This window comes from Sediminibacillus albus, assembly GCF_900101125.1.
GTDB classification, from domain to species: Bacteria; Bacillota; Bacilli; order Bacillales; family Amphibacillaceae; genus Sediminibacillus; species Sediminibacillus albus.
Genome location: NZ_FNFL01000006.1, coordinates 57672 through 115342 on the forward strand (window position 1 = coordinate 57672; position 57671 = coordinate 115342).

The window sequence follows — 57671 nt, forward strand, 5'->3', positions numbered from 1 at the left end:
GTATCAACAAAAAACTAATATGAATAAAAAGGGTTCAACTTTACAGTTGAACCCTTTTTAAAAGAGTGTCCCAGACAGGATTCGAACCTGTGACCCACAGCTTAGAAGGCTGTTGCTCTATCCTGCTGAGCTACTGGGACCTAATTTTTAAAATTGATATTAAGTATTCTTCATTATAACATATTTTATGTATGGAGCGGGTGAAGGGAATCGAACCCTCATCATCAGCTTGGAAGACTGAGGTTTTACCACTAAACTACACCCGCACATTATTGGATTTTCATAGCTTACGCTCTTTATTTAATTACTGTGCCTGTATCTGCCCAATTTCAGTCTCTCTTTGTAACGGACAAGATTCATTATATAAATTATGAATATAGTTGTCAACAGTTTTCTAAAAGATATTTTGAATTTTAGGACCGCCTCAGTAACAGCGGCCCTATACAGATCAAGAAAAAAACGGAAATTTATTTTAGGGCTGTTTTATAAGTCATCCCTTCGACAGTTTCTCCATTAATGTCCTTGAATTCGACCATTACGTCGCTTTTTTCTTCCCAGCTTAAAATTGCATAAGTTTTTTCCGCCCGGCCTCTCGGCAGCATGATACTGCCAGGGTTGATGAACAACTTATTTTCCACCCGTTCAGCCCCTGCTATATGTGTATGTCCAAAGCATACCACTTGGGCGCCCTGTTCATCTGCGCGGTACGAGAGAGGCATTAACGTACTTTTCACCCTATGTAAGTGTCCGTGGGCTACGTAAAAGTGGGTACCACTTACAGAAAAATCTACTTCTTCAGGAAGGCGAGGATCGATGTCACAATTACCTGCAACCTTCATAAACTCTTCTAGTTCACCAGCATCAGCATCCAGCTCGGAATCACCGCAGTGGATATACTGGTCAATTTCTCCGTGGTGCCTTTTTTTTATTTCTGCAACTTCTTCAGTCAAGCCGTGACTGTCGCTCATAATCAGGATTTTTGGCATGTTTGCTCCTCTCCTTTTAGTTATCTTTCAACCATTTTTCTAACTGGATTATTGCATTTTTTCGGTGGCTGATTGTATTTTTTTCCTGGGAACTTAGCTGAGCCATTGTCTTGTCCGAGCCTTTCGGGTAAAACACAGGGTCGTAACCAAAGCCGTTATTGCCATGAGGTTCGTTGGCTATATTCCCTTCACAAGTCCCCCGTTTAAAGATGGTTGACTGTCCAGGCCTTGCGACAGCTAACACACACACAAACCGTGCCGTTCTTTTATCTAAGGGAACGGTGGAAAGCTCGTTTAGAAGTTTTGCGATATTAGCCTGATCGTTTTTTTCTTCGCCCGCGTATCTGGCTGAATATATACCAGGTCTGCCATCCAAAGCATCTACTTCTATTCCTGAATCATCAGCAAGTACGGGAAGCGAGAACATTTTAGAGATCGTCTCTGCTTTAATTGCGGCATTTTCTGCAAACGAATCTCCGGTTTCTTCAATATCAGGGATGGATTCTTCCAGGTCTAATAAAGATTTGATTTCAATGCCGTATTTTGAAAATAACTCCTTGAAGTCTTGCACCTTCCCTTTATTCTTAGTAGCTATAATCATTTTTTCCATTAAGATCCTCCAGTTACTTCCTCATTTTCTTTATTTTTATCAATTGCCTCAGCCAAGTTGCCAAGAGCATTCCTTTGAATCTTAAAAATCTCTTCGAGCCCCTCATTTGCAAGGCCAAGCATGGTTTGCAGCTGCGGCATGGAGAAGGTAGCCTCTTCACCCGTTCCTTGTATTTCTACAAACTCACCGGTCCCGGTCATGACAATATTCATATCCACATGAGCCTGTGAGTCTTCTTCATACTGTAAATCAAGGATTTCTGTACCATCAGGCAGCACCCCCACGGATGTAGCGCCTAAAAAATCGTTGACCGGCAGCTGCTTCAATATATTTTTTTTGAGTAAATTTCCAAATGCTAGTACAACCGCAACAAAAGCGCCTGTTATAGACGCAGTTCTCGTACCGCCGTCAGCTTGAATGACATCACAATCAACCCAAACTGTCCGCTCCCCAATTTTCTCTAGATCGACTACAGCACGAAGAGACCTGCCGATTAACCGTTGGATTTCCATCGTTCTGCCGGAAACTTTACCCTTCGAAGACTCCCGTATATTTCTTTGTTCGGTAGCTCTAGGCAGCATGGCGTATTCAGCAGTTATCCATCCCTTTCCGGAACCGCGCATAAAAGGAGGAACACGATCTTCAATGCTCGCATTGCATATTACCTTTGTTTCACCAACAGTGATCAATACGGACCCTTCTGGATGTTTTACATAATTCACTTCAATATTTATCGGTCGCAATTCGTTTATTTTTCTATCATTACTTCTCATCTTTATGTCCTCCTTTTAATTACTCACTAATCGTAACATATTTTTACCAAATGATATAAGTTCATGCAAAACCCAAATGAACGACTGCTTATGAATGGAAAAAAGGAGCCGAATGACCCGGCTCCTCTCCTTTCTATTCTATCCTATAAACTTCCGGTAGGTACAAATGTATTCCTAGTAACCGGTTCTGTATATGCTGTTCCTTTTTCATTAAATACTTGCTCCAGGTTTCCTACATTAATATCTACCGCTTCCACACCAGGTTGATCCGTTAGTGTTAAGACGAGTGTTTCCATTACTTCATCTGCGATAGAAGCATTCTCCGCATTTTCCAGTATATTCTCATTAAAATCCAGCGTAAGCACCCCATCATCGATGGTTGGATCTGCTGTCAATGAAGTACCTGAATTAAATACGTTCAATAAATTCAAGTCATTTGCAGGGCCTTCCACTAAGGCTTGTACAATGGAAGCAAAGTCCTCTGCACTTTGCTTTTCTACATGCTGGGTAACAGGGACATGATAGAGCTGTTCTCCTTGCTGGGCCGGATAATAGAGCGTTACCGCTTCACTTTCCATCAAGTCAATATTGTCGCCATTATATATATTTATACCGTTCGCACGTGAAACCCCTTCACCAATTGGTGTTCCGCTTACTGGCATTTCCTTTTTTTCTTCTCCATTGATCCACAGTTTAACTCTTTCTACATTATCAAACTGAGTCAGTGTATAAGTCATCGACTGCAGGATTTTTTGCTCATCCTCTGGGCGATAGTCTGCAAACTCTTTAGAAACATCGACTGTTAAAACGCCATCCTTAAGGTTCAAACTATTGATAGCAGTACCAGCTGGAAGCACCGCTTCAAAACCATCCGGCAGTAACTCAGTTACAGGCCCGTCTTTCACTAGATATTCCAATGCTTGTTTTGCAACTTCTTTGGATTCCATGTTCGGCAGCTCTAATGTTTGTGGAACGACCATACCATTCGCATCCAACAAATAAAGCTGCCGCTCTACCGTGGTTGTTTCTGCCTCAGATTCGGAGTCTTCCGCACCGTTTTCGCTTTTTTCATCTTCCTGAGGCTCATCCCCAGCTACTTCATCCAAATTATCTGTAAAGGTCGCTTCTTCTGGGGGGGCATCCATTTCCTTCAATGTCTGTTCGCCCTGGAAAACCCCACAACCTGTCATTACTAAAGCAATGCCCAAAACACCTGCTGATATTATCAATGACTGCTTCCTCATGCTTTCCCCTCCTACGATGGTTTGTACTATTATATATACGAGCTTCCATCGAATTTAGACCAAGCATTGTAAAATTTTGTTGCTGTCCTTCGGTAAGATTTACAATAAAACAATCATATCCTCTGTTTCAAATTATTGTTCAACTGTAAAATAACCGATCCTCTTATGAGAATCGGTTACCTGTCATTCGGCTAATTTCACGTTTTTTATTTCTGAAACTGGCTGTTCAAGCCATGCTTGGCTTATAGTTTCAAAGACAGTTGGCTCTCCCGTAGTATAAAATTTATGCTGCGGCTCCCTATTTCCTTTAAATAATTTTTCCTGATAGCCCATTATGGCACTTACCTCACGAGCTGTTTCTTCCCCAGAAGAAATAATCGTTACGTGTTCACCGATTACCTTTTGAACAGTATCACGGAGTAAGGGATAGTGAGTACACCCTAAAATGAGCGTATCTATATGGTTCTTTTTCTTTAAGGGTACAAGAGTTTCCGAAACTACTTTGTAAGCTTCTTCTCCTGATAACACGCCTTGCTCGACCATTGGCACGAACCTTGGGCATGCCAAAGCATTGATGTGGATATTAGCGTTTATATTTTTCAAAGCAAGAGGGTATGCTTCGCTCTTAATAGTCCCTTCCGTTCCTATAACACCTATATGAAGGTTTTGTGTTGATTTAATTGCAGCCCTGGCTCCGGGCTGAATAACACCGATTACGGGAATTGGAAGTTCTCTTTGTAATTGTTCCAAAGCAAAAGCTGTAGCAGTATTACAAGCTACAACCAGCATTTTTATTTTTTTGTTCATTAAAAAATCCACCATTTCCCAAGTGAATTGGATAACTTCCTCTTCTGTACGCGGTCCATATGGACACCGCAGCGTATCTCCTAGATATACGAGTTCTTCCCGGGGAAGCTGACGCATTAGTTCTCTTGCTACAGTCAATCCGCCGACACCCGAATCAATGACTCCTATTGGTTGATCCACCGTGCTCGCTCCTTTTCTTTATTTTCCGCTGACTTTTTTCATTTGTTGATGGAGCAGGTCAAGTATCCGTTCCAGTGTACCAACCTCTTCATTAGAGACACTTTCCAAAACTTCTCCTAAGTATTCCTGCCGCTTGATGATAACTTCCTGGATGATGCTCTTGCCTTTCTCCAGTAAATGGATTCTGACTACGCGTCTGTCACTTGTATCCTTTATTCTCTCAACTAACTCGTTTTTCTCCATTCTGTCTACTAAGTCAGTCGTTGTACTAAAAGCTAAATTTATTTTATTAGATAACTCACCAATCGTCAGGTCACCTTCTTCGTTCAGCCATTGTAAAGCCACAAATTGAGGTGCCGTAATGGGATAGTGGGTTAATATTTCTCTACCCTTTTGCTTAATGATACCGGAAATGTACCTTAAATTTTTTTCTACTTCAGCTATCGTTGCTTGTTGGGAAGTTTTTTGCAATATATAGCCCCCTTTTGACCTTATACTTATTATATAATGATTAACTACTGTAAACGCAAGCACAATTTGCTTAGTATTGTAATGTTTCAATCTCTTTTTGTCATTGGTGATTTTCTCCACTTTTTTAAATGGGGCCGGCTGGCGATGGCCAAACGGTGCAGCTTGGATGCTGCTAGCAGACTCGCAGAACCCTGAATCAGCGCAGAATATGCACACCTCGCATTCCACTTTGACTGCATACTCCCTCATAGAAAATGACAATCAAACAACCAATGAAAAGCCACCGATGGCCGCAGAGCACAATCATTATGAATAAGGTAAAAGTCTTACATCCTTATAGATAATTACATACCCGACTTTACTATTTTAAATCAGTAAAGCAGACAACTCACAAAATATGCCTAAGAGAACTCTGAAACGATTGCACAGATAAAAATTACTTCATACAAATTAAAAAACCGACCTTCATAAAGAAAGCCGGTTTCTTACTAGAGCTTTAGTTCCCCCATACGAAGGAGCTCTACGACTGCTTGTGAACGCCCCTTGACACCTAACTTTTGCATAGCATTTGATATGTGATTCCGAACAGTCTTTTGAGATATAAACAGTTCCTGGGCAATTTCTTTTGTTGTTTTGTCCTGTACTAGAAGTTCAAATACTTCTTTCTCGCGCTTGGTTAATAATTGCTTCGGCTTGTAGTCACTATCATTCAAATGTTAACCCCTCCTTGCTGTCTTTAAAGCCACATGGTGAAGGGTGTTTATTTAGTCAATGTATTTTATGAAAAAGAAAGTCAACCCGTGAATCCGTTTCGTGTAAATTAACCGAAATTAAAACGAAAATCATACCGCTTACACCTTTAATTTCATTTTTTCTTTCTCAGTAAAAGGGACTGGGGTTCCTGACTGGACATCTACTTGTACCATCCTCCCTCTCCCAGTAATGCAGACTTCTCCCCTTTGATTCATTCCCAGATAGTGAATATCGATAGATGTTTTACCAGTGTGATTTACTTTAACATAAAGCTTTAAATTGTCATTAAAATAAATTTGTCTATGGTAATCACATTGTAAATCAGCAACAATGGGTATTTGCTGCGACTCGTCTGCCAACGCATTAAATAAACCGAGGTTTTTCAAGAATGCAATCCGCGCCTCTTCAAAGTAGATAAATGGAGAAATGTTGTTCACATGTCCAAACATGTCTGTTTCAGAGAACCTTATATTAATGGGAATATAGAACTCAAACCCTTTTTTCCATTGCGTAAAATCCTCGATATAGTTAACCGCTTTCATTTCATCGTTTCCTCCTTTTGCTAATTTCCTGGTCAGATCCTGCTTCCTTTGGGTTCCAGGCTGTTCTAAGGTGTAAAAGAAGCCTTTACCAGGCATACAGGTAAAGGCTCTCTCATTAGTAGTTTAGTATTTTAAAATCAATAAACATGGTCACTGCCGAAGAAATTCTTAAATGCCTGGATGTTGGTATCTCTATTCATTGCAGCAATCGAAGTCGTTAAAGGAATCCCTTTCGGACATACTTGCACGCAATTTTGTGAATTACCGCATCCATGAATACCGCCATCTTCCATAAGTGCTTCCAGTCGTTCCCCTTTATTCATTTCTCCAGTGGGGTGCGCATTGAATAAGCGAACTTGTGAAAGAGCTGCAGGGCCGATGAAGTCTGAGTTGCTGTTTACATTCGGACAAGCCTCCAAGCATACTCCGCAAGTCATACATTTAGAGAGCTCGTACGCCCACTGGCGCTTTTTTTCCGGCATGCGCGGCCCAGGGCCGAGATCATGTGTACCATCAATTGGAATCCAAGCTTTTACCTTCTTAAGTGAGTCAAACATCCGGCTTCTATCTACGGATAAGTCCCTCATAACAGGGAAGGTAGACATCGGTTCCAAGCGAATTGGTTGTTCCAGCTTATCAACAAGTGTAGCACAAGACTGTCGGGCCTGCCCATTAATAATCATAGAGCATGCACCACAAACTTCTTCTAAACAGTTCATCTCCCAATATACAGGAGTCGTGTTTTCCCCATTGGCATTGACAGGATTTCTGCGAATCTCCATTAATGCAGATATAACATTCATGTTCTCTCGATAAGGTATTTTAAACGTTTCCTCATAGGGAGAAGATTCTGGACTGTCCTGACGAGTAATAATCATAGTTATTGTATTTTCAGCCATAATAACTTACCCCCTTTACTTTTTCTTACTATAATCGCGTTTTCTAGGTTTAATTAATGAAACATCAACGTCATCATAAGTAAATACTGGTCCATTTTCATTTGGATCAAATGAGGCCTTTGTCGTTTTCAACCAATCTTCATCATTACGTTCGGGGAATTCAGGCTTGTAATGTGCTCCCCGGCTTTCATTCCGATTGTAAGCGCCGATTGTAATAACTCGTGCTAAGTGAAGCATATTTTTTAACTGCCGGGTAAACATAACCCCTTGGTTGCTCCAACGGGAGGTATCGTTAATATTAATATTGTCCCAGCGTTCCATTAATTCTTTAATTTTCTCATCGGTTTTCAACAACTTCTCGTTATCACGAACAACTGTCACATTATCTGTCATCCACTCGCCTAATTCTTTATGAATCTGGTAGGCATTATCGTCGCCATCCATGCTCATTAACTGCTCAAATTGGTCCTGCTCTTCCTTCAGTTTTTCATCGAAAAGAGTGGAAGGAAGATCGTCTGCCGTCTTTTCAAGACCATCGATATATTTTATGGCACTTGGTCCGGCAACCATTCCTCCATAAATGGAAGATAATAAAGAATTGGCTCCTAAGCGGTTACCGCCATGCTGGGAATAATCGCATTCGCCTGCAGCAAAGATACCTGGAATGTTCGTCATCTGGTCATAATCTACCCATAATCCACCCATTGAGTAGTGGACAGCTGGGAATATTTTCATCGGAACCTTACGCGGATCTTCGCCGACAAATTTTTCATAAATTTCAATAATACCGCCGAGTTTAACGTCAAGTTCTTTCGGATCTTTATGAGAAAGGTCCAGATAGACCATATTTTCGCCGTTAATACCAAGTTTTTGGTTTACACAAACATCAAAAATTTCTCTGGTAGCTATGTCCCGCGGAACAAGGTTTCCATATGCTGGATATTTCTCTTCCAGGAAGTACCACGGCTCGCCGTCTTTATATGTCCAAACTCTTCCGCCTTCTCCCCGAGCAGACTCACTCATCAAACGTAGTTTGTCATCACCTGGAATGGCGGTCGGGTGAATTTGGATGAACTCCCCATTGGCGTAAATTGCCCCCTGCTGGTAAAGCGCACCTGCAGCAGATCCTGTGTTAATAACCGAGTTTGTTGACTTGCCAAAAATTATTCCAGGACCGCCTGTAGCCAATATTACTGCGTCTGCTTTAAAGGCTTTGATTTCATGAGTTTGAATATGCTGTGCAGTTATACCGCGTCCAGTACCTTCATCGTCAATAATCGCCGATAAAAATTCCCAGCCTTCATACTTGGTTACAAGTCCTTCTACTTCAAACCGTCTTACTTGTTCATCTAATGCGTACAGCAATTGCTGTCCGGTCGTAGCGCCAGCATATGCCGTACGGTGATGCTGGGTACCACCAAAACGCCTGAAATCCAAAAGACCTTCTGGAGTTCTGTTAAACATAACACCCATGCGATCCAGCATGTGGATAATGCTAGGTGCAGCATCGCACATTGCTTTTACTGGTGGTTGATTGGCAAGAAAATCTCCACCATAAACTGTATCGTCAAAGTGTTCCCACGGAGAGTCGCCTTCTCCTTTTGTATTAACTGCACCGTTAATACCACCTTGAGCACAAACAGAGTGAGAACGTTTTACTGGCACGATGGATAACAGATCAACATGAACGCCTGTTTCTGCTGCCTTAATAGTTGCCATCAGTCCGGCAAGACCGCCCCCGATGACAACAACATTGCGATTACTCATATTTTTGCTCACTCCCTATATCACTAAATACTATTTTCTGTTTCAATTTAAGCCCCGTACGCAAATGCTATAATGGCTCTGATTCCTATATAAGTTACTACAAGGAAAACGATTAAAGTTGCATATGTAGCTACTCTTTGAGAGCGTGGTGTAATCGTAAATCCCCAAGTAACAAGGAAACTCCATAGCCCGTTGGCAAAATGGAAAGTTGTAGATACAACACCTACAATATAGAACCAGAACATAAACGGCTGGGTCAAAATGTTTTCCATCAGGCTGTAATTAAGCTCTGCTGAACCCAAACCGATGGCTATCCTGGTTTCCCATACATGCCAAGTAATGAAAATTAACGTAATAATTCCGGAAATCCTTTGGAATGTAAACATTAAATTGCGAAAAAAACTATAACGTTTGTTATTGTATTTAACAGTAAATACAATATAAACTCCAAGTATCGCATGGAACAAAATCGGAATATAAATAACTACGAATTCCAGTACGATTCGGAACGGCAATCCATGAATAAAACCTGCCGCTTGTTCAAAGCTTTCTCTCCCATATACAGCAAAATGATTCACCAGCAAATGCTGGATCAGGAAAATGCCAATCGGGATTACCCCTAAGAGTGAATGTAACCTACGATAAAAAAAGTCGCGATTCTCCGCCATGTGTACCCCCCTCACCAAAAAATCATCATATATGATACCGTGCATCCGCAAACAATAAAGCGCTTTATTTCTTTATAAAAAGTAAAACCAGCACATTAAATTGCTCGAAAAATGCACATTTTTGTGACACACTTATTGTACTTCTATCATGGTTAAGCGTCAAGAAGACGATTCGCAAAATCGATTAGCGGGTAAAGTTTTCTATCTCTCGTTATTTGAAATTTCCGGGTTGCACTAAATGTAAAATCGGGTAATAATAGTTTGGTAGGAAAGGAATGAATTTCATGGGGAAAAACAGACAACCGATAGATTTAACAACTATCGATCGTTTACATACATCCGGAGCAGGTTATGATATTCTGCGCTATGTCTGCCTGCCGGACTTATTAGGCAAAGAGGCCTCTCCCATTCTATATATCATGGGGAAAAACCTGGCACGAAATTTAAAAGCTGGCACGATTGAGGAAGTCATCAACTGCTTTTCTAAATTCGGCTGGGGAGATTTGCATTTAGTGAAAGAAAAAAGAAGGGAAATGATTTGGGAGTTAACCGGCGACCAAATTAAGCACCGCCACGAAACAAATCTTGACAGCATCGAATACCGCCTGGAAGCAGGATTTCTAGCCGAGTCGATCCAGCAAATAAAAGGAACAGCATGTGAAGGCATCGAAGAAATCAAACAAAAAACCAACACCGTACAATTTAGCGTCGTATATACAAAATAAGATCAAAAGCGTAAGAGCCTATGTTCAGCGCCGAAATAGTCTGGACAGCCATGTCCAAAATAAAAGGTCCACCCTCCTGGCCAAGGGTGGACCGAAAATATATAACAAACTGGCTGGCTTAGAGATAGTTCTAACTCTGAGCCAGCCAGTTTTATAAAAATTGTTCTTAATCTTCCTGGTTGGTTTTATTTGAATTTAAATGGGCTAAAATAGCTTCACCGGTTCCCGTTGGGATTCCTAACTTGATTAAATCGTCTAATTCTGCGTTTTTAATTTCAGTAATAGACTTAAAATGTCTTAGCAATAATCTTCTTCTTTTTTCTCCAACGCCAGGAATGTTATCAAGCTCTGATTTAAATGCACTTTTACCACGCAGCTGACGGTGAAATGTGATGGCAAATCGATGGACCTCATCCTGTATTCGCTGAATAAGATAAAATTCTTTCGAGTTCCTATCCAGGTTAACTACTATTGGAGGGGACCCGTACAGCAGTTCACTCGTACGGTGTTTATCATCTTTAGCGAGCCCGCATAAAGGAATATCAAGCCCAAGTTCATCTTCCAGCACATCTGAAGCAGCCTTCATTTGTCCCTTACCGCCATCAATGACTATTAAATCGGGCAAAGGCAGCCCTTCTTTTAGTACACGCGTATATCTTCTTCTGACGACTTCCCTCATAGTGTCATAGTCATCAGGTCCTTCTACTCCTTTTACTTTATATTTCCGGTATTGTTTCTTGTCAGGCTTGCCATCAATAAACACGATCATAGCTGATACCGGGTCCGTGCCCTGAATATTGGAGTTATCAAAAGCCTCTATCCGATGCGGTGTTTCAATATGAAGTTTGTCTCCTAAATCTTCAACTGCTTTTATCGTTCTTTCTTCGTCTTTTTCAATAATGGAGAATTTTTCTTCCAGGGCAATTTCTGCGTTTTTTTCCGCCAGTTCTACTAATTCTCTTTTTCTTCCGCGATAGGGCACCGTTACGTCGACTTCCAGCAATTCCTTCAGCAAATCATTATCTGTTGGAGCAGGTACCAATACTTGTTTCGGTTTTGGATGATTTTGATGGAGATAGAACCTTCCGATAAAGCTGAGAAATGTGTCTGCCGGCTCATCAAAGAACGGAAATATCGAGACATCGCGTTCAATTAACTTGCCTTGCCGGACAAAAAACACTTGCACACACATCCAGCCTTTATCATAGGAGTACCCAAAGATATCCCTGTCTATCTGGTCCTTCAAAGTCATTTTCTGTTGTTCCATTACTGAATCAATATGTTGAATTTGATCACGGAGTTCCTTCGCTCTTTCGAAGTCAAGCTCTTCTGATGCTTTATACATTTTTTCCTTCAATTCATTTTTGATTTCTTTATGACCGCCGCTCAAAAAAGAACTGATGCTTTGGACAATTTGTTTATTCGTTTCCTGGCTAACTGGATATACACATGGACCGAGACACTGGTTCATATGATAATATAAACAAACCCTGTCTGGCATCTTGTTGCACTTTCTTAATGGGTATAGTCTGTCCAATAATTTTTTTGTTTCCCTTGCCGCTATAACGTTTGGGTAGGGACCGAAGTATTTGGCCTTATCCCTGTTCACTTTCCTGGTAACAATTAAGCGAGGATGCTCCTCAGCAGTTATTTTTATATAAGGATAAGTCTTATCATCTTTCAATAGAACATTGTACTTAGGGTCATATTTTTTAATTAAGTTCATTTCAAGAATCAAGGCTTCTATTTCGGAGGATGTAACAATGTACTCAAATTCAGTAATTTCCTGTACTAGTCTTTGGGTTTTCTGATCGTTTGCTCCGGTGAAATAGGACCGCACGCGATTCTTTAAAGCTTTCGATTTTCCCACGTAGATAACCGTGCCATGCTTGTCTTTCATTAAATAACATCCTGGTTGTGCGGGAAGAACTGCCAACTTTTCTTTTATTCGTTCATTCATTAATTACCTTCCCCCAAATGCATGATAACTATAAATAATACAGCCTGCTTTGCCTCAAACGCAACAATCCCTTGTTACAGCCAAGGCAACAAGGGACAGTTTCAACCATTTGAATTTTAACAATAGGTATTTTCTAATTAGGAGTGCTTGTTAATCAATTCAACTAATGCTTCTTTTGGCTGGAAGCCAATTACTTGATCCACCACTTCTCCATCTTTGAAAAGAAGAAGCGTCGGGATACTCATTACACCGAATTTGCCAGCAGTCTCCTGATTTTCGTCGACATCAAGCTTGACGATTTTTACCTTTTCACTCATCTCATCGTCGATTTCTTCCAATACAGGTGCGATCATTTTACAAGGTCCACACCATGGTGCCCAAAAGTCAGCCAAGACTACGCCTTCGCTTGTTTCTTTATTAAAGTTTTGGTCAGATGCAGTGACAATTGCCATTATAATTCCTCCTTATGATTAACCATTTCCATTGGTTGATGAACACATCAATCCTACCTGAATAACAGTTGTCGTTTTTAACTAGTATAACAGACATTTAAAACAGGATAAATATTCATTTCGATTTGAGTATAGCATCATTAATTAATTTCTTGCCAATAGTTTGCTTAAAAATATCATTTCCTGCTAAAAAAGTTCCATACATTATTTGATCACGAAAGAAAAGTGTAACCGAAGAAGTTTAGTTCTTCGGTTACACTTTAGTTTATGCATTCACTTTGAGTTGTTTAATTTCCTCTATTAATTGTGGAATCACTTCAAATAAATCACCTACAATCCCATAATCGGCGACATTAAAAATATTTGCCTCGGGGTCTTTGTTAATAGCGACAATTACTTTTGAGTTGGACATCCCGGCTAAATGTTGAATAGCTCCGGAGATTCCGCAGGCAATATATAAATCAGGTGTCACAACTTTTCCCGTCTGTCCTATTTGCAAAGAGTAATCACAATAGTCGGCATCGCAAGCTCCCCGGGAAGCCCCTACTGCACCGCCCAACACCTCTGCCAGCTCCTCCAGAGGTTCAAATCCTTCTTTGCTTTTCACCCCGCGACCGCCGGCAATTATTACTTTGGCTTCTGATAAATCAACTCCATCAGCTGCTTTCTTGATTACATCGGTGATAACCGTGCGCAGATCGTCAATTTCGATATCAACTGTTGAAATTTCACCGGTGCGTGATGAATCCTTTTCTAGAGGAGGGATATTGTTTGGTCGGATTGTCGCAAACAGTACGCCATCAGTAACGATTTTCTTCTCAAATGCTTTTCCAGAATAAATCGGCCTTGTGAACACTACATTCTCACCGCTTATTTCTATATTTGTTGCATCCGAGATTAATCCGCTTTCCATTCTTCCGGCAAGTTTAGGAGTCAAATCCTTCCCAATTGCTGTATGTCCCATAATAATAGCTTCAGGAGATTCTTGCTCAATAATCTCGGTTACAGCCTGCGAATACCCTTCCGATGTATACGTTTTCAATTTACTGTGCTGAACGACCTTTACTTTATCTGCTCCATAGAATATCATTTCTTCCGCTAAACTGTTGAGATCACCTTCCCCACAAATGACAGCGACCACTTCACCGCCTGAACCCACTTGTTTAGCAGCAGCAATTGCTTCAAAAGTAACATTTCTTAATACCCCATCACGGGCTTCTCCAATTACTAATACTTTTCTGCTCATTTTTTTACTCCTTTCCCTGCCTGTAGTTATATAACTTTCGCTTCATTTTTGAGCAATGTGACAAGTTCTTTCACTTGATCATTAACATCTCCTTCTAAAACCTTGCCGGATTCCTTTTCAGGCGGAAGAAATATTTCGATTGTTTTCGTTTTTGGCTCTACGTCTTCTTCTTCCAGGTCTAAATCGTCAATTTCCAATTCTTCCAGCGGCTTCTTCTTCGCCTTCATGATTCCCGGCAACGAAGGATAACGAGGCTCATTAAGCCCTTGCTGACAGGTTACTAGTAGCGGGAGAGTTGTATCAACCTTTTCGACATCCCCTTCTACATCGCGTTCAATATGGACAGTTTCTCCCTCGATATCCATTTTTGTGATGGTAGTAACATAAGCTATATCCAGCCTTTCTGCCAACCTCGGTCCTACTTGGCCGCTAGCTTCATCTATCGCTACATTTCCAGCTAAGATTAAATCAGCTTCTTTATCTTCGAAGAATGCTTCCAATATTTTTACGGTAGTAAATTGATCTCCTTTTTCCAAGTCATCTTCTGTGTTAATTAAAACTGCCTTATCAGCACCCATAGCCAAAGCCGTCCGCAGCTGTTTTTCCGATTCCTCTTCTCCAACAGTTACCACTGTCACCTCGCCGCCATGCTGATCACGCTGGTTTATCGCTTCCTCAACAGCATATTCGTCATAGGGGTTGATTATAAATTCTGCCCCTTCCTCATCGATGCTCCCTTGGCTAACATTTATCTTTTCTTCTGTATCAAAGGTCCGCTTTAATAAAACATAAATATTCATCTATATCCTTCCTTTCTACTTATCTTGAAAACTTGGTTTTCTTTTTTCTATGAAAGCAGTAATTCCTTCGCTGGCATCATTATTGCCGAATATTTCCCCGAATGCCTTCGCTTCAGCGTCGATACCTTCCTTAAATTGACTGCTTTTCGCATATGGCAGAAGCTGCATGACACGGTGAACGGTTGGCCCGCTTTTTTCGGCTATTTTTCCTGCCAGCCTCTCCGCCTGTTGAAACAGATCAGCTTCAGGATAGCTTTGATTAGCAAGTCCCAGCTTTGCTGCATCTTTCCCGCTAATCGGCTCTCCGGTTAAAATCATTTCATATGCTTTGGCTCTTCCCACATAACCAGGGAGACGTTGCGTACCGGCAAATCCAGGAATGATTCCGATCGTCAATTCAGGCAGTCCGAGTTTAGCTTCATCACTGACTAACCGGATATGGCATGCCATCGCTAGCTCCAACCCACCCCCGAGGGCAGCTCCGTGGATCACTGCGATGATCGGAACAGGGAAAGCCTCCATCCGGTCGAATAACTGCTGGCCATATTTTGCTAACGAGGTGTAATCTGCTTCTTCCTGCAAGGATGTGAATTCTTTAATGTCCGCTCCAGCAGAGAAAAAGCGCCCTTCCCCCTTCAACACAATCACTTTAACAGCGGGATCATTTTCCAAGTTGTCCAGGATTTCTGACAACTCCTCTAAAATAGCTCTCGATAAAGCATTTGCCGGCGGGCTGCTAATCGTCAGCTCTGTGACCGATCCTGCTTTTTCAGATAAGATATGCTTCATTTCTTTTCTCCTCCTTACAGCTCTATATAAATTCCCGTATTCCTATTGTTTAGACAACCCGTTTATAAGCAGCTGGTGTACTTCTGCTGCCTGATCAGCCAGATTGTATTTTTGTTCCTTCATTACCCAGTTTGTCACGGTTTCATCCAAAGTCCCAAATATCATCTGCCTGACAAGCCTTGTATTTAACTCGGAATGAAAAACTCCTTCCTGTATTCCCTCATCAATGATACTGTCTATTACCTTAAGATATCTTTTTAGGACTTCATTTATTTTGTGACGGAGCTCCTGGTTTGATTGACGGAGTTCTAATTGTGTTACTATTGCCAAAGGGACATTTGCTCCTAGCTGGCTGAAATGCAGCCTGATTAACTCTAGGAGCTTATCCTCTGCATTATTCTTTTCAGCAATTTCCGTTTCGATTCTCGCTATAAATTGCCCCATCTTATCCTGGAATAAGGAGACTAAAATATCTTCTTTATTTTTAAAATATAAATAAATCGTTCCGTCGGCTACCCCTGCTTTTTTTGCTATCTTGGATACCTGGGAGGAATGATATCCGTTTTCAGCAATCACCTCTACTGCTGCATCAATTATTTGTTTGAACTTAGGTTTGGTATTTTTCATTTTTCATTCTCCTACCTGACTCATTAATGAATGAATAATCATTCATCCATATTTTACAACCAGGCAGTTTTTCTGTCAACTAGTTGGTGCTTGTCTTTTTTTAGAGTAACTTGGCTTTTCGCCAAGTCATTCCTCGCTTCCCTGTAATTAAACAGATTCGGAAGCGGCTGTTTCCATTTTCTTTTTATCTTCTTCCACGAGTTTACGGCGAAGTATTTTTCCAACTGCAGTCTTTGGCAGCTCATCCATAAATTCATATATTCTTGGCACTTTGTAAGCAGCAAGCCGTTTTCTGCAAAAAACATCCAGTTCTTCTTCGTTCAAATCCCAACCTTGTTTAGCCACAACATAAGCTTTGACGGTTTCTCCTCTGTAAGGGTCTGGTATTCCAGCAATTACTACTTCCTGAATCCCCTCAAATTCATATAATACCTCTTCTACTTCCCGGGGATAAATATTGTACCCACCGGCAATAATCATATCTTTTTTGCGGTCAACTACATAGAAGTAGCCTTTCTCATCCATATATCCGATATCTCCGGTAAAAAGCCAACCATCCTTTAACACATTATTTGTTTCTTCTTCTCTATTCCAATAACCCTTCATAACTTGCGGGCCTTTAACAGCGATTTCCCCAATTTCTCCAGGCTCGACTTCCTCCATTGTTTCCATATCCATGATGCGGGCGTCGGTATCAGGCCACGGTACCCCGACACTTCCATTGACTCGACGCAATTTTAAAAAGTTAGAGTGAGTTACTGGAGAAGATTCGGTCAATCCGTAGCCTTCTACCAAGTTACCATTCGTAATTTTTTCAAATTGTTCCTGAACCTCGGAAGGTAATGGAGCAGATCCACTTACACAAGCATTGACAGAAGATAAGTCAAATTGCTTCACTTTCGGGTGGTTTAATAGTGCGATATAAATGGTCGGAGCACCTGGAAATACAGTGGGGCGTTGTTTTTCGATGGTCTTCAATACATCTTCCGGTTCGAACTTAGGCAGCAGTATCATTTTAGCTCCGGTCATAATCGAGTAATTCATTACTGTCGTCATTCCATATACGTGGAAAAACGGAAGCACTCCTAACACAATATCTTGTTCTTCTCTCTTTCCGAGCCATGCGATAGACATCAACCCGTTTGCCACAAGGTTATAATGAGTCAGCATAACTCCTTTCGGATAACCGGTCGTTCCCCCTGTATATTGAAGAAGAGCCAGATCTTCCTGTGGATCAATATCATATTCTTTTATCTGTACATTATTCTTCTGCAGGATTTTGTTCCACAAGTGAGTATCTGAAGACTCCTCCAGCTTCACTACTAAGTTGTATTGCTTTTTTTGCACATAAGGATAGATAAGATTTTTTGGGAATGGTAAATACTCCTTGATTTGTGTAACAATCACATGCTCAAGACCGGTTGTTTCTTTGACATTAGAAACCTTCGGAAGTAAGATGTCCAGACAGATAATCACTTTTGCCCCTGAATCCTGTACCTGATACTCTAATTCCCTTTCCTGGTATAAGGGATTGGTTTGTACCACTATCCCCCCGGCTAATAATACTCCATAATAGCTAATCACTGCCTGCGGAGTATTAGGAAGCATAATCGCTACCCGATCTCCTTTTTCCACTCCGAGGGATTGCAGATATGCGGCTATTTTTTTCGACTGGGTATAAACCTCTTCAAACGTCAACTCTTTCCCCACAAAATAAAGCGCTTTCATTTTTGGGTGTTTCGATGCTCTTTCTTTCAAATAATCATGCAGAGGTTTCTTGTCATAGTCGATCGTTATTGGAATATCTTCTGGATATTGAGCATGCCAGAGTTTCTCACTTCCTTGATTCATCTAACTACCTCCTTTTTTTATTATTATCTCTATTATAACTTTATCGAGTTGTTTTTTAAATATTTTTATTTTTCCAACGCTTTCCCTTTAAGACTATTTACCCAAAAAAAGTCTTTAATATTGGAAGATTAATCCTAAAAACCGGCAAATAATAATTATGCCGGACCATTAGGTTCCTTTAGGATGCCATCATCAAATATATTATTCCGACTATGACAAATAAAACAGCCACTACAGCCATTATTTTAGCTAAAGTTTCCATGCTTTTCCTCCTGTAATTCAGCCAATGCTGGCTCCGATAACAAACGATAATCCCACTGAAATCACCATCGATATAAATCCAACCGCCCTGTTATCGCTGGCAATTTCATCATCAATCCGGTAAGTGGGTGTCAAGAATTCAAATACAAAATAACCGATCAGTAAAAGAAAAAATCCAAATATTCCCCAGCCAATACTTTGTAATAACGTATCATTATGTTCTATCGAATACCTGAAAATATTGGCAATCCCAAAAATTTTACCGCCGGTTGCCATTGCCACAGAAAGATTTCCATTTCTAATCTCCTCCCAATTTTTATAGGAGGTCACAATTTCGAATATTGCCAGGAATAATATCAAGCAAAGTATCGACACACTATATCTAGCAGCAGTTTCAACGAGTGTATTTTCCCAAAAGCCAGTCATAAAATATCCTCATCCTTTTTATTCTCCATTAATGTAAGTTTTCCAAGGGGATACATGTCCGCAGCCCTTGGAAAAACTCTGTTTCTTCTCGCAGTTACGTCTTTTTAAAACTCCAGTACGGTTACACCGCTGCCGCCTTCATTCATGCCGCCGGACCGGTAATTGGTAATTCGTGAATGCTTTTTAGCAAAATCCTGAACACCATTCCGCAATGCCCCCGTTCCTTTTCCATGAATGATGGAAACGCGCGGGTAGCCTGCAAGCAAAGCATCATCCACATATTTTTCTAACTGTTGTAATGCATTTTCATAACGCTCCCCGCGCAAATCCAGCTCTGTCTTTACATGGTAGCTTGAACCCTTGACGGTTGCCATCGGTTTTTCTACCAGCGGTTGTTCTCTTTTAATAAACTGTAAGTCTTTTTGCTTGGCTTTTATCTTCATTATCCCAGCCTGGACGAGAAATTCCTTATCATTCACTTTCTCCAGAATGGTGCCCTTCTGATTCAAGGTTAATAATTTGACTTCATCCCCCGCTTCCAGCTGTTGTTTTGTATCCTTCGCTTTAGGGGTACCTGCCTGCTGTTTTTTAGAAAGATCCGGCTGAGCTTCATCCAGCATCTTCCTAGCCTCAATCCATTCGTGTTCCTTTAATCCAGATTGGTTTTTCATTGATCGTAATTCCGACACAATTGCTTCTGCTTCTTCTCTTGCCTTTTGAACAGCCTTTTCTGCTTTTTGCTCAGCCTTTTTGTACAATTCTTCTCGCTTATTATCTAATTCCTGCCACTGCCGTTCTAAATCCATTTTCAATTGTTCTGCTTCTGCTAATGTACGGTCTGCTTCCTCATAATCCCTTTCTGCACCTCGCCTGGACTCTTCAAGAGAAGCTATCATATTCTCGACGCTCTTTGAGTCAGTACCTATGTGGCTTTTGGCAGTGTTGATTATATCCTCTTCCAAGCCCAGTCTTCTTGATATTTCAAATGCATTGCTTCGGCCTGGAACGCCGATTAATAATCGGTAAGTTGGTTTCAAAGTCTGGATATCAAACTCAACAGAAGCGTTTATCACGCCTTTGCGGTTATACCCGTATGCCTTGAGTTCAGGATAATGGGTGGTCGCTATAATTCTTGCACCCCTTCCCACAACTTCATCCAGAATAGCCATTGCCAGTGCAGCACCTTCCTGCGGGTCTGTCCCCGCTCCTAATTCATCAAATAAAACCAATGTCTTGTCATCTATATTTTTTAAAATGTCGACTATATTGGTCATATGTGAAGAAAAAGTGCTCAGGCTTTGTTCAATCGACTGCTCGTCACCGATGTCTGCAAAAACGTTTGAGAATACAGCAAGCTCGCAGCCGTCTAAAGCCGGTATCTGAAGTCCTGATTGCGCCATCAACGTGCAGAGACCGACCATTTTAAGGGTAACGGTTTTACCCCCAGTGTTCGGTCCTGTAATGACTATTGAAGTATACTCCTTTCCGATCTCTACGTCATTTGGAACAACTTCGTCTTCGGTGATCAGAGGGTGTCTTGCTTGCTTCATATGGATATAGCCTTGATCATTCATCTTAGGCATGGAAGCTCGCATCAGCTTGCCAAGTTTTGCTCTGGCAAACATAAAATCAACCTCTGCCAAAACTTCTACATTCTTATATAAAAACGCCTCGTCTTCGGCAATCCGTTCTGAAAGGTCCCGTAGGATTCTTTCTATTTCATTTTTCTCTTGAGCCCTGGCTTCGGAAAGCTGGTTATTCAAATCAACTACTGCCTGTGGCTCTATAAATAATGTTGCTCCTGACGAAGACTGATCATGGACAATGCCGCCGATAGCGCCACGGTACTCCTGTTTTACTGGCAGAACATAACGATCATTCCGGATGGTCACAATCGCATCTGATAACATTTTAGTTTTAGTTCTCGTAAAATTTTCCAATCGATCTCTTATCCGGCTTTCATTTGTTCTGATTTTTGAGCGGATGGTCCGCAGCTTATCCGATGCCCCATCCATTACATGGCCATGGTCATCGATACAGCTCTTTATTTGCCGCTCTAAATCGTTTAAGGGCATGATTTGTTCTGTTAACTCCCTTAATATCGGAAGCTCCGGCTCTTCCATATCAGCGATGAAGGATTTCAGCTGTTTTCCGCCATAGATGGTACTGGCTATATCCAAGCACTCCATAGGATTTAATATTCCGCCAATAACTGTTCGTTTTATACTGGGCTTTATGTCAAATATTCCACCAAGAGGAATATGCCCCTTCAACCTTAAAACTTGAGCTGCTTCATCTGTCTCTTCCTGCAGCTTATTCACCTGTTCGAGGCTCGAGGAAGGTTTGAGAGCCAAAGTTTTTTCTTTTCCTAATGCGGAAGCAGCCTGATCCTTTAACATATCAATAATCTTCCTGTATTCTAGCACATGATATATGCGGTCGTTCATGAGTATAAACCCCTTTTTCTAAAAATAGCTCATTTCATTTCTGCTTTCCTCAACTTATTTATTACGGTTGAACCGCTTAACCAAGTCGTCTTTCGTCCACGTATTGATAACCGATTCAGGTGAAAGCCAGCCTTTTCGAGCGGTCCCTACCCCGATATCCATGAATTCCAATGAATGATAATTATGGGCATCTGTATTGATAGCAATAGGTACCCCCTGCTCTTGTGCTTTTTGGATCCACTCCCATGATAAGTCCAATCTGTTTGGATTAGCATTTAATTCGAGTACTGTATCTGTTTCCCTTGCTTTTTCGATCAGCTTTTCCACATCGACAGCATAGCCTTTCCTGCGCCCAATCAGCCTTCCGGTTGGATGCGCAATAACATGGACGTATGGATTTTCCAGAGCGGCAAACAGCCGCTCCATTATTTTTTCACTTGATTGCGTAAAACTAGAATGGATAGCCCCGATAACATAATCCATCTTTTTCAAAAATTCGTCATCAAAATCCAGCGTTCCATCTGGCAGGATATCCATCTCTACCCCGGAGAATATGTGAAAATCAGGGTATTTCTGATTCAATCTGGCAATCTCTTCCGCTTGCTTTGTTAACCTTTCTTCATTTAAGCCATTGGCTACTTTTAAATACTTGGAATGATCGGTAATGGCGATATACTCGTATCCTCTATCCCACGCTTTAATCACCATCTCTTCCATTGACTGTCCACCGTCACTCCAAGTCGTATGCATGTGCAAATCCCCGCGGATATCAGATGATTGAATCAACGGAACTGATGAACGGAAGGACTCGAGCTCTCCATGGTTTTCTCTTACCTCAGGGGGAATATATTGCAAACCGAAGTGATTAAAAAATGCCTCTTCCGTTTTAAAAGTGGTGATTTTTCCTGTTTCATTATTTTCAATACCATATTCATTTATTTTGTCGCCTTGTGATTTAGCCAATTGCCGCAAAGCGACATTGTGGTCCTTTGATCCTGTAAAGTGATGCAAAGTCGTCGCAAACTCCTCGGAGGTAACGATTCTGAAGTCGACATTTACATCATAACCTTCTTCCAAAACAACCGATACCTTTGTTTCACCAGTGGCGACTTTCTCTTTAATATTATCCAATGCCAATAGTTCGTCTCTTACTTTATCTGGATCTTCAGAAGCAATAATAAAGTCCAGATCTCTTACTGTTTCGCTCATTCTCCTCATACTTCCTGCCCGAGAGAAACGTTTTATTTCGGTAATTTCTTTTAAATAGCTTTCAATTTTTTCAGCAATTGGAAGCATAAAAGCTAGGGGAAGACGTTCTGGACGGTTAGAGGCTTCTTCTAAGGCTGTCAGGATTTTCTCTGCAGACTTTTTGCCAAATCCGCTCAGTTCTTCTACTTTTCCCTTTTCACAAGCTTCTTTTAATGTCGCTGCGTCAACTACACCAAGCTCCTGGTAGAGTTTTGCCAATTTTTTCCCGCCCAGTCCAGGCAAATTCAGCAGAGGAACCAGGCCCTCTGGCACTTCTTCCTCTAACTGCTTAAGCGTATCTGACTCTCCATTTTGGATAAATTCTTCGATAACAGTTGAAGTTCCTTTTCCAATCCCATTTATCTTGGTAAAATCATTCATTTCACTTAGAGACCTGTCATCCGTTTCTAAAGCCTGCGCTGCTTTTCGATAGGCGGATATTTTAAAAGGATTCTCCCCTTTCAGCTCCAGATATACAGCTATATTCTCTAATAACTTGATAACATCTTTTTTATTAACTTCCATCGTTATCACCATCCTATAAACTGTTATTATTTGAAATTGCCTGGCTGCTTTGTGTAAAAGTATAAAAAGAGACTATCCCGGAACAGGTTCAGGCCAAACTACAACAATCAAGCTTTTGGGCTTTATCAGCCAACAAATGTAGTGGTAGAACAACCTGCCTTATGGAATAGCCTCTTACGCCGGGAGTATTAGCAGAAGCAAGCCGGCCTGCCATTTATCATTCAGTCACTTATCAAACAACCCTGAAACATGTTCAAACCATAGTTCTTTGATCTGAGCTGATATAAACGGGGTATGGTCAATAATAAATGACGCTATAACTGATCGTTCCAGTATAGTTTGCACAAACTCTAGTGGAAGTAAAGCACCAATATACAATAGAATAAATACAAGTAAGTAAACTTCTATAAATCCAAGAATGGCGCCAAGTAAACCATTGATAGAACTCAAAATAGGCAAATCTGCAACAAAATCGAGCATGGATGCAATGATTTGCAAGGCAATCCGTACAGCAAAAAAGATAATTGCAAATGCTATCGCATTGTAAAATGCTGTCTCCAATGGTAGAGACTCTAGAAATAAAGCCCATGAAGCATCATCAGGCATATCAGGATATGGTATCCATAACTGCAGCTTTGAAGCTAAATCATCATAATAAGCAGCGGCCACAATAAATGCTGCAATAAAACCGAGCAGATGGAATAATTGCAGGATGAACCCGCGTTTCAGGCCTGTAAAAAAGCCTAAAATCAGTACTATAATTAAAATTAAATCAATCATTTTTATCTTGTTCCTTTTTTTGTTTAATTGAACCGAGCAGTTCAGTATATTCTTCTTTTAGTTTTAAATAATCATTCATCGTATTCACCGCTGTCAATACTGCCAGCCTGGTAGTATCCAGACTTTTATTCGATTCATGGATATCTCTCATTTTTTGGTCAACGAGACTGGCGACCATTCTTACATGGTGGGCAGGCTCTTCACCAATAATGGTATATGAACGATTATGTATTTCGACAGTAGTACGTGTTTTGTCTGATTGGGACACGCTTTTCCCCCCTTGTCGTAAAAACTCAACTTTCCTTATTGTAACCCGGATTCAGATAAGTCCTTATCATTAACCGGTATTCTGTCATTCATTAGTTTTGCAGGTCGATAATGCCAATATTATATCTGCTTCACATCATAATAAAACGATGAAAAGCACCGAAGTTCTGCTGCCCTCAAGGGATTTCACTGATCTCCACAGTACCAAAGCTGAGGTCATCTTTGCGATAAAATCCTAAAGTTAATATTAACACGAAGTTTGTCATTTAGGAAACTATTGTGTATGTCATTATTTTATTATGCTGAAAGTCTGCTATACTGGGGATACTCTATTAGAATTGGGGAGATTGTTTTGCCACAAGTTGTACTGAAACTCACCAGCCAGGATATGGATAAAATGAAGACATATTACCAGAAATATTTAAAAACAGCACCTTCCGGATCAGTATTCGCTGCTAAAACACCTAGTTGCTCAATCACTGCCTATAAATCGGGAAAAGTATTGTTTCAAGGAAGAACGCCCAATGATGAAGCAGATAAGTGGGGGACCGCTGAACAGACAGCCGCGTCGAAAATAAAAAAAAGCTCAACAAGTAAGCATCAGTACATTCCGCCAGAAAGTTTATTTATAAGCTCTCACATTGGATCGGATGAAGCTGGGACAGGTGACTATTTTGGTCCTGTTACCGTAGCCGCTGCTTTTATAACAGCTGATCAAATCCCTCTGCTAAAGGACTTGGGTGTCAAGGATTCCAAGCATTTAACCGATGAAAAAATCCGCTCTATCGCCCAGGAATTAGTCAAGCAGAAAATACCATACTCCTTAGTTGTATTACATAATGAAAAATATAATCAACTACAAAGTAAAGGTTGGTCGCAGGGAAAAATGAAAACCATGCTTCATCACCATGCCATTACCAAGCTTTCGCAAAAAATTTCGCCCATACAACCGGATGGCATCCTGATCGACCAATTTTCTGAGCCAAACGTCTATATTAAGCATCTGGCAACTGAAAAAGAACAACTGCAGTCCAATGTATATTTCATGACAAAAGCAGAAAGCCATTCAATCGCAGTCGCAGCTGGCTCGATTATCGCCAGAGCGAGTTTTGTAAAAGAAATGGAGAAGCTTTCAGAAAAACTAGGCACGGAGCTGCCTAAGGGAGCCTCCCAAAAAGTCGACAAGGCTGCTGCAACGATTATCGGAAAACATGGAAAACAAGCGTTAAACGAATGCGCCAAAACCCATTTTGCCAATACAAAGAAAGCAGAGGCTCTTATATAGGAACATATCCCTTGTTTATCCTTTTCACAGGCCTTCTCTTAGGCCGAAATAAAAGAGGACCAAATCGCAACTGATTTGGTCCTCTTATTGTCATGAAATATTTTTTTATATTGTTCCCTGTTTTACCCTCTCAACTCTGCACCGTGAGCCTCTTTTACTGCTGACAAAATCTCTTGGTAAGAAGACTCTACTTCTTCATCCTTTAATGTTTTTTCCGGATCAAGATAGAGCAAGTTAAATGCAATTGATTTTCTTCCGGCCGGCAGGTGTTCCCCTTGGTAGACGTCAAAAACCTGTACATCCTTTACTAGCGGCCCCCCAGCTGCTTCTATCGTTTTCTTAATATCGCCTGCATGCAGACCTTCTTCGACCATTAAAGCAATATCTCTGGATATAGAGGGATATCTAGGTATCTTACTAAAACTAGGTTCCACATGGATCGTCTCCAGCAGCTTCTCCAAATCGATGTCAAATACATAAGTGTCCTTTAAATCAAAGTCATTCTGCACCGTTGGATGAATCTGTCCAATAAATCCGATTGAAGTCCCATTTGACAATAATTGTGCTGTTCTCCCAGGATGCATCCCATCGAGTTTTGCTTGTTTATATTCTACATGTACGCCTAACTTATCGAATAATCCTTCAGCTATACCTTTCACAACGAAAAAATCAACCTGTTTCTTTTCCTGCTGCCACGGATATGCCAGCCAATCACCTGTAACTGCTGCTGCTAATCTCAGGACTTCTTGAGGCTGTTTAGTGACATTTTCCCCTACAGTGGAAACAAAAACAGTTCCCATTTCATAATAAGCCAAGTTCGGTTGTTTTCTGGCTAAGTTATAGGATAAGGATGCCAAAAGTTCTGGGAGGATACTTAAACGAAGATTACTGTGCTCTTCACTCATTGGCATCGACAAGCGGATTGAACCAGCAGCCTTTTCACTTATTTCCGGGCTGGTCAGCATTTCAGCCCGTTCCTTACTGGTCAATGAATAAGTGATAGCTTCCATCAATCCAGCTCCCTCCATATAATGTTTCACTTCTCGTTTTAAAGTCTGCCTGTCTGTAAGGCCGCCAGCTTGTGACGCTCCTTGCGGCAGTGTATATGGAAGGTTATCATAGCCATAGATTCTGGCCACTTCTTCGACCATATCTTCAAAAATAGTTATATCGCCGCGGCGAGTAGGAATCGAAACTACAAATCCACTATTTTTTTCTTCGAAATGGAAATTTAACCTTCTTAATATCCCGGCTATCTCCTGATCGGTTATAGCTGTACCGAGTCTATCATTTATATTGCTAGTGGTGATTTCCACCTTTGCTTCTGAGCGGTCTAGTTGATCAAATGCAACAGGGCCGGTTAACACTTTTCCGCCAGCATATTCGCTTAACAACTGACAAGCGCGGATTCCAGCTCTTTTCACACGATCGGGATCTATGCCTTTTTCATATCTTGTACTTGATTCGCTTCTCAACCCATGATCCCTTGAACTTTTTCTAACTGCAACTGGTGAAAAGTAAGCAGCTTCTAACAATACAGTCGTTGTTGACTCGGAGACTTCTGCATCTGCTCCGCCCATAACACCTGCCAACGCAGTCGGCTGCTGGCCATTGGTAATTACTAGATGTTCAGCAGACAGTTCTCTTTCCTGTCCGTCAAGGGTTACTATTGACTCATTGTCGTAAGCACGTCGGACAACAATTTCTTTAGATCCAAATTGGTCATAGTCAAATGCGTGAAGCGGCTGTCCATACTCAAGTAGTACATAGTTGGTAATATCGACGACATTGTTTATCGGCCGGATTCCAGCAGCAATTAAATAATTTCGAATCCATAGCGGCGAAGGTTTCACTTCAATATCCTTGATGACAAAAGCACCATAATAAGGATTTAAATCAGGAGCCTCGACTCGAACATCAATGTAATCTTCCGTAAGTTCTGCAGTGAATTCAACCGACTCATCAGGAAGCTGTAATGGTTGGTCCAATATAGCTGCGGTCTCATAAGCCACACCTAGCATACTAAGTGCATCCGAACGATTAGGAGTTAACCCAAGTTCCAAAACAGCGTCATCCAAATTAAGTAATTGCGAGGCATCTGCCCCTATTTCAGCATTCTCAGGAAAAACAAAAATCCCGTCAGCAAACTCTTTGGGCACAAACTTCTCTTCAATCCCTAATTCTTGTAAGGAACAAATCATTCCTCGTGATTCGACTCCACGTAATTTTGCTTTCTTAATTTTAAAGTTTCCCGGCAGTACGGCTCCCGGCTTTGCTACAGCAACTTTTTGGCCTTGTTTTATGTTGGGGGCCCCACAAATGATTTGCAAATCTTCTTCACCAACATCCACTTGACATAAGTTCAACTTATCAGCATTTGGATGTTTCTCACATTGTTTCACATAGCCTACAACAACATTGCTGCTATCATCTGCGATATATTCTATACCTTCGACTTCTATACCAGATTTAGTTATTTTTTCAGCTAGTTCGTCTGGCGGTAAATGATTGATGTCTACATAATTTTTCAACCAGTTTAGTGATACAAACATAACTTTCCCTCCTGTTTACGCTTTATGGTATTGCTTTAAGAATCTTATATCGTTTGTATAAAAGTGACGGATATCGTCCACCCCGTACTTTAACATAGCAATTCTTTCTGGTCCCATTCCGAATGCGAAGCCAGTGTATTCTTTCGGATCGTACCCGGCCATTTCCAATACCCGCGGATGGACCATACCGCCTCCGAGAATTTCAATCCAGCCTGTTCCTTTACAGACAGAACAACCTTCTCCATTGCATACTTTACAGGATATATCCATCTCTACAGATGGTTCAGTAAATGGGAAAAAGCTTGGACGCAGACGGATTTCCCTCTCTTCACCGAACATTTGCTTAGCGAAACGGTTCAATACCCCTTTCAAATCACTCATTTGTACGTTCTTATCGACATACAACCCTTCTACTTGCGTAAATTGATGGGAATGGGTGGCGTCATCTGTATCTCTCCGGTACACTTTCCCCGGGCATATCATTTTAACTGGCTTTTTACCATCATACTTTCCCATTGTACGAGCCTGAACAGGAGAAGTATGGGTCCGCATCAATAACTCTTCGGTTATATAAAAGGAATCCTGCATATCTCGCGCTGGATGTCCTTTCGGAAGATTCAACGCTTCGAAGTTAAAATAATCTGTTTCAACCTCCGGGCCTTCCCTTACTTCAAAGCCCATTCCAATAAATAAATCCTCTATCTCTTCTACAATAGAAGTTAACAGGTGCGGGCCTCCTACATTTACTGGCCGTCCTGGCAAAGTCACATCAATTGTTTCCTTTTCGAGTTTTGCTTCAAGCTGCTTTGCTTCTAATGTTTCTTTTTTCGTATCAAGCACATCAGCAATTGATTCTCTAACTCTATTTGCCAATTCGCCGATGACCGGCCGCTCTTCTTTGGATAGCTTACCCATCCCACGCAGCACCTCGGTAATCGGTCCTTTTTTCCCTAGATAAGCAACCCGAATCTCTTGCAGTTCAGAAAGAGTTTCGGCCTGTTCCGCTTTGGCTAATGCTTCTTCTTTTAATTCTTGCAATCGCTCCTTCATTTATAGGAACCTCCTCTTGGTTTCATCAATCTTTTTCAATTTCGTTTTTATATGCATTAAAAAAAGCCCCTCCCTAAAAAAGGGACGAGACTAACATCGCGGTACCACCCTTGTTGATGCTATGATGCACCCACTTGAGCTTGATAACGGAATAATCCGGAACACCTTTATTTGCCGGGCGGCAAGGTCTAAGTGTCGGCTCCAGAGTGAAATTTCAATCATTACCGCGATAGAAATGCTTCCAGTCTGTGGCATTTCCTCCCTGTATATCGGTTTGTAATCATTTACTGGCTCTTTCACGGCCTGTCAATTTATTAATTGTTATTTTCTTATTATAGAAAAAGCAATCCTAACTTGCAACCCTAAAGCAGGCCCTATTTTTCAAATAGATGAGCCAGATGATAAATAAGGATGCCTGCTGCGACACTTACGTTCAATGACTCTGCTTTCCCCCAGATAGGAATTTGGACTTTATCTGTCGCCCTTTCGATAATATCCCCCGCTATTCCCGCTCCTTCATTACCGACAACTAATGCTGCCTTGGCAGGGACTGTTAAAGAGGAATAGGGCTTGGCATCCTCCAGCGTGGAAGCCCATATTGCAAATCCATCCGTTTTCAATTGCTCGATTACAGGAATCAGGTTCTCCTGGAAGATTGGCAAATGGAAAAGGGAGCCTTGCGTTGATCTAAGTACTTTCTCATTAAATATATCGACTGAGCCACTCCCTACATACACGGCGTCGAACCCTGCTGCGTCTGCTGTGCGGACCATCGTACCCAAATTACCTGGATCCTGTACTTTATCTACCAATAGCAGTTTTTGAAACTGCAATTTCTCAGGCTGATTCATTTCAACCACAGCTGCTATCCCTTGCGGCGTTTTAGTATCTGTAATTGACTTTAAAATGTGATTAGAAACAAAGTAAGTATCCAAGTCTTTTATCCATACTGGTATTTCTGCACCTTCGCCCAGAATTACTTCTTTTACCTTCCAATCGCTTTTTAATGCTTCTTCAATCATATGGTAACCTTCAACCAGAAAGCAATTTGTCTCTTCTCTCACTTTTCTTTTTTTTAATTTTTGCCAGCTTTTCACTCGATCGTTTTGAACAGACGTAATCACTTTCATCATCCTTTTGATTTAATTCCTCTTTATCATACATATTCCAATGCATCCTGGTCAAACTAATTGTAAATTAAGCTTTTTAAAGAAAAATCGAGGTGATGGATAAATGGATTTGAATTTACGAAAAGCAATTTTGGAAAATGTCTCTGAAAATAATACAGAGCAATTGGAAGCAACCATTTTAGATGCGATTGAAAGTGGAGAAGAAAAAATGCTTCCAGGCCTAGGAGTTTTATTTGAACTTATCTGGCAGCAATCCGATAAAGCAGACAAAGAAGAGATGCTCTCTGCCCTCGAAAAAGGTGTACAGCAAGCTCAATAGCATTTCCAAAACCGATATTTTAAAGCTGTCCCTTTCATAGAGGACGGCTTTTTTATTAATGATTGTTTTATCATCGCTCAAAATGCAATTGCCTAACCAGGCAATATAAGGTAAAATAAATAAAAATGAAAAGTTTTCCCGGGGGATAATATAAATGGAAATAAGACAATTTCAAAACTTAATGCAATTGCAGGCAATGTCAATTTTAAGCGGAAATAATTCTTCTTTATCTAATAACTCATCTATGATGGAAACAGCTTTCCAGCAACTATTGCAATCACAACTATCAAATAATTCAGCGTCAGCTGTTAATACAGGTAAACCATCTGGTTATTCGGTGCCCTATCAGCCAGTTGATACATATACACCAGAAATCAGCTATGTGAACAACGAGATGCCTTCCAGTTCCTCGAATGGTATTGATGCATATATTCAGCAGGCTTCACAAAAATACGGAGTCGATGAAGAGTTAATCAGATCTGTCATTAAGACAGAATCCAATTTCAATGCCAATGCGACAAGCTATGCTGGCGCACAAGGCTTAATGCAGTTAATGCCTGAAACAGCAAGAGGGCTTGGGGTGCAAAACGCTTTTGATCCATCGCAAAATATTATGGGGGGCACCAAGTACCTAAAGCAAATGCTTGACCGTTACAGCGGAAATACCACATTAGCTTTAGCTGCTTACAATGCAGGTCCAGGAAATGTAGATAAATACGATGGAGTACCACCTTTTACAGAGACACAAAATTACGTCAAAAAAGTGTTGGGCTCCTATAGTGTTTAAATAACTTGATGTTAAAAGGAGCTGTCCAGCAATTGGACAGCTCCTTTTCTATTTCTCCATAACTTATCGTCAATTGATAATTGTATTATCTCCTGCGGGGCAGTCCAGTGCCTACGCAGCTAACCGTTCGTTTCCGCTTTTCTTTGGCTAGCTTTAACTCCCAGCGGCTCCTGCACTTCCTGCTCCTTCGTCCGATAAGTCAACATCGAATCGCAATATGAAGGAAGGCCGACTAGGATCGGGCTTTGCGCCCAACGTCGGCATACCCCTATGAAGGGGCATGTTTCCTTTATCTCCTGCGGGGCAGTCCAGTGCCTACGCAGCTAACCGGTCGTTTCCGCTTTTCTTAGTTAAATGTTATTTCTTTTACTTTTTCTGTATCTAGTCCTTTGATGACTTCTACAATCAATTTGACCGCGTTTTCGAAGTCATCTTGATGAAGAATAGCAGCATGGGTATGGATATACCTTGTAGCGATAGTAATCGACAATGCTGGCACACCATTAGCTGTCAAGTGGATAGATCCTGTATCCGTACCTCCTGCAGCCATTGTTGCATATTGGTAAGGGATTTTTTTCTCATCAGCTGTATCAAGAACATAATCACGCAGGCCTTTGTGCGAGATGGCAGATGCGTCATAAAGAATAATCTGCGGACCTTCGCCAATTTTACTGTCTGCTTCTTTATCGGATACTCCTGGAGTGTCACCAGCAATGCCCACGTCCACACCAAAACCGATATCAGGTTCAATCCGATGAGTAGATGTACGAGCCCCTCTTAATCCAACTTCCTCTTGCACTGTTCCTACTCCATATACGACATTAGGATGTTCTTCGCCTTTCAAGCGTTTTAAAACTTCGATAGCAATCGCACAGCCAATCCGGTTATCCCAGGCTTTAGCTAATAAAAGCTTGTCATTTTTCATTTGAGTGAATTCAAAGTAAGGCACAATTGAATCTCCTGGACGAACGCCAAACTCCTCAGCTTCTTCTTTGCTTGACGCCCCGATATCAATAAACATTTCCTTGATATCAACCGGTTTCTTACGTGCTTCTGCCGGAAGAATATGTGGAGGTTTTGAGCCAATAATCCCTGTGATATCGCCTTTTCTAGTCAGTAATGTCACTCGTTGAGCCAACATTACCTGGCTCCACCAGCCGCCGATTGTTTGAAAATAGACAAACCCTTTATCATCAATCCTGGTTACCATAAAACCAACCTCATCTAAATGGCCGGCAACCATGATTTTAGGTCCGTTTTCCTTACCGGTTTTTTTTGCGATCAGGCTTCCAATATTATCGGTGAAAACCTCATCGGCATAGGGTGTTATGTACTTTTCCATCACTTGTCTAGCTTCTTTTTCATTTCCAGAAATAGCTCTAGCGTCTGTAAGCTCTTTCAACATTGATACCGTTTCATTGTATTCTGCCATATGTAAATCCTCCTTATATAGTGTCACCTTTAAATTATAGCGTTTTTTGATAATTTAAACAAAAGATAGCCTTCCTCACCACGCACGGGTAATCTTGATAATAGTTGAATCCCCTCTAGTACCCTTGATCTTGTCTAGTATGGTTCACTTGGTTCTTATGATGATATGCCTCTTGAATTTCTTTTTCTCCGAATCCCAGACTAGCTCCTAATTGCAGATAAGTGATAAACAGCTGCTCATATTTTTCTTTGCTCGATTCCTGTTTAAATGCTATGATTTGTTCAAATACCAAATGAAATAATTGAGTCACATCTTGTCCGGTTTTTTTCCATACAGAAGAAGCAGAGAACCTTAGTTTCGTATCAAGCCCAAGGGAAAGAATAAAATGCAAGCCATCGACATACTCCTCTAAAATCACCGATTGCCCGCTTTGGGGCTTTTGGCTCCAAAATTTAAAGCAGCGGGTTTCATTTGCCAGCTCGCCTACTTCTACTAATAATGCTAAGACTTTCTTTTCGAATAAATCTTCTTTATTTAGTTGATGGTTTGTTTGGATATGTTCATCCAATTGCTTTTGTGTACCGAATAGCTCTTCCCAAAACATGTTATTTCTCCTTTTTCCACTTTTTTTACGATTATAACATGGATATCTTTCATTTAGTGAAACCTATGCTGCTTGTTATTCGTAAAATATACAGACTCTGACAAACGGGAGACGGTGAATATGATTGTTCTATTATTCCGCTTATTAATTTTCATAGCAATTATTTTACTGCTTTTTACTGCTTACAAGTATGTAATAAATCCGAAGCGAAAATTGGAAGTCGCGAGCGAAAAAAAAGATTTTTTCCTTTTGGATGACAGCGAAAATATAAAAAAGAATTTTTTAATGACTTACAAAGGTTTTCTGTTTGAAGGGGAAAAGTACCTTGGCACTACAGAGCATTCCTTTGATGTCGTTAATATAAGCATCCATGCACACCATCCGGCAGAACTAAAAGGATTGGAGAGAGATGATTTGCATTTTATGGAAAAGGAAGTACTAATCCGGTACCCTTTTGCTGAGGTTGAATGGAAACATCCAATGGATAAGCTGCTATTAAATAAATAAGCGTTATAATAGGTTCACCATCTAAAAAACTGGCGCAACATATCAAGCGCCAGTTTTTTATCTCGATTTCACAGGAGAGGCTCTTTTTAAGAAAAATTCTTCCCATTTAATACTTATTTCTTTTCTCCTCATTAAATAAAACATTGGAAGCAGTACGACTATAAAAGCCGCCATTGCTGCGAAGGAAAAACTCGATATCCATTTTCCTAAAGAGGTATATACAACAGCCAAAGGAATGTTGGAATACAAGGATGAACGCATGTAATCTTTAAAGTTAGCTGAGATTTCTAATAAACATAAAGATAATAAATGAAAGTGAATAAAAGGAACGAGGCGCAGCACAGCTATTTGTGAAGTAGTTAGTTGCGAATTCTTTCCAACCATTTTTTGTTTCATTTTCACCAATCTTTCCAAAGTTCCAGGCATCCACTGTATGACTCGGTAAAAAGCCATACTTGATAATGTAATGCCCACTACAGAATAAACCGTTCCAGCTACAGCTCCAAATAGGATTCCTCCCGAAATGCAAATAATCATTACTGGCAGGAAAAACAACGGACGAAACAAATGAAAACAAATAAAAAGCAGAGGAGCAAATATTCCACCTGTCTCCATTATTGCAAACAAATAAGTGCTTACAAGTTCCATTTCCGCCCCCCCCTTTTTGCACTTTGTCATCTAATTCTATGACAGAAGACGAGCCTTTATGACAAGATCAATCCTTCATGGTTGTCCTTTTTTCGCGAATATTCCTTACTGCCATCACATGTTTGAGTAAACAACAAACAAGTATAGCTGCAGCAATACAAGGGCAGGAAGGCCAAACCTGAAACCGAACCGGCGTGTCTTGTGCTTAAAGGTGTGCATAGCTGCAAAGCTTCCCGCAGCACCACCAATGATTGCAAGCAGCCAAAGCGTTTTTTCAGGAATCCTCCATTGCCGTTTTACTGCCCTTCTTTTATCCAGCCACATAACGATCCATGCTGCAACGTTTATAGCAGCAAGGTATACAAATAGAATTAAATTTATCGTCATCCCGCACCTCTTTCCATATGTATACGGACATTTCACATATATAAAAAGCCATTCTCTAGTAAGAGAATGGCTTTTCCATTATTTCAATGCTTGTTTTGCTTTATCAGCTAGTTGAGCGAACGCTTTTTCATCATTGATAGCAAGCTCAGAAAGCATTTTACGGTTCACTTCAATCCCAGCTTGTTTAAGACCGTGCATTAGACGGCTGTAGGAAAGGTCATTCAAACGTGCTGCAGCATTAATACGTGCAATCCATAATTTACGGAATTCGCGTTTTTTCTGTCTGCGGTCACGGTAAGCATATTGACCTGATTTCATAACTTGTTGTTTTGCTGTTTTAAATAACGCATGCTTGGAACCATAATAACCCTTTGCTAATTTCAATATGCGCTTACGACGTCTGCGTGTAACTGTTCCACCTTTAACACGTGGCATAATAATTCCCTCCTAATATATATAAACGAATCAATTTCGAATTTGGATTTATTTGTTTGGAAGCATTTGCTTGATACGCTTGTAATCTCCAGCAGATACTAAAGCATCTTTGCGCAACTTACGCTTTTGCTTTTGAGACTTGTTTGCAAACAAGTGACTAGTATATGCGTGAGAGCGTTTAAGCTTCCCAGAACCTGTTTTTTGGAAACGTTTTTGAGAACCTTTGTGGGTCTTCATTTTTGGCATCGTATGTTCCTCCTTGTATTGAATGTCCAAGTTTATGGCATAAGCTTCTCTTGAACCTTTTTAGTGATTGTCCCTTTTTAGCGGGCAAAGTCATTAAATTATTTTTCGTTTATCGGGGCAAGCAACAAGAACATACTGCGGCCTTCCATTTTCGGCTTTGTTTCAATGGTAGAGATATCTTTGCACTCATCTGCCATCTTTTCAAGAACCTCTTGGCCTAGTTCCTTATGGGTAATAGCACGGCCACGGAAACGAATGGAAGCTTTTACCTTGTCGCCCTTTTCAAGAAATTTTCTGGCATTGCGAAGTTTTGTATTGAAATCGTGATCTTCAATGCCGGGGCTCAGGCGTACTTCCTTTACATTAATAACTTTTTGCTTCTTACGTGCTTCTTTTTCTTTCTTTTGCTGTTCGAAACGGAATTTACCGTAATCCATGATTCGGCATACCGGTGGTTTAGCATTTGGAGCTACTAGAACTAAGTCCAAATTTCTTGTTTGAGCAATTTCTAATGCTTCTTGACGGGATTTAACGCCAAGTTGGTCACCATTTGAATCAATGAGGCGAACCTCGCGGGCACGTATTTTCTCATTGACATTCATATCTTTGCTAATAATGAGCCACCTCCATAGAGTTTAGAAAAAAATATAAGATCTTTACCGACGCACTTTAGTAAGACTTGGCGACTGATGCCAAGTTTTAATAGATAACCGTGATTTTCCTATATTTTAAATTAAAATATAAAAAAAGTGTCGGTACATACTGCACCCACACGTCTCCCTTTACAATAAGGATTTGCAACCTGCCAACTGCTTTGCGCGTCAATCAGGTGAGAAGCGGGTGCTTCTGCTTGCCTCAGATCATTATTTAATTTCACCTATAAAATAATAGCATAGTTACACAAAGATGTCAATATCCGTTTGTTTCTCAGAAAACGACTATTCAATAATACTAAAAAACCATCTAAAATGCAAGAAGCTTTTCGCCACCAGACAGACACCATAAGAAGAGTAGGGCTCCGACACTGGTTTCAGTGTCGGAGCCCTTGTCAACCAGGCTACTTATTCGTCAATGCTTTCTCTCCGATCTCCGATTTTATGCTGGTGATAAAATCATCCAACGGTTTTGTCTCTGAATTTTTTTCTCCGTAGCGACGGACATTTACTGCTTTGTTGTCGATCTCCTTGTCGCCCACTACTAATGCAAAAGGTATTTTTTGCATTTGTGCTTCCCTTATTTTATAGCCGATTTTCTCGTCTCTTTCATCAACCTCTACCCGCACACCTTGATAACGAAGTTCCTCTTCTACTTTTTTTGCATAATCCAAATGGATTTCAGCAGATACTGGAATTATTCTCGCTTGTACAGGCGCCAGCCATGTAGGAAATGCTCCTTTATATTCCTCAATCAAGAATGCTACAAACCGTTCCATCGTAGAAACGACACCGCGGTGAATAACTACCGGCCGATGCTCTTTACCGTCTTCGCCAATGTAAGTCAAGTCGAAACGCTCGGGCAAATGGAAGTCTAACTGAACCGTTGACAGGGTTTCATCTTTTCCCAAGGCAGTTTTTACTTGTACATCTAGTTTCGGTCCGTAGAATGCTGCTTCACCCTTCGCTTCCACATAATCTAGCTCCATATCTTCCATGGTTTCTTTCAGCATTGTCTGGGCTTTTTCCCACATCTCATCATTGTCCACGTACTTCTCTGTATCTTCCGGATCGCGGTAAGATAAACGGAAATAGTAATCATTTATTCCGAAATCTTTATAGACCGCCTGGACAAGCTGAACAACCCGGATAAATTCATCCTTCAACTGGTCAGGCCTTGCAAAAATATGTGCATCGTTCAAAGTCATTGCCCGTACGCGCTGCAACCCAGCCAAGGCTCCCGACATCTCGTGGCGATGCATCGTACCTAGTTCCGCTATTCTGACAGGAAGATTACGGTAGCTGTGCAGCTCATTTTTAAAGACCATCATGTGATGCGGACAATTCATCGGACGCAACACAAGGTCTTCGTTGTCCATTTCCATAGTCGGAAACATATCATCCTTGTAATGATCCCAGTGTCCACTTGTTTTGTAAAGGTCGACACTTCCCAGTACCGGCGTATAAACATGGTCATATCCTAATCTTTCTTCTAAATCAACGATATAGCGTTCAATAGTACGGCGGATCGTTGCCCCTTTTGGCAGCCACAGCGGCAGCCCTTGTCCCACTTTTTGAGAAACGGTAAAAAGGTCTAGTTCCTTACCTAGCTTACGATGGTCCCGCTCCTTTGCTTCCTCGCGAAGCCGCAAGTATTCCTCCAGGCTGCTCTTCTTTTCGAATGCAGTTCCATATATGCGCTGCAACATCTTATTATTGCTGTCCCCGCGCCAATACGCTCCTGAAATGCTTAATAATTTAAAGACTTTGATTTTGCTAGTGGAAGGAACATGAATACCCCGGCATAAATCAAAAAACTCTCCTTGCTGGTAAATGGAAACTGTTTCTCCTTCTGGAATAGCGTCGATTAACTCTATTTTCAGTTCATCGCCTATCGACCGGAACATTTCCTTTGCTTCTTCTCTGGAAACCTCTTCCCGGATAATCTCAAGATTTTCATCAATAATTTTTTGCATTTCTTTTTCGATTTTTGGCAAATCTTCCGGAGTAATGGATTCTTCCATATCAAAGTCATAATAGAAACCATCCTCAATAACAGGACCGACACCGAATTGAACATTATCATATAACCGTTTGATTGCTTGCGCCATCAAATGGGCTGCAGAATGCCGCATAATTTCAATGCCCTCTTCATTTTTATTAGTAATAATTTCAATGGCGCCATTACCAGGAAGCTCACTTCGCAGATCATAAGGAACTCCATCCAATTTTACTGCCAAAGCTTGTTTTTTTAGTCCAGGGGAAATGGACGCCGCTATGTCCTCTCCCGTCGTACCAGCAGGAAACTCCTTTTTGGCGCCATCCGGGAAGGTGATTACTAGTTGTTCTGACATGTTTGTCACTCCTTTTCATTATTAGCAGAGTTAGGCATCTAAAATAAAAACGCCCATCCCTGCAGCTTTTACAGCTAAGGGACGAGCGTTGGCCTCGTGGTTCCACCCTAATTCCCGTATTTTGTGCGAATACGGCTCATTAAGCATCTGTAACGAAGATGATACGCTGCTGTCTACTGTTAATTTCGAAAACAGGGTTCAGAGGTGGTAATCAAATGCCGGAAGAACAGGAAGCTTTCAGCCAGCAGACTTCCCTCTCTATGGTCATCCTATTCATTCGATCGTATCCTCATCAAAACCGATTGTAAAGTTATATATGAAGGTATTATAGCGATACAAAGCAGAAAAATCAAGTCAATTTAATGATTTCTTAAATAGTTGGGAAATGGAAACCTTGAAAATGGTTCGAATACTGCTTTCTCCTGAAATACATTGATTACTGTTAATGTCTTAGGCTCAGAAGGATAATCACCATAAATAATTATCTGCTCGGGAGCCATTGCCAAGAGCGGTGTAATGTTTAGCTCAGCTTCATCCAGTCCGACTATGTACAAAGGCTCCTGTTGAATCAGCATTTTGATTTCCATTTTTGAAAAAGGCTTGCCTGATGACTTATAAAACTTAAAATGCTGTCCTTGAATAACATGGACAACTTGGAATTTTGACTTCTTTTTTGCCACATATTCGCGCAGCGATTGAACAAATGACTGATAATCCTCTTCTCGCTTGAATTCATCAATAGCCATTCCGATAATCTCGATGAGTTCCTCCCTGTATGTCTGCAGACGAAAATTGACAACCGAGTCAAAGTGGACTATTTCCCCGGAATGAATATTGGATTGAAACGAATCAAGCAACGTTTTTCTAAGATCGATTTCTGTAGGAATGGTTACCTCCACATTGTCCTCTTCCGCTAAAATGCACCGGGCCAATTCTAATATTCGTTGTACCTCCTCCTCATCCTTATAGTAATAAACACCTTTAATTGTCTCCAAAATCCAAGTGTTCTGTCTGTGTTTGACAAAAACATCAGCCATCGCTTTGGCTGTGTTTAACAGCTGCTCATCAGCCGTACGGTTCTCCTGGATTTTAATTTGATTTCCCCATTTGTCACTCGTTTTCCAATTCAGCTCCACATCCAGGCCGTACTGAACGATTCGGTCACAAAATGTCATAGTTTCTTCTTTTGTCTCAAAATAAACCTCAAGCAATAATCATCACCCTCATCACGATCAAACTGTTACATTATATGGATGAGAAGATGAAAAAATGTACTATCTATTCAAAGAAAAACTAATAGATTTAACTATATTATCTTTATAGGTATAAAAAAGCGGCATCTTTTCTATGCCGCTTTCCAAAAAAACTTATATTTTACTTTCTTAACCCCGGCGATTATCCCCAAACAAAGGGACTTCTCTGCTTACTTGCTTAATCCTTTCGATAATCCTGCCCGCTTTCACTTTCTCTACATCTCCTCGAGTCGTAGTAGCAAGGTGATTTTCCAGCTGTTCAAGACTATAATTAGAAGTGAAAAACACAGGGAGTTTTTCCATCATTCTATATTGCAGGATTGATCCTAAAATTTCATCTCTAAACCAGGCAGATTGAGACTCTGCGCCGATATCATCCAGCATTAATACCGGGATTTTTTTGAAGTGCTCTACTTTTGAATTAAGGGAATCATCTTTTAAAGAAGCTTTGATTTCACGGACAAATTCAGGCATATAAATGACCATGGACGGAATCCGCTTCTTGGCAAGTTCATTTGCTATTGCCCCTAGAAAGTGGGTTTTGCCTACTCCGAAAGGTCCATAAAAGTACAAACCTTTGTCTTCCTGTTGTTCCGTTCCCAATGACCGCAAATAGGAAAGAGTAGCTTTGATGGCTTCTCCGCGCTCCAAGTTATGATCCAATCCTGCAACCGATGCATTTAAAATATCTTTAGGCATGTAAAGACTTTGGATTAAAGATTTGTGTTTATCCTGCTCTTCCCTCTGTACTTTTTTGTAGCACTTATCATAAGTTAAGCGGATTTTTTTACCTTCAACATGCAGATAAGGTGAGTATCCTGCAAGAATATTGCCGCACTGCTCCAAAGCTGGACAGTCTTCACAATTTTTTGATTGTGATTTGAACTCATACAGCTTCATTAAATTTTTATCAATATCGCTGGCTTCCAATTGAGGATTACTTAGGAGCAGTTCCTTAACTCGTGAGTCATTCAAAATATCCTCACGTAAGTGACTGAAATTTTTTTGGAAGTTTTGATTTTCTCTCATCCATTTTTTTAGAGAAGCTTGAATAGGTTCCATTAGCTATCATTCCTTAATAAAAACTTCTTATTTGAAACTTTGTACGAACAGCCGGCGCCTGCATGAATGCTAGCTGCCATTTTTTAAATAATCCTTTAACAGCTCCCCTAGCTCCTCAGGGTTATCTTCAGCAGGATTTGTATGGTTTTTCGCAGTTGATGATTGTTTCTGTTCTTTTCTTTCCTTAAACCATTCCGGAATAACTTCCTTCTTGCCCGATTTCTTATAATATTGCTTATCATTTCCCCATTGCTGGTACTTTTGATTTTCCGATTTTGCCAGCATCATTGCCTGCTTGACATTTTTGACATTTTTTCTGGCCCAGTGGCTTGCGATTTTTTCCAAATAGGCTTTGGAAAGTTTCATATCTGTTTTAAGCAGTACGTAATGAACGAGTACGTTCATCACTCCAGGTGCAAGTCCTTGTTGGGTCATTACATCCCTGATGACTTTCAAATCCTGGGCTGACGCTTGATTGCCCCCAGAGAGATCTTCCAACAATTGCTTTGGAGAGATTTCTTCCAGCATCTGAATAAATTGGCCTTCTTTCGTTTCAGGCTTTTGTTCTGCTTTTATCTGGTTGTTTTTATGAGAACGATCGACCAGTTTGACATCTGACTTACGGGTGTTGGCTTGAAATAAGTCATGGCAAGCTGATTTGAACTCTCCTCCATCCAATTGATTGTCTTCATTAATTGCCCACATTACTGCACTCTCTATATCCTGACTAGTTAGTCCGTATAAAACGGCCATTTGGACGATTAACTTCCTGTTTGAGGAAGTTAAGACTTTCCTTGAGGGAATCATTCGCTGCTTCAGCATTTGCTCCAGCCAACTAAAATCAATGTTCTGTTCCGGTAAGGACAAGCCCTGGTCTTTTTGTGCCGGTTTTTCTTCTCCAGGGGAAGTTTGTGCAGCAAAGTGATTGATATAGGTATCAAAAACATCCGCAAATCCCATGGTAACATCTTCACCAAAGCCTTCTCCATTTTCTTCATCAATTCCGAAAAGGCCTCTTAAATCCAGAAACTTTTTATCCCCAAGGTGATGATATAACAGTTGAGACAACATACCATCATTAAAAAAATCAGCCGGTGAAAACGGCGGATTCAGCTGGTAGATGTATACATTATTTTGGCCTGATTCCTCTTTGTATGTATTCATCAGGCCGATGCCTTCCAGTTTTAGTCTGGCCTGGTATAATCTATCAAGCGGGAGAGACAGGTAATTCATCAACGAATGATGTGTTTGGGGATTCTGCTGGTTACTTCTCAATTGGCATTCACTCAGTAGCGTTTGATATAACGAAATCGCCTCAACCCCTACTAACGGCTGGTATAAATGGGTAAGTGATTGAAAACAATTTGCCGTAATATCTTTAGGCAGTCTTATATAAAAACCATCAATCGGAAGTAATTTACCAATATGCTGATGATTCACAGTCTCATCTCCTTTCTTTTAGTAATGAGGTTGTCCCGTAAAAAGATTTCTGTGAAGTATATATAGAAATTAAACAGGTTTATTAATTTTTGTCGGTCCGGATTAAGTCCTTTAGTTCATCAAGGAAAACGCTGATATCCTTAAATTGCCTATAAACAGACGCAAAGCGCACATAAGCTACCTCATCGACGGAGGATAATCGATCCATTACCATTTCACCGATTTCTTTGCTTTGAACTTCGGATGTGCCTCTATTGCGTAATTCTTTTTCAACTTCCACTGCAATCGATTCAATTTGCTCCAATGCTACAGGCCGTTTTTCACATGCCTTAATAAGCCCCCGCATCAATTTTTCCCGGCTGTATTCTTCCCTTGTCCCTTCTTTTTTCACTACAATTAAAGGAACTTCTTCCAGGCGCTCAAAAGTAGTGAAGCGGAAGGAGCATTCTTCACACTCGCGCCGTCTTCTGATTGATCTTCCCTCTTCTATCGGGCGTGAGTCGAGGACTTTTGTACTTTTAAATTGGCAATTTGGACATCTCATTATGTATCAACCCCACACTCTTGTAGCAATTTAATTATTCATATCCGCGTTTTTAGTCATAGAAGTTTCCAGGAAAATAAGATCCTTTTTCAATTGACTGTATAACTTCGGAACCAAATTGTGACTAAACCCAAAATCAAAAGGCAGCACCGATTCTGTCGTTACCGAAAAGTCAATCGCCGTACGATATGGTTTCACCATAATGACTGTCGCAATTATAAATGCCTTCCGTCCCCCAGTATAATTGACGCTTATTTCTCCATGTTCTTTGGATTGGGCGACAATTTGAAAAGAATCAGACCGCTTAAAATAATCTTCGACCGCTTGCAGTCCTTTATCCTTGGTGGTTTTGAAATAGTGGGTTTGTAATTTTGGATCCCAGTGGTTCTCACTTGTTTCAGAATGATTGCTAAAATATTTAGTAAACGTTTGTCGAAAACTCATCACAGCACCTCACGACTATTTAACAGTTTATTTACTTTATATTTTAACACGTTTTCGACTATTAAACGATAAACAAAATTTTCATAGCGTTTCTTTTGCTGAAACCTCATGAAACTTTCCGAATAAAAACCCCCTTGCTTTTCTAAACAGCAAGGGGGTTTGGGCTACTAACTATAATGCTTTAAATTGACTAATGTCTACAGGACCCATGCCACGAGGAACTTCGACTTTTTCGCTCCTTTTTGATTCAAGCGAATCGGCAATGAATTCTGCAGCTACATTCGGGTCAATGATATCGCCACAGGTATAAACATCAATGCTGGCATAACCATGTTCCGGAAAGCTGTGAATTGTTAAATGGGACTCTGAAATAATGACTACCCCGCTCACACCATAAGGAGCAAACTTATGGAAAGCTACTTCCCTAATTTCTGCGCCAGCTTTTAAAGCCGCATTTACGAATACCTGCTCGATTAATCCCATATCATTTAACTTATCTATATTACAGTCCCATAATTCTGCTATGACGTGCCTGCCCATTGTATCCATCAATTAATCCCCCTTTTAAAAGTAAAGAAGTTTCTTCTTGTTAAGCATGAACCGCCATGGGGGAAAGTTAGTCCAAAGAGGTCCTAACCCTTAAAGCAGTCTTCAGCCACACTTCTGTAGAAGAAAACTCAACAGGCAAATGATTAAGCCATCCTGTTGTTTTACATTTTGCTAAGTTTATTTTTATTCCCATATTTGCTTGTATACCTCATATTTTGTGCTGTTAAAACCATATTTTCTATATGGAAACAAACGTAAACAGCACCTTTTGAGGTGCAAAAAAAGTATATATGGTTTACTTCCTTTTTGCAAGCATCTTCGAGAATATTTTACTCTTAAAGGAGGAATACAAGGGTGTAACCTACACCCTTGCACTTATTATTGGATATTTAGCAGGACTTATCCCATCAGGAAAACTGAAATTGTCTGCTGTTGCTTGATTTAGCGCCAATAAACTTCGCTAAATCAACAACCCGGCAGGCATATCCCCATTCATTATCGTACCAGGCAATCACCTTGACCTTGTTCGACCCTATTACCATGGTCGATAACCCATCGATAACAGCTGAATATTCACAGGTGGTATGATCTATAGACACAAGTGGTTCTGCGCTAAATTGGATAATACCTTTTAAATACTCCCTGCTTGCCTGTTGAAAACTGTGATTGACTTGTTCCTCTGTTACATTGCTGTGCAGGTCAACAACTAAATCAACAAGAGAAACATTCGGCGTTGGCACCCTTAATGCCATTCCTTTTATCTTTCCCGTCAGCTGGGGCATCACTTCTTTTACAGCTTCCGCAGCTCCTGTTGAGGTCGGAATAATCGATTGTGTGCACCCTCTGGCCCTTCTTAAGTCCTTATGCGGATTATCCAAACTTTTTTGGTCATTAGTAAATGCGTGGACAGTGGTCATTAAACCATTAGCAATCCCATATTGTTGGTCCAATACTTTCAAAACAGGTGTTAAGCAATTGGTAGTGCAAGATGCACTGGATATAATCCGATGGCTATCCGGCCGATAGTCTTCCTCATTGACTCCCATAACAATCGTTGCATCCACCCCTGTACCAGGTGCCGTAATAATTACCTTCTTCGCCCCCGCTGTTATATGCTTACCAGCCTCTTCCTTGGATTTAAATTTACCAGTAGCTTCGATTACAATATCAACACCAAAATTCGCCCATGGAAGTTCCAAAGGATTTCTATAGGAGATAAGCGGTATTTTATTCCCATTTAGTTCAATTCCGTTTGCAATCGCTTTCACTTCATCGCTGAATTTCCCATGAACACTATCATATTTTATTAGGTGTGCTATAGTTTCTGGCGGGTAACTGGCATTTATGGCAACAATTTCAATATCTTTGTCCTTTGCCGCTTTTCTAAATACCATACGCCCTATTCTTCCAAACCCATTAATCGCTATACGAGTAGTCAACAGAATGACCTCCTAATGTGTTATGTTTTTATTCAATAACTGCGATAATAGTATATCATATTAAATAAAAGTGTGTACTATTGTTAGTTAAGAATAATAAAAAAAAGCCTGGATTAACCGAGGCCGCTGAAAAAGTCCTTTTTAATCTAAAGGGGCTGTCAAAGTTTGTTATTGATGCCACGAATCGCTTGTCGGTGGATGCTTGCCGCGGGCACGGCCTCAGCTAACTTGGTCAAGAAGATCACTTGACCAAGTGGATCTTCGGCTCGTGCTGTTTCCGCAGGCGTCACCACCGATCGCCCAACGCGGAACAAACATAGACACGGATATGAGGTCGCCTTATCTTCGGGTCTGGGAGGCATGTGCATTCAAGGGCGATGGCGATTTGTACAGCAAATGTGAAACGAATCGTTAGTCCAATGAAGGAATAGAGGGCACAAACCTCTTGAAGTTAGACGAAAAGCGGTCTGTATGGAAATTAAATCCCATACAGACCGCTTTTTAAAATTTCTACCTATCATAGAGTTTCCGTTTTTCAGTGCCCTCGATTATCCAGACTTTTTTACATGCCACTCTTCTAAAATTGATTCTAATTGTCGTTTAGACTCTTCGATTGTTCCGTTGTTATTAATAACCTTGTCCGCCATAGCGGCCTTATCTTCCATGGAAATTTGAGAAGAAATACGGTCTTCTGCTTCTTCCCTGGTAAAATTGTTCCGCCCCATTAACCGTTTTAACTGGGTTTGTTCATTGACAAAGACAACGAGTACTTTATCAACTAAATGAGTCAGCTTGCTTTCGAACAGGAGTGGAATATCAAGCACTACTGCTGATTCTCCGGCTTCTACATAGTTATCCCGCTGCCGAAGCATCTTCTTTCGGACAGCAGGGTGAACAATCTTGTTTAATTGCTCACGTTTAGCTGCATCTTTAAATATAACTTGGCCAAGTTTCTTCCGGTCTAACGATTGATCTGACTGCAGGACATTCTCCCCAAAAACCCTTACAATTTCCTGATAAGCTTCTTCTCCTGCTTCAACTACTTCTCTGGAAATTACATCTGCGTCTATAATAGGAATATCCCATTCGGAAATGATACGGGCAATGGTACTTTTGCCGCTCGCGATGCTTCCTGTCAAGCCGATTACGATAGTCAAGTTTATCCCCACCTTTTAGGTTATTTTTAAAATGCCGATGAATATGAGAATAAGCCCAGGAATAAACGTCAGGCGTTGCAGCCAGCGCCAATAAGAAAACAAATATCCACTTTTCATTCCTATCGCTAAAAACAACCCAGTTGTAAAGCCGATACCCAATGCGGCTAATAAAGGAGGGAAGCCAAGCATTGCGGCACCAATACCCGCTCCAAAAGAATCAACTGACAAGGCCAGCCCGAGCAAAAAGGCTTCAATACCAGCAATCCTTCCTGAATTATCCATGTCGGCAGTCATTGGTTTCTTTAATATTTCAATCACAATGCCCAGTGATTTAATTTCGAAAGTAAACACAATTGGTTGCTCATTTTGCGTTTTATCTGTCTTGAAAAATTGATATATGACCCATATTCCAATCACAATCAATACTGCTCCACCCATCACTTCCGCTGCCGAAGGAGCCAAAAACGAAGCAATAATGTTTCCTATCAACATGGATAAGTAAAAAACTGCTGCTGAAATAATAGCTATAAGTCCAATGGAACGTATTTGCAATATTAATTTTCGTAAGCCGTAGGTAAAACCAACCATAAAACTATCAAGGCTGACGGCGAAAGCAAGCAGTAAAAATGTAGTAATCTCGGCCATATCACTAGCTCCTTTATCCATACTTTTTTACGAGTTAGTATATGGATGGAGCATTTCTCTTGTGCTTTTCTTATTTTTGGCAAGATAAACAAATATGGGTACCTCTGCCGCCTACCTTCATTTTAATAATAGGTCCGCCGCATTTCTTGCAAGGTTCTTTTTCCTGGCCATAAACGAATAATTCCTGTTGAAACATCCCAATTTGCCCTTGGCTGTTAACATAAGAGCGAATCGTTGTTCCACCTTGGGCAATTGCTTGTTCTAATGTTTCCACTGCAAAGTAGTGGATGTTCTTTACTTCCTGCTCCGATAACTCCGTCCCCTTTTTTTCCGGGTGAATGCCCGCTTTAAATAACGTTTCATCAACATAAATGTTTCCCAGACCTGCTATAACGGATTGGTCCAGCAAAATCGATTTGATGGTTCGTTCGCTCTTATGCACTTTTTTATAAAAAACGGAAAAGTTAAAGTCAGGGCTAAAGGGATCTGGCCCTAATTGGTTTAATGGCTTCTGAGAAAATTCCTTCCCCTTCTCGACTACATGCATCGTTCCAAATTTCCTTACGTCATTGTAGCGCAATTCACTGCCATCACTAAAAGTAAACAATACATGCGTATGGTTTACTACAGGGTCTTTTTCTTGAAACACTCCATATTTTCCTTCCATCCGCAGATGGGATATTATTGTATAGTCGTCAAGCCCGAACAATAAAAATTTACCTTTACGGCCAATTTCGTTAATTGATTGGCCAATCAGCATATCCTTAAATTGATCTACGTCAGCTGGTTGCTTTATAATATTTTCCCAAAAAACTTCTACTTTGACGATTTTCTTTTTCAATACTAATTCTGACAACGTTTTTCTTACTGTTTCAACTTCTGGTAACTCCGGCATTTGCTAACTCTCTCCCTGCTATTTTGCATCGTACCAAGTTTCACCATAAGAGTAATCTACCTTAAGGGGTACATTCAGTTCTACCGCTCCCTCCATCGCAGAAGGTACGATTTTTTTCAATTTATCGATCTCAGCTCTTGGAGCTTCTAATATTAATTCATCATGCACTTGCAGAAGAACTCTAGCCTCGACTCCTTCGTCCAAGAGTTTTTGATGAAGATTAATCATGGCGAGCTTGATCACATCTGCTGCACTACCTTGAATTGGCGTATTCATAGCAGTCCGCTCTGCAAAGCTGCGTTTATTAAAGTTTCGGCTGCTAATATCAGGCAAATATCTCCTGCGATTCATAAGTGTAGTTACATAACCGCTTTGCTTAGCCTCTTGAACAATTTCTTCCATATAATCCCTAACGCCAAGATAAGTGTCCAAATAGCGGTCGATAAATTTTTTAGCTTCTTTTCGGGTAATACCTAGACTTTGCGATAATCCATAATCACTAATACCATATACGATACCAAAATTAACTGCTTTAGCCTGCCGCCTCATGTTGCCAGTAACTTCGTTTTCAGATACGTGGAAGACTTCCATGGCAGTCTGAGTATGAATGTCCTTATCGTTATTAAAGGCTTCGATTAGTTTTTCATCATTAGACATATGCGCTAGGACGCGCAGTTCTATTTGTGAATAATCCGCTGCGAAAATAAGCCAGTCATCTTGTGAGGCAGTAAATGCTTGTCTAATTTTTCTGCCCTCTTCCAGCCTGATCGGGATATTTTGCAAGTTAGGATCCGTAGAGCTCAGCCTGCCTGTCTGCGTGAGAGCCTGGTTAAATCGGGTATGGATTTTACTACTATCCTTGTGTACCACCTTGAGCAAGCCTTCAATATATGTCGATTGCAGTTTTCCAAGCTGTCTGTACAAGAGAAGCTTCGGAATAATTTCATGTTGGTCTTGTAATTGCTCCAAAATATCGGCAGAGGTGGAGTAACCAGTTTTCGTCTTTTTTATAACAGGAAGACCGAGCTTTTCAAACAATATTGGTCCTAACTGCTTGGGTGAATTCAGATTAAATGGTTCCCCAGCAAGTTCAAAGACTTCCTTCTCAATTTGCTTTAAACGGCTTTGTAGTTCTGCGCCCATATCTTTCAAACGATCTACATCCACTTTTACGCCCGTATGTTCCATCTCTCCCAATATGATAGCTAAAGGCATTTCCAATTCCTTAAACAATTCGTACTGTTGATTTTCCTGTAATTTTTTTTCGATTGTTTCTTTCAGGTGGAATATCAAATGGGTCTTTCTTGCAATATGTTCCGCTAATTGATTTTGTTCAGGGATTTGAATTTTGGCACCTTTGCCGTACACTTCCTCGTCAAACAGCACACCTTTTTCTCCCATACGATGGCATATGGCAGGAATATCATGGTTATTATCAGAAGGATTGATTAAATAAGAAGCAAGCAATAAATCAAAGTTTATCCCATTGATATGGATGCCTTTATTCAATAAAGCTACTGTGGTTTTTTTAGCATCGAACACCCATTTTTTCTTGGTCGTGTCTTCTGCCCACTCCTTAAACTCCTGCGAATTTACAGCTACCTCTGTCGGAATGAAATAATTGGAATTTTCATTTACAATTCCGAATCCTTCAATCGGTGCTGTATGATAGTTATCCTTCAGCATCTCCACAACAAGCGCTTCCTTGCCAGTGAACAGGTCTGCTTTTACTTCCGTTAAAATAGTGACATCTATATCTGGGAGCTCTTCCGCTGCTGCTTCCTGATCATCTTCCTCGCCAATTCTGCTCAACAAAGATTGGAACCCTAAATCTTTGAAAACGGCACTGACTTTGTGCGCCTGGTAGCCTGAATAATCAGTATCCTGCAAACCTATTTCTATAGGTGAGTTGCATGAAATAGTTACCAGTTCTTTGCTCATGTATGCATCCGCTTGATGGCCTTCCAGCTTCTCCTTAAGTTTTTTTCCGCTTATTTCCGGTATATTTTCATATAGATTGTCCAATGTATCGTACTGTTTAAGGAGCTTGACAGCTGTCTTTTGGCCGATACCTGGGATACCTGGTATATTGTCGGAACTGTCCCCCATCAATGCTTTCATATCAATAATCTGGTCTGGCCTAATCTCCATTTTATCCAACATAAAGGATGGGGTATAAGCGTCTATGTCGCTTAATCCTTTCTTAGTTAAGCTAACGGTTATTTTATCGGAAACAAGCTGAAGCAAGTCTTTGTCTCCGGATATCACGTTGACTTGCCAGTCTTTCTGCTCGCCTTGTTTTGCCAATGTACCGATAATATCATCTGCTTCATACTGTTCCAGCTGGTAATATGGAATGCTAAAAGCTTCCAGTAATTCTTTTAGTAGTGGAAATTGCTCCGATAATTCCGGCGGCGTTTTTTGCCTGCCGCCTTTATACTCCTTATATGTTTTATGGCGGAAGGTGGTCTTTCCCGCATCAAATGCGACTAAGATATGGGAAGGCTTTTCGGTATCAAGAATCTTCAAAAGCATATTAGTAAATCCATAGACTGCATTCGTGTACACACCTTTATCATTATTCAATAAAGGCAATGCAAAAAAGGCACGGTAAGCGATACTGTTGCCATCAATTAAAACCAATTTATTTTTCATTATTTCGGCACTCCTTTTCCTATGTGAAGGATGTATTCTTTATTATGTAACATTTAACCGTACGGACCTTTCTTTATTTTACCACGATTAAACCAAAGAAGAAAAAAGCCGCTCTGCCCTGGATAAAAAAGTTTCTGCCACTCGCAGCGCACGGTCAGTCTTGCGCTAATATAATAGTGGTCTGCCCATCCATGCGGCCAGATGGTGAAAATTGTCCTATTTTGGGAAAAACGAACAGTAACTGCATAGTTCCTAGCATACAAAAAAGCGGAGCATATGCTTCCGCTTCCCCTAAGAACCTCATTATCCGGTCCACACTTCCTTATCAAAATAACCCCTTAGAATACTCCGGTTTTCTCGGCAGACTTATAATAAATGTAGTTCCTTTTTCCAGTTGACTCTCCAGCCTGATTTCTCCATGGTGTGCTTCGACGATATGTTTGACAATTGCCAGTCCTAAACCTGTACCGCCTGTATTTCTGCTTCTTGCCCGGTCCACACGGTAAAATCTTTCAAAAATACGGCTCTGAGCTTCATCAGGTATCCCAATACCGGTATCCGAAATGGTTATTTCAATATGGTTCAGTTTTTCGCTGACTTTCAATAGTACCTTTCCATTATCTGAAGTATAGTTAACGGCATTATTCAATAGATTGATGAAAACCTGTTTAAGCCTATCTGCATCTGCAACAATCTCCAATGTATCCGGCAGCTTAATGGATAGGTCAATTTGTTTTTTAACGGCTTGCTGTTTGATAACCGGAAGTAATTCTTCTACCAAGGAGGAGAGGTCAATATTCTGGTATTCCAGACGCATTTCATCCTTTTCGAGTTTGGACAGTTCTAATAAGTCATAAATTAAAGCTTGCAATCGCTCCCCTTCCTTTAGAATAATCTCTAAAAATTGTCTGCGAAGCTGGATATCTTCCATTGCTCCTTCTAATAATGTTTCAGCAAAACCTCTGATGGAAGTTATAGGAGTTTTCAGTTCATGAGAAACATTCGCAACAAAGTCTTTTCTCATTTCCTCCAGCTTTTTCAACTCTGTAATATCGTGGAACACCAGTACGGCACCATTTAATACTTGTTTTTCATTAAATATTGGGGCACCGACGACTTCAATTGATTTTCTTTCTATTTGGCCAGAAATAGTGAATGAATCTTTCACTTTTTCTTCATAAAGAAATGCTTCCTGAACTGCTTTATGTATTCTTTCCTGATCAAGCACGTCATAATAGAGAAAACCCATAAAATCCTTTGGTTCTCCCTCAAATATTTGCAAAAACTTTCGATTGATTAAATGCACATAGCCTTTTTCATCTATAAGCATCAATCCGCTTTCCATGTTGTCAATAACTGTTCTCATTTGGCTTTCTTGCATCTTCTCCTGAAGTGTAATCTCCTGTAGATTTCTGGCCAGGACATTGATAGCATTGCTCAACTTTCCCGCTTCCCCAAAATAACTTACATAGGTTCTGGCTTTATAGTTACCCTTCACTAATTCATCAGCCACTCTTGACGCCGACTGAACTGGTTTTATGTACTTTTCAAAAATATTGATAATCAAAACCATAAAGACGATTAATCCACCAAGTAAACTAAAACCTCCAATAATTCTTTCGGTGAGAGGCAGAAGTGGAAGGATGATAATCCCCATCCCCGCAAAAATTAACACAACAACGAAAAGATAGCTCAGGAAGGGACGAATATTAACCGATCCCATTTAAATGATCCTCCATTTTGTAACCTAAACCACGAATGGTTTTAATATATACAGGATGTTTTGTGTCTGGCTCGATTTTTTCCCTTAAGTGGCTGACATGGACATCCACAATCCTAGTATCGCCAACAAAGTCATAATTCCAAACAGCGCTCAGCAATTGATCCCTTGATAGTACTTTTCCTTTATGCTTTGCCAAGTACAAAAGCAGTTCAAATTCCTTCCTGGTAAACTCGAGTGTCTCTCCCTGAAAAACTGCTTCATATTGTTCAGGATAGATGACTAAGTCAGCAATTTTAAGAAAAGATAGTTCCGTTTCCGTCTTTTTATTCGCTCTTCTTAGAATAGCCTTTATTCTCGCAACCACCTCTTTGGGGCTAAATGGTTTGGTTAGATAATCATCAGCCCCCAGCTCTAATCCGAGTACCTTATCAAACTCATCATCCTTGGCTGTTAACATGAGGATAGGTGTTTCTATCTGCTTTTGCCTCAAAAGCTTGCAAACTTCTGTCCCATCAAGCTCAGGCAACATGATGTCTAAAATGATTAAATCGAAATTTTCCTGAACGGCTTTTTGTATGGCTGCTTGGCCGTCATAGGCAACATCAGTAGTAAATCCAGCCTGTTCTACATTATATTTCAATAAAGTAACGATTGATTCTTCGTCATCTACAATTAGTACTTTGCGGCTCATCTCAACACCCCCATGTATTTATCTATATAATATCCTATTCTCATCATACAATGAAGGGATGCTTCTGTGAACAGTACAGGCTAAGGATTCTGGCAAGTTGCTGTAAATTTTTGTTTACAAACTTTACAATTCCATTCCGGAAAAGCTTAATAAAAATTTTCTAAAGAAGAAGCAATTGTCGACTTTGGCTGATAAGGAGGGCATACAACTAAGGAACCTTTGAGTACATGATCGCCCCGATTATCTGTCGCTGTTACAATGACGATCACTTGATGGTTTTCCATATCGATTTCTTTGATTTCTAAGCGAAACGTTACTGTAGCATAATGAGTAACTGGTTTCAAAAAAGCCATGTCGTGCTGTAGAATATGGCTGCCGGGCCCGGGAAGCTTCATCGATACGATGGAGGATACTACTCCGAATAATAGCACAGAAGGTACAATCGGGCACTTGTATGGGGTTTGTGAAGCATAATCATGCTGCAGGTACAGAGGGTTTGCATCATTGGTAAGTCCTAAATACAATAACAGCTCTTTATCTTCTATTTTATGGCTTGTTTGATAACTGTCCCCTACCTTTAACTGGTCGATCATTTTCCCTAGCGGTCGTTTTTTCCCTAACATGTCATAATCCTCCTCAAAATGTAATCGCTTTCTTTATTGATTTAGTTTCATTATAGAGGAAAGCAGTAAAGAGATAAAGGCGCTTAGTTAAATGTAAAAATTATGATTGCCTATAAAGAAAAGACTGTATGGAATAAATTACTTCCATACAGTCTTATTTTTACTTATTTAGCACTTCTAATACATTTTTTACAGATTCAGCTGACTTATCCAGTGCAGCTTTCTCATCCTCTAGTAAATCCAATTCGATAATTTCTTCTAACCCATTCCCGCCAATGATGGTTGGAACACCTAGATAAATATCAGAATAACCATATTCGCCTTCCAGGTAAGCAATTGACGGAAGTACTCTCCGCTGGTCTTTCAAAATTGCTTCAGCCATTACCGTTAGGGAAGCAGCAGGAGCATAATATGCACTTCCATTCCCTAACAAATTAACAATTTCCCCTCCACCTGTTCGTGTACGAGCCACTATTTCATTCAACCGCTCTTTGGAAATTAATTTTTCTAATGGGATTCCCCCAGCGAATGAATAACGGATAAGCGGAACCATATCATCTCCATGCCCGCCTAATACAAAGCCGGTAATATCCTTCACTGATAAATTAAGTTCTTCTGCTACGAAAGTGCGGAATCTAGCGGTATCAAGTACACCAGATTGGCCGATTACACGGCTTTTCGGGAATCCTGATTCTTTAAATACGGTGTATGTCATGGCATCTACCGGATTAGTTAATACCAAAATAAACGTATCAGGAGAATATTTGACAATCTCTTTTGTAACACTTTTCATTATTTTAGCATTGGTGCTCACTAAATCATCCCTGCTCATACCTGGTTTGCGGGCAATACCAGCTGTGATAATAACTAAATCGGAGCCTTCGGTATCTTTGTAATCTGCAGTTCCGGTAATTTTCGCATCAAACCCTTGCACAGGGCTGGCCTCAAGCATGTCCAGGGCTTTGCCTTTTGTCGGGTCTTCCATGTCCGGGATATCGACTAAGACAACATCAGCCAATTCTTTTTGCGCAATCATTAATGCTGTAGTTGCTCCAGTGAACCCTCCACCGATAACAGATACTTTTCTTCTTTTTATCGTCATGTAATGCACCCCTTCCTATCAGCCTATTGCATATTTTTAATAAGCGCGTCACCAAAACCTGAAGTTTTCACTTCTTTGGCACCTTCCATCATACGGGCGAAGTCATAAGTAACTTCTTTTGATGCAATTGTTTTATCCATCGACTTAGTGATCAAATCTGCAGCTTCTCTCCACTCTAAATGCTCGAGCATAAGCACACCGGAAAGAATCACAGAAGAAGGATTCACCTTATCTTGTCCTGCATATTTTGGTGCAGTACCATGAGTTGCCTCAAAAATGGCATGGCCTGTTTCATAATTTATATTCGCTCCCGGCGCAATGCCGATGCCGCCTACTTGAGCAGCCAAGGCGTCAGAAATGTAATCGCCATTTAGGTTCATTGTGGCAACAACGTCGAATTCTTTTGGTCGTGTAAGAATCTGCTGCAGAAAGATATCTGCAATAGCATCTTTAATGATAATCTTTCCAGCTTTCTCTGCCTCTTCCTGTGCTTTATTGGCAGCTTCTTTACCTTTCTCATCGACAATTCGGTCATATTCCCACCAAGTAAACACTTTATCTGCATATTCTTCCTGGGCAACTTCATATCCCCACGCTTTAAAGGCACCTTCGGTAAATTTCATAATATTCCCTTTGTGGACAAGTGTTACGCTTTTACGCCCTTCGTTGATCGCATAATCGATCGCTGCCCGGACCAAACGCTTTGTTCCCTCTTCTGATACCGGCTTTATGCCAATTCCGGAGGTTTCAGGGAATCGGATTTTATGTACTCCCATTTCGTTTTGAAGAAATTCAATTACTTTCTTCACTTCGTCAGATCCCTTTTGCCATTCAATTCCTGCATAGATATCTTCTGTATTTTCACGGAAGATGACCATATCTGTATCCTCAGGACGTTTAACCGGTGAAGGCACCCCGTCGAAGTAACGGACTGGACGCAGGCATGTAAATAAGTCCAGCTCTTGTCGCAAAGCAACGTTTAAAGAACGGATACCACCACCGACAGGAGTTGTTAATGGCCCTTTAATGGCAATCTTGTAATCGCGAATAGTATTTAAGGTTTCTTCTGGCAGCCATTCGCCAAATTTATCGTATGCTTTCTGTCCAGCATAAACCTCTTTCCACTCAATTGATTTTTTTCCGTTATAAGCTTTGTCAACGGCTGCTTCTATTACTCTTCTTGCTGCCGCCCAGATATCAGGACCAATCCCGTCTCCTTCGATAAAAGGGATCACCGGACGGTCCGGAACGTTCATTACACCATTTTCTACTGTGATTTTTTCGCTTTGTGTCATTATATGACCTCCTCTATTTAATCTTAGAAATAAATCGTATCATAAACTATCTGCCGTTTTACATTCAAGAACTAAAACCTGTAAAGAAGCAAAATCGACAATGATTAGCAGGATGGCTGGCATAAAAATCAATCCAGCCAAGAAATCGCTTTATTATTTGATCTACCGGTTTTCGACTGATTTGTATTCCTGGTTTTTAGGTCCGACATATTCAGCTCTTGGACGAATAAGTCGATTGTTTTCATACTGTTCCAATATATGCGCCAGCCATCCGGAAACTCTGCTTACAGCAAAAATCGGAGTGAATAAATCATGTTTAATTCCCAGGCTGTGATAAACAGAAGCTGAATAAAAGTCAACATTTGCCGGAAGCCCTTTATTTTCTTTAATGTAATCTTCGATTTTCACAGACATTTCATACCACTTTGATTGTCCGGTCAATTCTGTTAACTCTCTGGACATTTTTTTCAGGTGTTTGGCTCTTGGATCTCCGTTTCGGTACACCCGGTGCCCCATACCCATTATTTTTTCTTTGTTTTCCAGCTTTTCTTTTATATACGGAATAGCGTTATCAACTTCGCCAATTTCCGTTAGCATTTTCATAACGCGTTCGTTTGCACCGCCATGTAGTGGGCCTTTCAAGGCGCTTATGGCAGCAGTAATCCCTGAATAAACATCTGAAAGTGTAGCTACACACACGCGTGAAGTAAAAGTCGATGCATTCAGTTCATGGTCCGCATGTAGGACAAGAGCTTTGTTAATCGCTTCGACCTCAAGGTCTTTCGGTTCTTCACCGTTCAACATAAACAGGAAGTTAGCTGCATAGCTTAACCCTTTTTTGGGAGCAACCGGCTCTTTGCCATCACGTATTCGGGCAAACGCTGCCACAACGGACGAGATTTTAGCTTGCAAACGTACTGCCTTCCGTTTGTTTGCTGCCTCTTCCATAACATCAGCTTCCTCGTCAAACAACCCAAGTAGAGACACAGCTGTTCTTAATGCAGCCATTGGGTGGACTTTAGAAAGATCATAAGACTTTAAATGTTGAATAATTTCGTCAGACAATTCCATATTGGAAACTAAATCTTCTGACAAACTATTAAGTTCTTCTTTAGAAGGAAGTTTAGTATTCCATAATAGGAAAATAACTTCCTCAAAACTAGAATTTTCCGCTAAATCATCAATTTTGTATCCAGCATAAGTTAATTGGTCATCGATAATGGAACTAATCGATGATTCTGTTGCAACAATTCCTTCCAGCCCTTTCGTTGTTGACATGACATCTCTCTCCTTTTCTGTATTTTCCTTTTCACTTCACCTGTGAGCTGACTATTTATCAAATACTCCTTATATGAAATAGCCATTAAAAGAAAATTAAAGAAAACCCGGTGTGCCGAGCTTTCAGGCGAAGCTATCCAGCATTGCTGTAAAAGGTCAGAAAGCGACAAAACTTTCAATGTATTATTGATAGAAAAGCTTTCTTATCATCCCCAAGGTTAATTATAAACAATAAAGATAGTAAAGTGAAACGTTTTCTTTCATATTTCTTTTGACTGCCTATGTATTCTCAATAGTGTTCCTTTCACTTATACACTACCTTTTGTTGATTTATTTTTCAAATAATTCAACCTCTGCTGGCTGAAGGAACTGCCTTACATAGT

At 40.5% G+C, this 57671-nt stretch carries 56 protein-coding genes, 2 tRNA genes and 2 other annotated features; of the genes, 5 read left to right on the forward strand and 53 right to left on the reverse strand.

Features of this window, described 5'->3' with window-relative positions; translation table 11 throughout:
- Positions 1-66: 66 nt before the first annotated feature.
- The 13 genes from BLR93_RS14375 to BLR93_RS14435 all read right to left on the reverse strand — a co-directional run bounded on the left by BLR93_RS14375 (position 67) and on the right by BLR93_RS14435 (position 9700).
- Positions 67-140 (reverse strand) — tRNA-Arg (locus tag BLR93_RS14375).
- 52 nt (positions 141-192) lie between these two features.
- A tRNA-Gly gene (locus BLR93_RS14380) sits at positions 193-266 on the reverse strand.
- Positions 267-467: 201 nt separating this feature from the next.
- The gene (locus BLR93_RS14385) at positions 468-986 is read right to left on the reverse strand and encodes a metallophosphoesterase family protein (protein ID WP_093216008.1); all 519 of its coding nucleotides are present in this window, start codon (positions 984-986) and stop codon (positions 468-470) included.
- A gap of 16 nt (positions 987-1002) precedes the next feature.
- Positions 1003-1596 (reverse strand): XTP/dITP diphosphatase, encoded by a 594-nt coding sequence (locus BLR93_RS14390; protein WP_093216011.1) that lies wholly within the window; start codon positions 1594-1596, stop codon positions 1003-1005.
- Positions 1596-2369, reverse strand: coding sequence for a ribonuclease PH (gene rph / locus BLR93_RS14395; RefSeq protein ID WP_093216013.1), 774 nt, complete (start codon positions 2367-2369; stop codon positions 1596-1598). Before rph ends, BLR93_RS14390 begins: the two co-directional genes overlap by 1 nt.
- Positions 2370-2512: 143 nt before the next feature.
- Positions 2513-3613, reverse strand: a complete 1101-nt coding sequence (locus BLR93_RS14400) for a GerMN domain-containing protein (RefSeq protein ID WP_093216016.1) — start codon at positions 3611-3613, stop codon at positions 2513-2515.
- Positions 3614-3796: 183 nt separating this feature from the next.
- On the reverse strand, positions 3797-4600 hold the full coding sequence (gene racE, locus BLR93_RS14405) for a glutamate racemase (RefSeq protein WP_093216019.1): 804 nt from the start codon (positions 4598-4600) through the stop codon (positions 3797-3799).
- Between the two features lie 18 nt (positions 4601-4618).
- Entirely contained in the window at positions 4619-5071 is a 453-nt protein-coding gene (locus BLR93_RS18320; RefSeq protein ID WP_245690167.1) for a MarR family winged helix-turn-helix transcriptional regulator, read from the reverse strand.
- A gap of 488 nt (positions 5072-5559) precedes the next feature.
- Positions 5560-5784 carry a helix-turn-helix domain-containing protein gene (locus tag BLR93_RS14415; protein WP_026569771.1) on the reverse strand — a complete coding sequence of 75 codons (225 nt, stop codon included), beginning with the start codon at positions 5782-5784 and terminating at the stop codon, positions 5560-5562.
- 138 nt (positions 5785-5922) lie between these two features.
- A complete protein-coding gene (locus tag BLR93_RS14420; protein WP_093216337.1) occupies positions 5923-6366 on the reverse strand; it encodes an acyl-CoA thioesterase in 444 nt (147 codons plus the stop codon).
- A 137-nt stretch (positions 6367-6503) separates the two neighbouring features.
- A complete protein-coding gene (gene sdhB / locus BLR93_RS14425) occupies positions 6504-7265 on the reverse strand; it encodes a succinate dehydrogenase iron-sulfur subunit (protein ID WP_093216024.1) in 762 nt (253 codons plus the stop codon).
- A gap of 15 nt (positions 7266-7280) precedes the next feature.
- Positions 7281-9032, reverse strand: coding sequence for a succinate dehydrogenase flavoprotein subunit (gene sdhA, locus BLR93_RS14430; RefSeq protein ID WP_093216027.1), 1752 nt, complete (start codon positions 9030-9032; stop codon positions 7281-7283).
- 47 nt (positions 9033-9079) lie between these two features.
- Positions 9080-9700: a succinate dehydrogenase cytochrome b558 subunit gene (locus tag BLR93_RS14435; RefSeq protein ID WP_093216030.1), complete on the reverse strand. Its 621-nt coding sequence runs from the start codon at positions 9698-9700 to the stop codon at positions 9080-9082.
- A 284-nt stretch (positions 9701-9984) separates the two neighbouring features.
- Between BLR93_RS14435 and BLR93_RS14440 the strand changes: the two genes are divergently transcribed.
- Positions 9985-10425, forward strand: coding sequence for a YslB family protein (locus BLR93_RS14440; protein WP_093216032.1), 441 nt, complete (start codon positions 9985-9987; stop codon positions 10423-10425).
- A gap of 166 nt (positions 10426-10591) precedes the next feature.
- Here BLR93_RS14440 and uvrC read toward each other — a convergent pair whose 3' ends face one another.
- The 12 genes from uvrC to zapA all read right to left on the reverse strand — a co-directional run bounded on the left by uvrC (position 10592) and on the right by zapA (position 24105).
- Positions 10592-12385, reverse strand: a complete 1794-nt coding sequence (gene uvrC / locus BLR93_RS14445) for an excinuclease ABC subunit UvrC (protein WP_093216035.1) — start codon at positions 12383-12385, stop codon at positions 10592-10594.
- A 137-nt stretch (positions 12386-12522) separates the two neighbouring features.
- Positions 12523-12837 (reverse strand): thioredoxin, encoded by a 315-nt coding sequence (gene trxA, locus BLR93_RS14450; protein WP_093216037.1) that lies wholly within the window; start codon positions 12835-12837, stop codon positions 12523-12525.
- Between the two features lie 265 nt (positions 12838-13102).
- A complete protein-coding gene (locus tag BLR93_RS14455) occupies positions 13103-14083 on the reverse strand; it encodes an electron transfer flavoprotein subunit alpha/FixB family protein (RefSeq protein ID WP_093216039.1) in 981 nt (326 codons plus the stop codon).
- Positions 14084-14109: 26 nt separating this feature from the next.
- Positions 14110-14883: an electron transfer flavoprotein subunit beta/FixA family protein gene (locus BLR93_RS14460; protein ID WP_093216042.1), complete on the reverse strand. Its 774-nt coding sequence runs from the start codon at positions 14881-14883 to the stop codon at positions 14110-14112.
- Between the two features lie 15 nt (positions 14884-14898).
- Complete coding sequence (locus BLR93_RS14465; RefSeq protein ID WP_093216044.1) at positions 14899-15672, reverse strand: enoyl-CoA hydratase; 774 nt, start codon at positions 15670-15672, stop codon at positions 14899-14901.
- A 42-nt stretch (positions 15673-15714) separates the two neighbouring features.
- On the reverse strand, positions 15715-16299 hold the full coding sequence (locus tag BLR93_RS14470; RefSeq protein WP_093216047.1) for a fatty acid metabolism transcriptional regulator FadR: 585 nt from the start codon (positions 16297-16299) through the stop codon (positions 15715-15717).
- 147 nt (positions 16300-16446) lie between these two features.
- The gene (locus tag BLR93_RS14475; protein WP_093216049.1) at positions 16447-18150 is read right to left on the reverse strand and encodes a long-chain-fatty-acid--CoA ligase; all 1704 of its coding nucleotides are present in this window, start codon (positions 18148-18150) and stop codon (positions 16447-16449) included.
- 279 nt (positions 18151-18429) lie between these two features.
- On the reverse strand, positions 18430-18837 hold the full coding sequence (locus BLR93_RS14480) for a DUF350 domain-containing protein (protein WP_093216052.1): 408 nt from the start codon (positions 18835-18837) through the stop codon (positions 18430-18432).
- Between the two features lie 104 nt (positions 18838-18941).
- Entirely contained in the window at positions 18942-21284 is a 2343-nt protein-coding gene (locus BLR93_RS14485; RefSeq protein ID WP_093216054.1) for an endonuclease MutS2, read from the reverse strand.
- Positions 21285-21338: 54 nt separating this feature from the next.
- Complete coding sequence (gene polX / locus BLR93_RS14490; RefSeq protein WP_093216057.1) at positions 21339-23057, reverse strand: DNA polymerase/3'-5' exonuclease PolX; 1719 nt, start codon at positions 23055-23057, stop codon at positions 21339-21341.
- Between the two features lie 225 nt (positions 23058-23282).
- Complete coding sequence (locus BLR93_RS14495) at positions 23283-23837, reverse strand: CvpA family protein (RefSeq protein WP_093216059.1); 555 nt, start codon at positions 23835-23837, stop codon at positions 23283-23285.
- Positions 23830-24105: a cell division protein ZapA gene (gene zapA / locus BLR93_RS14500; protein ID WP_093216062.1), complete on the reverse strand. Its 276-nt coding sequence runs from the start codon at positions 24103-24105 to the stop codon at positions 23830-23832. The genes BLR93_RS14495 and zapA overlap by 8 nt, the downstream gene beginning before the upstream one ends.
- A gap of 351 nt (positions 24106-24456) precedes the next feature.
- Here zapA and rnhC point away from each other — a divergent pair, with 351 nt between their 5' ends.
- Positions 24457-25389 carry a ribonuclease HIII gene (gene rnhC, locus BLR93_RS14505; protein WP_093216340.1) on the forward strand — a complete coding sequence of 311 codons (933 nt, stop codon included), beginning with the start codon at positions 24457-24459 and terminating at the stop codon, positions 25387-25389.
- Positions 25390-25511: 122 nt separating this feature from the next.
- On the opposite strand, the gene pheT is transcribed toward rnhC, so the two are convergent.
- The 3 genes from pheT to BLR93_RS14520 form a co-directional block, all read right to left on the reverse strand.
- The gene (pheT, locus tag BLR93_RS14510; protein ID WP_093216064.1) at positions 25512-27941 is read right to left on the reverse strand and encodes a phenylalanine--tRNA ligase subunit beta; all 2430 of its coding nucleotides are present in this window, start codon (positions 27939-27941) and stop codon (positions 25512-25514) included.
- 15 nt (positions 27942-27956) lie between these two features.
- A complete protein-coding gene (gene pheS, locus BLR93_RS14515; RefSeq protein ID WP_093216067.1) occupies positions 27957-28991 on the reverse strand; it encodes a phenylalanine--tRNA ligase subunit alpha in 1035 nt (344 codons plus the stop codon).
- A gap of 77 nt (positions 28992-29068) precedes the next feature.
- Positions 29069-29300, reverse strand: a binding site (T-box leader).
- A gap of 65 nt (positions 29301-29365) precedes the next feature.
- Entirely contained in the window at positions 29366-30115 is a 750-nt protein-coding gene (locus BLR93_RS14520; protein ID WP_093216069.1) for a TrmH family RNA methyltransferase, read from the reverse strand.
- 109 nt (positions 30116-30224) lie between these two features.
- Between BLR93_RS14520 and sspI the strand changes: the two genes are divergently transcribed.
- A complete protein-coding gene (gene sspI, locus BLR93_RS14525; protein WP_093216072.1) occupies positions 30225-30440 on the forward strand; it encodes a small acid-soluble spore protein SspI in 216 nt (71 codons plus the stop codon).
- Between the two features lie 154 nt (positions 30441-30594).
- A complete protein-coding gene (locus BLR93_RS14530) occupies positions 30595-31227 on the forward strand; it encodes a lytic transglycosylase domain-containing protein (protein ID WP_093216074.1) in 633 nt (210 codons plus the stop codon).
- A gap of 346 nt (positions 31228-31573) precedes the next feature.
- On the opposite strand, the gene BLR93_RS14535 is transcribed toward BLR93_RS14530, so the two are convergent.
- Positions 31574-32659, reverse strand: a complete 1086-nt coding sequence (locus BLR93_RS14535) for a M42 family metallopeptidase (RefSeq protein WP_093216077.1) — start codon at positions 32657-32659, stop codon at positions 31574-31576.
- A gap of 115 nt (positions 32660-32774) precedes the next feature.
- Positions 32775-33263 (reverse strand): dUTP diphosphatase, encoded by a 489-nt coding sequence (locus BLR93_RS14540; protein WP_093216079.1) that lies wholly within the window; start codon positions 33261-33263, stop codon positions 32775-32777.
- A 120-nt stretch (positions 33264-33383) separates the two neighbouring features.
- On the opposite strand from BLR93_RS14540, the gene BLR93_RS14545 reads away from it, so the two are divergent.
- Positions 33384-33770, forward strand: a complete 387-nt coding sequence (locus BLR93_RS14545; protein ID WP_093216082.1) for a sigma-w pathway protein ysdB — start codon at positions 33384-33386, stop codon at positions 33768-33770.
- 57 nt (positions 33771-33827) lie between these two features.
- On the opposite strand, the gene BLR93_RS14550 is transcribed toward BLR93_RS14545, so the two are convergent.
- The 23 genes from BLR93_RS14550 to citZ all read right to left on the reverse strand — a co-directional run bounded on the left by BLR93_RS14550 (position 33828) and on the right by citZ (position 57288).
- Positions 33828-34418 (reverse strand): TVP38/TMEM64 family protein, encoded by a 591-nt coding sequence (locus BLR93_RS14550; RefSeq protein WP_093216084.1) that lies wholly within the window; start codon positions 34416-34418, stop codon positions 33828-33830.
- 114 nt (positions 34419-34532) lie between these two features.
- Positions 34533-34805: a DUF1294 domain-containing protein gene (locus BLR93_RS14555; RefSeq protein ID WP_093216086.1), complete on the reverse strand. Its 273-nt coding sequence runs from the start codon at positions 34803-34805 to the stop codon at positions 34533-34535.
- A gap of 78 nt (positions 34806-34883) precedes the next feature.
- Positions 34884-35240, reverse strand: coding sequence for a 50S ribosomal protein L20 (rplT, locus tag BLR93_RS14560; RefSeq protein ID WP_093216088.1), 357 nt, complete (start codon positions 35238-35240; stop codon positions 34884-34886).
- A 48-nt stretch (positions 35241-35288) separates the two neighbouring features.
- Positions 35289-35486: a 50S ribosomal protein L35 gene (gene rpmI, locus BLR93_RS14565; RefSeq protein ID WP_093216091.1), complete on the reverse strand. Its 198-nt coding sequence runs from the start codon at positions 35484-35486 to the stop codon at positions 35289-35291.
- A gap of 98 nt (positions 35487-35584) precedes the next feature.
- Positions 35585-36088, reverse strand: coding sequence for a translation initiation factor IF-3 (gene infC / locus BLR93_RS14570; RefSeq protein ID WP_093216093.1), 504 nt, complete (start codon positions 36086-36088; stop codon positions 35585-35587).
- Positions 36089-36223: 135 nt separating this feature from the next.
- Positions 36224-36344, reverse strand: a sequence feature (ribosomal protein L20 leader region).
- 199 nt (positions 36345-36543) lie between these two features.
- Positions 36544-38493 (reverse strand): threonine--tRNA ligase, encoded by a 1950-nt coding sequence (thrS, locus tag BLR93_RS14575; RefSeq protein WP_093216096.1) that lies wholly within the window; start codon positions 38491-38493, stop codon positions 36544-36546.
- Between the two features lie 359 nt (positions 38494-38852).
- Positions 38853-39704 (reverse strand): putative sporulation protein YtxC, encoded by an 852-nt coding sequence (gene ytxC / locus BLR93_RS14580; RefSeq protein ID WP_245690168.1) that lies wholly within the window; start codon positions 39702-39704, stop codon positions 38853-38855.
- A gap of 171 nt (positions 39705-39875) precedes the next feature.
- Positions 39876-40808: a primosomal protein DnaI gene (gene dnaI / locus BLR93_RS14585; protein WP_093216098.1), complete on the reverse strand. Its 933-nt coding sequence runs from the start codon at positions 40806-40808 to the stop codon at positions 39876-39878.
- Between the two features lie 69 nt (positions 40809-40877).
- Positions 40878-42248, reverse strand: coding sequence for a replication initiation and membrane attachment family protein (locus tag BLR93_RS14590; RefSeq protein ID WP_093216101.1), 1371 nt, complete (start codon positions 42246-42248; stop codon positions 40878-40880).
- Positions 42249-42330: 82 nt separating this feature from the next.
- Positions 42331-42792 (reverse strand): transcriptional regulator NrdR, encoded by a 462-nt coding sequence (gene nrdR / locus BLR93_RS14595; RefSeq protein ID WP_093216103.1) that lies wholly within the window; start codon positions 42790-42792, stop codon positions 42331-42333.
- A 30-nt stretch (positions 42793-42822) separates the two neighbouring features.
- The gene (locus tag BLR93_RS14600) at positions 42823-43236 is read right to left on the reverse strand and encodes a cytosolic protein (RefSeq protein WP_093216106.1); all 414 of its coding nucleotides are present in this window, start codon (positions 43234-43236) and stop codon (positions 42823-42825) included.
- A 171-nt stretch (positions 43237-43407) separates the two neighbouring features.
- Positions 43408-43785 carry an adenosylmethionine decarboxylase gene (gene speD / locus BLR93_RS14605; protein WP_093216108.1) on the reverse strand — a complete coding sequence of 126 codons (378 nt, stop codon included), beginning with the start codon at positions 43783-43785 and terminating at the stop codon, positions 43408-43410.
- A gap of 407 nt (positions 43786-44192) precedes the next feature.
- Positions 44193-45227, reverse strand: coding sequence for a glyceraldehyde-3-phosphate dehydrogenase (locus BLR93_RS14610; protein ID WP_093216111.1), 1035 nt, complete (start codon positions 45225-45227; stop codon positions 44193-44195).
- Between the two features lie 545 nt (positions 45228-45772).
- Positions 45773-46381 (reverse strand): dephospho-CoA kinase, encoded by a 609-nt coding sequence (gene coaE, locus BLR93_RS14615; protein ID WP_093216114.1) that lies wholly within the window; start codon positions 46379-46381, stop codon positions 45773-45775.
- 15 nt (positions 46382-46396) lie between these two features.
- Complete coding sequence (gene ytaF / locus BLR93_RS14620; RefSeq protein ID WP_093216116.1) at positions 46397-47026, reverse strand: sporulation membrane protein YtaF; 630 nt, start codon at positions 47024-47026, stop codon at positions 46397-46399.
- Between the two features lie 70 nt (positions 47027-47096).
- Complete coding sequence (gene mutM / locus BLR93_RS14625) at positions 47097-47921, reverse strand: DNA-formamidopyrimidine glycosylase (RefSeq protein ID WP_093216119.1); 825 nt, start codon at positions 47919-47921, stop codon at positions 47097-47099.
- Between the two features lie 18 nt (positions 47922-47939).
- Complete coding sequence (polA, locus tag BLR93_RS14630; RefSeq protein WP_093216121.1) at positions 47940-50576, reverse strand: DNA polymerase I; 2637 nt, start codon at positions 50574-50576, stop codon at positions 47940-47942.
- A gap of 325 nt (positions 50577-50901) precedes the next feature.
- Positions 50902-52299: a two-component system histidine kinase PnpS gene (pnpS, locus tag BLR93_RS14635; RefSeq protein WP_093216124.1), complete on the reverse strand. Its 1398-nt coding sequence runs from the start codon at positions 52297-52299 to the stop codon at positions 50902-50904.
- Positions 52286-52990 carry a response regulator transcription factor gene (locus tag BLR93_RS14640; protein ID WP_093216126.1) on the reverse strand — a complete coding sequence of 235 codons (705 nt, stop codon included), beginning with the start codon at positions 52988-52990 and terminating at the stop codon, positions 52286-52288. The genes pnpS and BLR93_RS14640 overlap by 14 nt, the downstream gene beginning before the upstream one ends.
- A gap of 146 nt (positions 52991-53136) precedes the next feature.
- Positions 53137-53613, reverse strand: coding sequence for a MaoC/PaaZ C-terminal domain-containing protein (locus BLR93_RS14645; protein WP_093216129.1), 477 nt, complete (start codon positions 53611-53613; stop codon positions 53137-53139).
- A 160-nt stretch (positions 53614-53773) separates the two neighbouring features.
- Positions 53774-54715: a malate dehydrogenase gene (mdh, locus tag BLR93_RS14650; RefSeq protein WP_093216132.1), complete on the reverse strand. Its 942-nt coding sequence runs from the start codon at positions 54713-54715 to the stop codon at positions 53774-53776.
- 23 nt (positions 54716-54738) lie between these two features.
- Complete coding sequence (gene icd / locus BLR93_RS14655) at positions 54739-56010, reverse strand: NADP-dependent isocitrate dehydrogenase (RefSeq protein ID WP_093216134.1); 1272 nt, start codon at positions 56008-56010, stop codon at positions 54739-54741.
- Between the two features lie 162 nt (positions 56011-56172).
- Positions 56173-57288: a citrate synthase gene (gene citZ, locus BLR93_RS14660; protein ID WP_093216137.1), complete on the reverse strand. Its 1116-nt coding sequence runs from the start codon at positions 57286-57288 to the stop codon at positions 56173-56175.
- Between the last annotated feature and the right edge of the window lie 383 nt (positions 57289-57671).

Excerpts from the sequence above, each read along its gene's own strand:
- rplT (WP_093216088.1), bottom strand. The coding sequence starts at position 35,240 with ATGCCACGTGTTAAAGGTGGAACAGTTACACGCAGACGTCGTAAGCGC.
- nrdR (WP_093216103.1), bottom strand. The coding sequence starts at position 42,792 with ATGAGATGTCCAAATTGCCAATTTAAAAGTACAAAAGTCCTCGACTCA.
- trxA (WP_093216037.1), bottom strand. The coding sequence starts at position 12,837 with ATGGCAATTGTCACTGCATCTGACCAAAACTTTAATAAAGAAACAAGC.
- BLR93_RS14470 (WP_093216047.1), bottom strand. The coding sequence starts at position 16,299 with ATGAAAAATACCAAACCTAAGTTCAAACAAATAATTGATGCAGCAGTA.
- BLR93_RS14435 (WP_093216030.1), bottom strand. The coding sequence starts at position 9,700 with ATGGCGGAGAATCGCGACTTTTTTTATCGTAGGTTACATTCACTCTTA.
- polA (WP_093216121.1), bottom strand. The coding sequence starts at position 50,576 with ATGAAAAATAAATTGGTTTTAATTGATGGCAACAGTATCGCTTACCGT.
- BLR93_RS14600 (WP_093216106.1), bottom strand. The coding sequence starts at position 43,236 with ATGAGTTTTCGACAAACGTTTACTAAATATTTTAGCAATCATTCTGAA.
- BLR93_RS14545 (WP_093216082.1), top strand. The coding sequence starts at position 33,384 with ATGATTGTTCTATTATTCCGCTTATTAATTTTCATAGCAATTATTTTA.
- BLR93_RS14465 (WP_093216044.1), bottom strand. The coding sequence starts at position 15,672 with ATGAAGCATATCTTATCTGAAAAAGCAGGATCGGTCACAGAGCTGACG.
- BLR93_RS14645 (WP_093216129.1), bottom strand. The coding sequence starts at position 53,613 with ATGTTAGGGAAAAAACGACCGCTAGGGAAAATGATCGACCAGTTAAAG.
- mdh (WP_093216132.1), bottom strand. The coding sequence starts at position 54,715 with ATGACGATAAAAAGAAGAAAAGTATCTGTTATCGGTGGAGGGTTCACT.
- BLR93_RS14390 (WP_093216011.1), bottom strand. The coding sequence starts at position 1,596 with ATGGAAAAAATGATTATAGCTACTAAGAATAAAGGGAAGGTGCAAGAC.
- BLR93_RS14550 (WP_093216084.1), bottom strand. The coding sequence starts at position 34,418 with ATGGAACTTGTAAGCACTTATTTGTTTGCAATAATGGAGACAGGTGGA.
- BLR93_RS14540 (WP_093216079.1), bottom strand. The coding sequence starts at position 33,263 with ATGTTTTGGGAAGAGCTATTCGGTACACAAAAGCAATTGGATGAACAT.
- dnaI (WP_093216098.1), bottom strand. The coding sequence starts at position 40,808 with ATGGAACCTATTCAAGCTTCTCTAAAAAAATGGATGAGAGAAAATCAA.
- sdhB (WP_093216024.1), bottom strand. The coding sequence starts at position 7,265 with ATGGCTGAAAATACAATAACTATGATTATTACTCGTCAGGACAGTCCA.
- ytaF (WP_093216116.1), bottom strand. The coding sequence starts at position 47,026 with ATGGCCGAGATTACTACATTTTTACTGCTTGCTTTCGCCGTCAGCCTT.
- mutM (WP_093216119.1), bottom strand. The coding sequence starts at position 47,921 with ATGCCGGAGTTACCAGAAGTTGAAACAGTAAGAAAAACGTTGTCAGAA.
- BLR93_RS14530 (WP_093216074.1), top strand. The coding sequence starts at position 30,595 with ATGGAAATAAGACAATTTCAAAACTTAATGCAATTGCAGGCAATGTCA.
- icd (WP_093216134.1), bottom strand. The coding sequence starts at position 56,010 with ATGACACAAAGCGAAAAAATCACAGTAGAAAATGGTGTAATGAACGTT.
- BLR93_RS14440 (WP_093216032.1), top strand. The coding sequence starts at position 9,985 with ATGGGGAAAAACAGACAACCGATAGATTTAACAACTATCGATCGTTTA.
- rph (WP_093216013.1), bottom strand. The coding sequence starts at position 2,369 with ATGAGAAGTAATGATAGAAAAATAAACGAATTGCGACCGATAAATATT.
- BLR93_RS14555 (WP_093216086.1), bottom strand. The coding sequence starts at position 34,805 with ATGACGATAAATTTAATTCTATTTGTATACCTTGCTGCTATAAACGTT.
- infC (WP_093216093.1), bottom strand. The coding sequence starts at position 36,088 with ATGAATGTCAATGAGAAAATACGTGCCCGCGAGGTTCGCCTCATTGAT.
- pheT (WP_093216064.1), bottom strand. The coding sequence starts at position 27,941 with ATGTTTGTATCACTAAACTGGTTGAAAAATTATGTAGACATCAATCAT.
- pheS (WP_093216067.1), bottom strand. The coding sequence starts at position 28,991 with ATGAAGGAGCGATTGCAAGAATTAAAAGAAGAAGCATTAGCCAAAGCG.
- sdhA (WP_093216027.1), bottom strand. The coding sequence starts at position 9,032 with ATGAGTAATCGCAATGTTGTTGTCATCGGGGGCGGTCTTGCCGGACTG.
- thrS (WP_093216096.1), bottom strand. The coding sequence starts at position 38,493 with ATGTCAGAACAACTAGTAATCACCTTCCCGGATGGCGCCAAAAAGGAG.
- BLR93_RS14495 (WP_093216059.1), bottom strand. The coding sequence starts at position 23,837 with ATGATTGATTTAATTTTAATTATAGTACTGATTTTAGGCTTTTTTACA.
- BLR93_RS14385 (WP_093216008.1), bottom strand. The coding sequence starts at position 986 with ATGCCAAAAATCCTGATTATGAGCGACAGTCACGGCTTGACTGAAGAA.
- BLR93_RS14485 (WP_093216054.1), bottom strand. The coding sequence starts at position 21,284 with ATGAACGACCGCATATATCATGTGCTAGAATACAGGAAGATTATTGAT.
- pnpS (WP_093216124.1), bottom strand. The coding sequence starts at position 52,299 with ATGGGATCGGTTAATATTCGTCCCTTCCTGAGCTATCTTTTCGTTGTT.
- BLR93_RS14400 (WP_093216016.1), bottom strand. The coding sequence starts at position 3,613 with ATGAGGAAGCAGTCATTGATAATATCAGCAGGTGTTTTGGGCATTGCT.
- BLR93_RS14460 (WP_093216042.1), bottom strand. The coding sequence starts at position 14,883 with ATGAATATTTATGTTTTATTAAAGCGGACCTTTGATACAGAAGAAAAG.
- uvrC (WP_093216035.1), bottom strand. The coding sequence starts at position 12,385 with ATGAATGAACGAATAAAAGAAAAGTTGGCAGTTCTTCCCGCACAACCA.
- BLR93_RS14455 (WP_093216039.1), bottom strand. The coding sequence starts at position 14,083 with ATGAGCAGAAAAGTATTAGTAATTGGAGAAGCCCGTGATGGGGTATTA.
- speD (WP_093216108.1), bottom strand. The coding sequence starts at position 43,785 with ATGGATACAATGGGCAGGCACGTCATAGCAGAATTATGGGACTGTAAT.
- BLR93_RS14640 (WP_093216126.1), bottom strand. The coding sequence starts at position 52,990 with ATGAGCCGCAAAGTACTAATTGTAGATGACGAAGAATCAATCGTTACT.
- sspI (WP_093216072.1), top strand. The coding sequence starts at position 30,225 with ATGGATTTGAATTTACGAAAAGCAATTTTGGAAAATGTCTCTGAAAAT.
- BLR93_RS14420 (WP_093216337.1), bottom strand. The coding sequence starts at position 6,366 with ATGAAAGCGGTTAACTATATCGAGGATTTTACGCAATGGAAAAAAGGG.
- BLR93_RS14480 (WP_093216052.1), bottom strand. The coding sequence starts at position 18,837 with ATGACTGGCTTTTGGGAAAATACACTCGTTGAAACTGCTGCTAGATAT.
- polX (WP_093216057.1), bottom strand. The coding sequence starts at position 23,057 with ATGGAAGTTAATAAAAAAGATGTTATCAAGTTATTAGAGAATATAGCT.
- citZ (WP_093216137.1), bottom strand. The coding sequence starts at position 57,288 with ATGTCAACAACGAAAGGGCTGGAAGGAATTGTTGCAACAGAATCATCG.
- BLR93_RS14535 (WP_093216077.1), bottom strand. The coding sequence starts at position 32,659 with ATGGCAGAATACAATGAAACGGTATCAATGTTGAAAGAGCTTACAGAC.
- rpmI (WP_093216091.1), bottom strand. The coding sequence starts at position 35,486 with ATGCCAAAAATGAAGACCCACAAAGGTTCTCAAAAACGTTTCCAAAAA.
- BLR93_RS14475 (WP_093216049.1), bottom strand. The coding sequence starts at position 18,150 with ATGAATCAAGGAAGTGAGAAACTCTGGCATGCTCAATATCCAGAAGAT.